This is a genomic window from Deferrisoma camini S3R1 (genome assembly GCF_000526155.1).
GTDB lineage: Bacteria > Desulfobacterota > Deferrisomatia > Deferrisomatales > Deferrisomataceae > Deferrisoma > Deferrisoma camini.
Map to the genome: position 1 here is coordinate 1 of NZ_JAFN01000001.1, position 55,703 is coordinate 55,703.

Consider the following 55,703-nt stretch of genomic DNA (forward strand, 5'->3'; position numbering starts at 1 on the left):
GTGGACCCGGCCGTGTTCATCGAGCGGCTGAGCCTGGACCCGCCGGTCGACGACGAGGACGAGGCCGACGCGGTCACCCTGATGACCCTGCACGGCGCCAAGGGCCTGGAGTTCCCGGTGGTGTTCCTGGTGGGGATGGAGGAGGGGTTGCTGCCCCACCGACGGGATCCGGACGCGCCCCGGGCCGAGCTGGACGAGGAGCGCCGGCTGTGCTACGTGGGCATGACCCGGGCCCGGGAGGTGCTCCACCTGTGCCACGCCAAGGCCCGACGGCGGCAGGGGGTGCTGCGGCCGGCCGTGCCGAGCCGGTTCCTGGGAGAGATCCCGGCGAGCCTGACCGAGGGGCGCGAGCCCGAGCGGGACGAGGAGGAGGAGAAGGAGATGGCCAGGAGCTTCTTCTCCGGGATCCGGGGGATGCTGGGATGAGACGGTGGAAGGCCGCCCTGGTGCAGATGGCGTTGGAGGAGGGCGCGGTGGACCGCAATCTCGACCACGCCCTGGACCTGGCCGCCGGGGAGGGCGCCGACCTGGTGGTGTTCCCGGAGCTGTTCACCACGGGTTATGCCCTGGAGCGGGCGGTCGAGCTGGCCCGCCGGGGGCCGGGCACCCTGGAGCGGCTCGGCCGGTGGGCCCGCTCAAGCGGGGTCCGGGTGGCCGGAACCCTGCTCCACCCCTGGGCCGGCGGCGTGGCCAACGCCGCGTTCTTCGTGGAGGCCGACGGCCGGGTGCTCGACCTCTACCCCAAGGTCCACCGGTTCCGGCCCATGGACGAGCACCGATACCTGGAGGCGGGGACCTCGCCCCGGGTGTGGGACACCTCCCTGGGCAGGCTGGCCGTGGCGGTCTGTTACGACCTGAGGTTTCCGGTGTTCTGCCACCGGCTGGCGTTGTCGGGAGCCGTCGCCCTGGTGGTGCCGGCCGAGTGGCCCCGACCCCGCACCCGCCACTGGGAGGTTCTCCTGGAGGCCCGCGCGGTCGAGGGGGCCTGGTGGGTGCTGGGCGCGAACCGGGTGGGCCCGGGCCGGGACGCCCGGTTCGAGGGGGCGAGCCGGGTGCTGGACCCCTGGGGCCGGGTGGTGGCCTGCCTGGGAGACGAGGAGGGCACGGCCGCGGCCGAGGTGGATCCGGCCCTGTCGGCCGGGGCCCGCACCCGCATCCCGGTGTTCGAGGACCGGATCCCCGGCCTGGACGACCCCGCTCCCCTGCCTTGATCCCCCTTCCTGTCGGCGAGCCGCGCCGGCTTCCGCCCGGGTCCGGCTCCCTCCCCTCCACCGACCCACAGGTTCTTCTTGACACGCTGTTTGCGGTCCGTTAGCGTTCTGCCGAACGGCCGTTCGGTTGAGAAAGGGGTGAATATGGCGGAGAGAAGGCGGTTGCGGCCCGATCTTCGGCGGCAGCAGATCCTGGAGGCTGCCGTCCGGATCTTTTACGAACAGGGGTATGAAGCGGCGAGCCTGCGGGACCTGGCCGAGCGGGTGGGGATCAACAAGGCCACCGTGTACCACTATTTCGAGAGCAAGGAGGACATCCTCTACCACATCGTGGACCGGGTGGGGGGGGAGCTGCTTGAGGGCGTGCGCGAGGCGTTCGAGGCAGGAGGACCGCCCCTGGAGATGCTCGAGCGGATGATCCGGTTCCAGATCGGGTACATGGAGCACCACGTCGAGGAGATCAAGGTGCTGGTCGAGGAGAAGAAGAGCCTCCGGCCCGACCTCTACAAACACGTCCGCCGGACCGAGGCCGAGATCCTGCGGCTGTACAAGGAGGTGCTGGAACGGTGCGTGCGGGCCGGCCGGGTGAGGCCCGTGCACATCACCACGGCGGCCTTCGGCATCCTGGGGCAGATCAACTGGTTCTATCACTGGTACCGGCCCGACGGGCCCCTCACCATCGGTCAGCTGGCCGACGAGGTGGTGGGGCAGCTGTTCCACGGGCTGCTGCCCCGGCAGACGGGGTGAGCCCGGGCCGCAAGACGCTGTCGTGCTTGAGGGAGGAGATCGTCCATGAGAGTCGGGATCGTGGGAGCCGGCGTGCTCGGCTCCATCTTCGGAAGCCTGCTGAGCCAGAAGGGGTTCGACGTCACCCTGGTGGAGGTGCTTGAGGAGCGGGTGCGGCTGATCGAGCGGGAGGGGCTGTGGCTCCAGATGCCGGACGGGAGCCGCGTGCACACCCGGGTGGCGATCACCTCGGACCCGGCACGGGTGGGGGTGCAGGACGTGGTCATGGTGTGCGTGAAGGGGTACCACACCGCGTCGGCGATCCGGGGCGCCCTGCCCATGGTCGGGCCTGACACGGTGGTGCTGTCGGTGCAGAACGGCCTGGGCAACCTGGAGACCATCGCCGGGGTGGTGGGGCCCGATCGGGTCGTGGGAGGGATCACCGCCCACTCGGGCATGCCCGTGGGCATGAACGAGGTGCGCTACGTGGGCGGGCTGGGCCCGCTGCTGGTGATCGGACCCTACGACGGCGTGCGCAGGCCCGGGTTCGAGCGGCTCGTCGAGGCCCTGCGGAAGGCCGGGCTCGACGTGCACGACGTGGACGACATCAACCCGGTCATCTGGAAGAAGCTGATCGCCAACGTGGCCACCAACTGCGTGGCCGCCCTGACCGGGCTGCGGGGCGGCGAGGCCGTCAAGCACGAGCCCACGGTGAACCTGATCCGCGCCCTGGCCGGGGAGCTGGCCCAGGTGGCCCGGGCCAAGGGGATCGACTTCCCCGAGCTGGAGAACCCTGGGGAGTTCGCCCTGAAGGCCTTCGCGGGCACCAAGGACAACAAGGTGTCCATGCTCCAGGACGTGGAGGCCGGCCGGCCCACCGAGATCGGTAACCTGAACGAGGTGATCGTGCGGGAGGGGCAGCGGCTCGGGATCCCCACTCCGTACAACCAGGCCGTGACCTGGCTGGTGCGGGGCGTGGAGGAGCGCAACCGCCTGCGGATGGAGCGCATGGAGACCGAGGGGGCGGCCCGGAAGGCGTGAGGTCGTGGAGATCCAGGTCGAGTGTTACGCGGGGTACCGCGGAGAGGAGCGGCCGGTCCGGTTTCGGATCGGCCGCCGTCGCGTGGAGGTCCGGCAGATCCTGGACCGGTGGTGGGGCCCGGACCACCGGTACTTCAAGGTTCGGGGAGAGGACGGGGCGGTGTACATCCTGCGCCTGGACCTGGAGACCGGCGGCTGGGAGCTGACGCTGTACGACCGCCGCGTTGACGGACCCGGAGGCCGGCGGTAGGGTGCCGGCGATGCCGAGTCGCGTTCCAACCGAGAGCCGTCCAGCCGCCCAGCCGGCCGAAGGCCCCAGGCCGACGACCAACGACCAACGACTGACGACCAACGACCGAAGTTACTGGGAAGGGGGTGCCATGGACCCGTGCGCTGAGGCCCGGATTCTCGACAGCCTGGGTTGGGGGGTGCTGGTGGTGGGGCGCTGGAGCCGGGTGATCCTGGCGTTCAACCGGCGCATGGAGGAGATCTCGGGCATCCCCAGGGCCGAGGCGGTGGGCCGGCCCGTGGCCGAGGTGTTCGGCCACCTGCGGGGGCTGGACCTGGAGTCCCTGGATGCCGAGATCCAGGCCACCGGCGGGTTCGAGGCCCGGTCGGTGCGCCTGGAGCGGCCCGGGGGCGAGGTGGTGTACCGGCACCTGCGGGGCGACGTGCTCGACGGGGGGCAGGCCGGGGAGCCCGCCGTGGTCGTGAGCGTGCAGGACGTGACCGAGCGGGAGTTCCTGCGGTGGTCCCTCACCCGGTACCTGTCCCGGGAGGTGGTGGACCTGGTCCTGGGCCGGGGGCGGGAGGGGCCGATCGAGGGCCGGGAGCTGGATGCGGCCGTGCTGGTGGCCGACATGAGGGGGTTCACGGGCACGGCCGAGGGGCTCACCCCGGGGGAGCTGTTCGAGACCCTGAACGCCTACCTGGGCCCCATGGTGGAGGCCGTGACCCGGAACCGCGGCATGATCGACAAGTTCGTGGGCGACGGGTTCATGGCGGTGTTCGGGCTGGGCGCGGCCGTCGAGGGAGACGAGGCCACCCAGGCCCTTCGCGCCGCCCTGGAGCTGCGGAGCCGGGTGGACGAGGTGAGCCGTCGCCGGGGGGAGCAGGGGCTGCCCACGCTGGGGCTCGGGTTCGGGGTCCACTGGGGGCCGGCCCTGGCCGGAACGGTGGGCAGCGACCTGCGGATGGAGTACACCCTGGTCGGCGACACGGTGAACGTGGCCCACCGTATCCAGGCCCTGGCCGAGCCCGGCGAGATCCTGGTGACCCGGGCCGCCGCCCGGGCCGCGGCCTCGGGGTTCCGGTGGGGCGAGACCCGGTGGGTGCGGGTACGGGGGCGCAAGGCCCCCGTGAAGGTCGCCGCCCTCCTCGGGGAGGAGGGCGGCGGGGCGGGAGGCCAATGTGGCGTTCCGTAAGGCCGGATATCGCGTCAGGGGGTGAATCCGGGGCCTCCCCCTCCGCTGAACGCCCTCGCGGGGGCCGCCACGGTTCGGTCCGCTGCACCGGGCGGCCCCGGCTGCTCGGGCGTCGCGCTCCGGCGAAGGCCCCAGATTCACCCGAGATGGGCGCTAAACCTTGTTGCGGAACACGGGGCCTAGATCTGGAACAGCGGGGTAGAGAGGTAGCGCTCGCCGCTGTCGGGCAGCACCACCACGACCAGCTTGCCCTCGTTCTCCGGCCGGCCGGCGACCTTCAGGGCCGCGGCCACGGCCGCCCCGCTGGAGATCCCGGAGATGATCCCCTCCTCCCGGGCCAGGCGCCGCGCGGTCTCGAACGCCTCGTCGTCCGTGACCTGGACCACCTCGTCCACCACCGACATATCGAGCACGTCCGGCTTGAACCCGGCCCCGATGCCCTGGATCTTGTGCGGCCCCGGCACCCCGCCCGAGAGCACGGGGGAGGCCGCCGGCTCCACGGCCACCGAATGGATGGCCTTGCCCTTCTCCTGCTTGATGTACCGGCTCACCCCGGTGATGGTGCCCCCGGTGCCCACCCCCGACACCAGGATGTCGATCTTGCCCTCGGTGTCGTTCCAGATCTCCGGGCCGGTGGTCTTGAAGTGGATCTCCGGGTTGGCCGGGTTCTTGAACTGGTTGGGCATGAAGTAGCGGTTCGGGTCCGAGTCCACGATCTCCTGGGCCTTTCGGATCGCCCCTCCCATGCCCTCGCTGCCGGGGGTCAGCACGAGCTCGGCGCCGAACGCGGCGAGCATCTTGCGTCGCTCCATGCTCATGGTCTCGGGCATGGTCAGGATCAGCCGGTACCCCCGGGCGGCGCACACGTAGGAGAGGGCGATGCCGGTGTTCCCGCTGGTGGGCTCCACCACGGTCACGCCGGGTTTCACGAGCCCCTTCTGCTCGGCGTCCCAGATCATCGAGGCCCCGATCCGGCACTTGACCGAGTAGGCGGGGTTCCTTCCCTCCACCTTGGCCGCCACCGTGGCCTTCAGGCCCTGGGTCAGACGGTTCAACCGGATGAGGGGGGTGTTTCCGATGCTCAGGCTGTTGTCCTCGAAGATGCGGGCCATGGGACTCCTCCGGGTAGAAGTTGGGTCGGCGTTGCGCCCGCGAGGGTAGCACCCCCCGGGCGCGATGCAAGGGCAGCTTACACCAACCCACTCAATCGATCAAGAATATGGACATTGGCTAGAAGAAAGTTTCGAAAGAAAGAGGGTTTTCCCGGGTCACCCGGATTGCGGCGCGTCCGGGCAGGGGGCATTTGGTCTCGCAGATCCCGCACCCCACGCACCGTTTCTCCTCCACCCGGGGCAGCTTGAGCCCCGGTCGGGCCGGATCCGGGTCGAACACGATCGCCTTGGGCTGGGTGGGGCAGTGCTCCTCGCACACGAGGCAGTTGCGGCCGGACCGCCACGGCAGGCACCGGTTGCGGTCGAACACGGCCAGGCCGATGACCCACCGCTCCTTCTCCCCCTCGGCCAGGTACCCGATCGCGCCGGTGGGGCAGACCTGGCCGCACAGCCGGCAGTGGTACTCGCAGTACCCCAGACGGGGAACGAGCCGGGGGGTCCACATCCCCCCCAGGCCGGCCTCCAGCAGGGCCGGGTGCAGGGCGTTGCGGGGGCACACCCGCATGCAGGCCCCGCACCGGATGCATCGTTTCCGGAACTCGTCCTCGGCCTTGGCGCCGGGGGGCCGCAGGAAGTACGCCCCGGTCTCCGCCTCCGCGGCGCGGATCCGAGGGAAGAGCCCGGCTGCGAGCCCGAACCCGGCGGCCGCCACCACGGCCCGCCGGTGCCGGCGGGGCACCGGGGAGGAGGGCCGGACAGGCCCGGATCGGCGCGCGGCCCGGGGGCACACCGAGGCGCAGGAGCCGCACTGGATGCACACCCCAGGCTCCGCCGGATCGGCGGCCGAGGCCCCGGTGGGGCAGGCGGTCCCGCAGGCGGAGCACGGCCCGCAGTCGGGGGCCCGCGACCGGCCGAACGGGCCGATCCGGGCCAGGAGGCCGAGGAGGGCCCCCAGGGGGCACAGGTGGGCGCACCAGAATCGGGGGGCCAAGAGCTCCAGCGCGAGCACGGCCCCGAACCCGACCGCGGTGAGCCCGGCCATCAGGAACCGGGGGCGTCCGAAGGCGAGGACCGGGTCGAGCCACCGGTACAGGAGATCGGCCGCGTCCGGAGAGGCCCGATCCGCGACCGCGACGAGCCCCTTCAGACCCGCGTCGAGCCAGGGGTGGAACGCGAGGGTCAGGGAACGGAGCAGGAGGCTCAGGGGATCGAACAGGCCCAGCAGCGGCAGGCCCGCCGCGGCCGCGGCGACGAGCCCCACCAGCACGGCCGGGGCCAGGGCCGCAGGCGCCCGCCGGAGGCGCCGCCCAGGCCCGACGACCCGCCGCAGGCCGGCTCCGGCCCCGTCCAGCACCGTGCCCATGGGGCACATCCAGCCGCAGAAGAACCGGCCCAGGAACACCGTGGCCGCGGCCAGCACCAGCGCCCCCAGCCACCGGGGATCGAGCGCCTCTCGACCCACGGCCAGAGCCTCGGCCACGAAGGCCAGGGGATCGAGCCGGAACACCAGATGCACCGGCCAATCCAGCAGATCTTGCCCCCGGTAGGCGGTCCGGGCGAACAGGGCCAGGAACCCCAGGAACAGCAGCAGCTGAACCGTGCGGCGCGGTCGAACCCTCACCGGACCGGAACCCTCCCCAGGTCGGCCACGCCCAGGCCCCGCTCGTGGGCCCGCCGGATGTAGCCCACCTCCATGGGGTCCACCCCGAACACCCGGGCGCCCCAGGCGTCGGCGGCCACCACGTCGGTCGTGGCGGCCAGCCGGTTCGCCACCCGCACCCCCTCGGTGCCCCCGCCCTGGGGTCCGTTGCGGGTGAGGATCCGGGTCGCGTCCACCACCACCAGGTGGGAGCGCACCGCAAGGTTCAGATCCACCAGGCTCTCGGCGATGTCCCAGTGGATCCGGCCCCGGTTGCCCCCCATGACGCCCATGAGGTTCTTCATGGCCAGGGTGACCCCGGTCAGGCCGTGGTGCTTCACCACCGGGCAGTTGATCAAGACGTCCGCCGTGAGGGCCGGCCGGTACAGGGGCCACCGGGTCAGTTTGCGCGCGCCGGCGATGGCCACCACCACGAACCGGTCGTCGCGCACGTACTCCAACCGGACCCGGTCGTCGCCCAGCGCCTCCACCGCCGCCCGGATGCCGCTGCGCTCGTAGGAGCGTCGGGCGTCGTTGCAGGTGCGGTCGAAAACCCGGACCGACCGGGCGCCGGCCCGGCGGGCCAGTCGGGCCAGCTCCGCCACCACGGCCGGGTGGGTGTTGGCCGCCTCCTCGGGGGTGCGGTCCCATCCGATGTTGGGCTTGACCACCACCCGGTCGCCGGGCCGCACGAACGCGGCCATGCCCCCCAGTTTCCCCACCGCCGTGCGCACCAGGGCCGCCGGGTCTTCGCCCCGGACCTCGGCCAGGGGCCGGGGCACGGGCGCGGCCCGGGCCGGGCGGGTCAGGGGCAGGGGGAGCCAGGGAGCCAGGGCTGCCGCCCGCAGCCCGAGCCCGAGGAACCGGCGGCGCGAGAGCGGGATCATGGCGGTCAGATCAGCTTCCTGCGCCGCAGGAAGTCCCGGGCGGCCTTGCGGGGATCGCCCCGGTCCGTCAGCGTGGCCAGGACGTCGTCGGTCACCAGCCCGCGGGTCTTGGCGATCAGCCGCGGCAGGGCCGGGAACTTGCGCAGGATATCCTTGCGGGCCACCGGAGCGGCCGGCCCCTCGCCGGCTTCCCCATAACCCAGGGGCGGCAGCCACACCAGGTTGAACCGTTCCAGGTAGGCCTCCTTGACCAGATCGTACCGGGCCTTGGGGTCGCCCGGGTCGGCGAGGTCCAGCCGCTCCAGGGCCCGGCCGGCCGCCTCCACCACGATGTCCACCTCGTGGCGCACCATGGCGTCGTGGGCCGCGTCCGGCCCGTCGAACTCCTGGATCTTCACGGTGGTGCCGGTGCGTTCGTTGATCAGCACGGCCAGGATCTGGGCCACCACCCGCCCTTCGGGCCGGGCCACCGCCCCCAGGATCAGGGTCTTGCCCACGCAGGCCAAGCCCGGCGTGGCGAACAGCACAAGCCCCACCACGGCGCACACGAATCTCTTAAGGGTCAACGCGGTACCTCCAAGTGATTTCGGTCGTTGGTCGTCGGTCGAAAGCTCGCCCCGACATCGGAGTCGATGGGCCCCGGACCAACGAACGTTACCCTTCCCGTTGTGCGGCCCCGAAGGGGCCTAAGGGGGCTTCTCAGTAGCTTCGGTCGTTAGGGCGCCCGTACCTCCAGGCACAAGAGCCCCTGCTCCCTCGTCCCGACGAACACCGTGCTCCCCAGGGCGGCCGGGTCGGCCTGGGCCCCCTCGCCCACGAGCCAGGCGTCCCACTCCATACCGGTGGCCGGGTCGAGCAGGTACGCCCACCCCCCCAGGGTGGTCACGACCAGGGCCCGGTCGTCGAGAACGAGGGGGGCCGAGCGCACTCCCCCCTCGAGGGGCACCTGCCACAGCTGCCGGCCCGAGCCGGGATCCACGGCATGGAGCCGACCCCGGTCGTCGCCCAGGTAGAGGGCGTCCCGGTCCAGGCTGGGCCCGCCGTACCATATGGGGGCCCCCAGGTCACGGGTCCATCGCTCTCGGCCGGTAACCGGATCCAGGGCGTGGAGGACCCCGGACCGGTCTGCCACGAACACCCCCGGCCGCCCCGCGGCAGCCCTGGACAGGAGGGGGGCCCCGGCCCGATGGGACCAGCGAAGCGCTCCGGTGGCCGGGTCGAGGGCGTAGAGGGTACCGTCCTGGCAGGGAGCGAGCACCAGGCCCGGGGCCACGGTCAGCGGCGCCCGGAACGGACCCTTCCCCTCGAAGGTCCACAGGGGGGCCAGCCGGCCTTCTCGCGTTTCAAACGCCCGCACCCGGCCGTCCCACCCGGCCGCGAACAGGGTGGAGCCCGCGAAGGCGGGGGCCGACTGGCGATGGTCGTCGGCCGGCGAAGGGGTGCTCTCCGCCCGGTCCAGCACCGTCAGGTCGGGACGGGAGAGGAGGTACAGGCCTCGATCCCACGACCAAACGGCCAGGGTCCCCGGGCCCAGGGCCGGGCCGGCGTCCACCACGTCGGGCAGGAGAGCCTCGGCCCGCACCCGGCCGTCCAGACCGCCCAGCCGGACCACCCGGCCGGCCCAGGAGGCGGCGTACACCCCCCCGTCCGCAGGCCGGGCCGGGGCGTCCACGAACCCTCCCAGATCGGCCGACCACCGGCCGTCCCACCCGGGCCAGCCCTCCGGGCCGGCCCAGGCGACCTCCCCGGGCTTCGCGTCGATCCGTACCCCGGGATTCCCCTCGGGGGGGCGGGGCGGGGGGGCTCCCCAGTCGTTCCCCCGGGTTATCACGGTGCCGGTGAAAAAGTCCCCCGGCCGCAGGGGCACGTCGTTTTCCCGGAACCGGTTCCCCACGAACTCCGACCCGGCGTCCTCCTCGAACAGGAAGAGGGCGGTTCGGTTGTGGTGGAACCGGTTGGCCTCCACCCGGTTCCGGGACCGGTGGGCGTTGTAGGCCTTGCCCGGGTGGCCGTAGAACAGGTTCCGGGCGACCACCAGCTCGGAGTTGCCCAGGCGGGTTCCGTCCACGTTGCGCCGGAACACGCTGTCGGTGATCCGGCCCCGGGCGAAGTGGGCATGGATGCCCCGGGTGCTCCCCTCCAGCACGCACCGGCTCATCTCGATCCGGCCGAAGTCCACCCGCACCTCCCCCCACCGGCCGGGCCGGGCCGGGCCGTCGGCCGGCGCGAACACGATGGGCCGCTCCCGGGTCCCCCGGGCGGTCAGGTCCCCCTCGATCCGGATCGAGGCGTCGCCCCAGCCGTCGCCGTCGTCGTCGCGGAACGCGAACAGCACCCGGGTGCCGGGCTCGATCACCAGCCGGGTGCCCCGGGGCAGGACCACGTCCCGGGTGATCCGGACCTCTCCGGACCACCGGATCACCCGGTCCGGGGCCGGGCGCCCTGTCAGGGCGCACCCGGCCAGCGATACGGCGCCCAGTAGCAGAGCGGCGAGGCCGCGCCTCATCGGGTCACCACCACCGTGAGACCGGTCAGGCGGGCCCCGGGCGCCAGATCGATCCGGGAGCCCCGGGGGCCCCGGTAGAAGCCCACCCGCTCATCGAGCCCCGGCGGGCCGCCCAGCCGCTCCCGGGCCCCCAGGTACACCACCCCCGCCAGGGGGGTCTCGATCCGAAACCGGCCGTCCTCGGCCGTGGGCTCGGAGAACGCGTCGGGTCGGTCGAGCATGTCGGGGTTGCGGTACAGGCACGCCCGCAGGCCCGGCAGGGGGTTGCCCCGGCCGTCCACGATCCGTCCCTCCACCACGGCGAAGGCGCCGCGGAACCGGGCCATCCGCTCGGCCGAGGGCAGCTGGACGGTCTCGATCGTGACCCGGACCCTCTCGCCCCGGGAGAGGCGCAGGGGCAGGTGGGGCAGCAGTCCGAACCGGTCCCCCGGGTGCAACCGGCCCCGCGACCCGGGCAGCCGGGCCCGGGCGGCCAGGTAGTAGGTGCCGGGCGGCAGGGGCAGGACGAACCGGCCCCGGCCGTCCGTGGGGTCGGACACCGCGTAGCCGGGGCCCCGCAGCCCCTTGCCGATCTGCAGGTAGGCGAACACCCGGGCCCCGGCCACCGGTTCGCCGTCGGCCACCACGGTTCCCTCCACCGCCTCCTTGCCCGGTTCGGTCCGCAGCCGCTCGGCGGGGTGGATCGGGACCAGCGGCAGGTTGAGGCCGGTGAGGCGGGTCAGCACGAGCACGGGGTTGCGGCCAAAAAATGCGTACAGCCCGGGTGCCCGGGCCTCCACCAGGTACCTGCCGGGGGGGACCACGGCACGGAAGACGCCTTTGGATCCGGACGTCACCCGGGTCACGGGCTCGGGAAGATCCATGGGCTCGGTGGGGAGGGGCAGAAACCGGACCTCGGCCCCTTCGAACCCCTTCCCTTGGACCGACACCCGTCCCTCCACCGGAGCGCCGGCCGGCCGGGGGGGAGGCGCTCCCGCGCACGAGGCCAACAGGGCCGCCACGAGCGCCGCAGCGACCCGGTAGAGCCGCCCGCTCACGGTGTTGCCAGGGCCCATCGAGCCAGCCCCAGGGCGGCCGACCCGAGGAGGCCCAGCCCCAGGTACACCCCCAGCACCCGGGGCCGGAACATGGCCGCGAGGGTGGCCGAGGCGGGGATGCTCGTGACCGGCCCGGCCATGAGGAACGCCAAGTCCGGGCCGGCCCCCAGCCCCTTGGCCTGGAGCCCTGCCAGCACCGGCACCACCGGCACCTGGTGCAGGGGCAGGGGCAGGGCCACGGCCGTGGCCACGAGCACCCCCAGGGGCCCCCCCTGGCCACCGAGCCACACCAGCCAGCGGGTGGGAACCAGCACCTGGATCACCGCCTCCAACAGGATGGCCACCCCCACCCACAGGAACACGAACGAGCCCACGTCCCAGAACCGGTCGAGGAAGAATCGCAGCCGGCTGTCCCGGGGCATCACGGTCATGGTTCGCACCCGGAACCCGTTGGCGCAGGCGATCTCGTACGCCGGGGCCAGCTCCCCCTCGGGGGTGTACACGGGCCTGAGCCGCAGCAGGTCGGGGCCCAGCACCCCGGCCCGCTCCAGGGCCAGGGTTCCGAACCCCGCCAGGAGCCCGAGGAACACGGCCCCCCCCAGCTTCCACCAAGCAAGGGCCGGACCCACCCCGCCCCAGGTCAGCGCGAACGAGGCCGGGTCCATCACCGGGCTCGTAACCAGCAACGCCATGAGGGGGGGCAGCGGAACCCCCGACAGGGCCATGGGGATCACCACGGGAAGGATGCCGCACGAGCACAAGGGGCTCAGGGTACCCACGGCCGTGGCGATCAGGATCCCCCACGGTCCGGCCCGGCCCACGTACACCCGCACCTTGCGGTCCCACTGGTAGGTCTTGATCAGGGCCGCCACCCCCACCCCCAGCAGGGTGAACCATCCCATGCGCCAGGCCTCGCCCAGGGCGACCCGTCCGATCTCCCGCAACGCCTCCCACCCGGTCACGGCAATCCCTCCACCCGCAAGAGCCGGGCGGCCTCGGCAGTGGCCAGCTCGGCCAGGATCTCTTCGGCCAGGGCCTCCCTCCGGGCCCGTTCCTCCGACCCCTCGGGAAGCTCGAGGGCGGCACGGCGGTGCTCGCTCCACCTGCGGCCCCGATCCAGGGCCCCGGGCAGCAGCTCGGAAGCCACCCGAAACGGCCCCTCCTCGACCCCCAGCTCGAGCCGATGGCGTCCGCCGGGCACCACCTCGAGGTTGCGGTTGCCCGGGGTGCAGCCGGTGGCCACCTGGACGCCGTCCAGGGCGCAGGTGTGGTGGTGGTACCGGGCCCGGAGCTTCACGCCGGGCTCCGGTGCCAGGGCCCGGCGGGCCGCGAGCCCGAGCCGCGCGCCCAGGATCGACATGGGGCACCGGTGGCCATGGAGCCGGGCCAGAAACCGCAACAGGTCTTCGGTGGCGGCGTCAGAAGGCATAGTGGTGCGGGCAGTCCTTGCGGAACAGGTCCCAGTAGGTCTCGACCATGTCGGGGGTGAGCCAGGGCGTGATCCTCTCGAGCGCCCGCTCGAAGTCCTCGGGGACCACCTCGTCCCGGCCCGCCTTGGCGGCCTCAAGGGCGGCGCGCTTGCACAGGCTCTCGATGTCCCAGCCCACGTACCCCTCGGTGCGGCGGGCCAGGTCGTCCGCATCCACCTCGGGGGACAGCCGGGGAATCCGGGCCAGGTAGATGTCCAGCATGGCCCGCCGGTCCGCCTGCCGGGGGGGCGGCACGAACACCTTGCGGTTGAACCGGCGCTTCTCCTTGATCAGGGCCTGGTCCACCGTGTCGATCCGGTAGCACGAGCCCACCAAGGCCACGCCCGGCACCCCCTGGATCCGGTCCACCTCCTCGATGAACCGCCGGGTGAGGTCCGGGTCGGCGAACGTGGGGGGGATGCCCCGGAGGTTCCCCGGCCCCCACTCGTAGGAACATCCGGCCCGGGGGGCGAGCCACTCGCAGTCGCTCACGAACAGCACGCAGGGAGCCTCGTGGGCGGCGTCGTCGAAGGCCCGGTGGATCTCGTCGGGCTTGCCGAGCATCTCCTGGCCCGACACGTACACGAACCCCGCCCCGGCGGCCCGGGCCGCGGCCTCGGCCAGCATGGTGATCCCCACCCCCAGCGGCCCCCACAGCATCACCCCCGCCGGGGGGGTGAGGCCGAGCCGTTCCAGACGGTCGGGGTGGCGCAGGGGCAGGCAGATCATCTCGTCCAGGGTCTGCTTTACCTCGGGAAACCCGCCGATGTCGTCCCAGGTGAGGCGGGGTTCCCGCACTTCGTAGAACACGCGCTCGAGTTTTCGGTGCATCAGCGTTCGCCTTGACAGGGGTGGGGGTGTGCCGTAGGGTTCCGGGGCGGTTTCCACCGGCCGGAGGCGTTGCCCATGGGTAGTGGTTCGGACGATGTCTTCACGCGGTTGGTCGGCCTGGCCGACGGGCTGCTCCGCCTGTTCGAAGACGGGCCGGCCCGGTCGTGTGCGCAGGCTGGGGCGACCCATTGGTCCCCACCCGTGGACGTGTACGACACGGGCGAGGCGTTCGTCATGGTGGCCGAGGTGCCGGGGCTGGATCAAGAGGCCATCCGGGCCGAGATCCAGGGAGACACCCTGGTCCTCCAGGGCGAGCGGCCCCTGGTACGGCCGACGGAGGGGCGAAGTTACCACCGCATCGAGCGGCCGGGGGGAACGTTCCGCCGGGTGTTTCGGCTGCCCGAGGACGTGGACCCCGACGCCGTGAGGGCCGTGTACCGCAACGGGGTGCTCGAAGTCACGATTCCCCGGAAGCGTCGAGGGACGCCGGTTCGGGTGTCGGTGGAGGGGTGAGGGACCGGCCGGGGACGAACCGCTGCAGGAACTGGGTTCGGTTGGCCACGCCCAGCTTCCGGAACGCCGAGCGCAGGTGCGACTTGATCGTGTGGGGGCTCACACACAGATACTCGGCCAGGGCGCGGTTGCCCAGGCCGGTACGGTAGAGGGCCTCGAGCACCTCCCGCTCCCGGTCGGTCAGCCCGTGGCGCCGGGCCAGCTCGTCCCACGGCGGGGGGGCCGAGGGCAGCGGCTTGGCCAGGGCCTCCTCCAGCCGCTCCAGGAACGTCTCCACCTCGAAGGGTTTCGGCAGAAAGTCCACCGCCCCCTTGCGTAGGCAGTCGATGGCCGCCTGCAGGGTGGCGTACCCCGTGATCACCACCACCCGGGTCCGCACCCCCCGCCGCGTGATCCGGTCCATGAGATCCCTGCCCCCCATCCCCGGCATGCGCAGGTCGGTCACCACAACGTCGTAGGCGTTCGTGTCCAACCGCTGCCAGGCCTCCGCTCCGGAGGACGCCGTGTCGACCCGGTATCCCATGAGGCGCGAGGCACGGGCCAGCGTGTCCAGCAGGCTCTCCTCGTCGTCCACGATCAGGATGCGGGGCGGGTGTCGCGGCACGTCGTTTCCTCGTCTGGATCGCCCGGCCCGGAGGTCATGCCGCGGGGGTCACTCCCCGGGCGACACCCACGGGTGGCGGAAGCGGGCCCGCACCTTCTCGTGGGGAGGGCCGGGGGATTTGTGGCACACGAAGCACTGGATCCCGGTCTCCGCATCTCCCACCTTCTCGGGGGGGGCCTGGGCCGCGAACACGGCCAGCCGTTTGGCCGGCACCTTGGCGTGGTAGGGGAGCTGCCGAACCTCTCGGAACACCACGTCACGGTCCTCGGGGATCCCCCCCTCCTCGCCCAGCTGGACGGGGGCCAGGGCCAGCTCCCAGTCGCTGGAGATCCGGGCGCGGTGGCACTGGTCGCAGCCCCCGGGCGGGGGGATGTCCTTCCTCAGATGGCCGATCACGCACCCGGCCAGCAGCACGGCGGTCCACACCACCCAGCGTGTTCCCATGCGGTCGATCTCCTCTACTGGTCCGGCCAGAAAATGGACGCTCTCACGCCCCTGATCGGGGGGCAAGGGACCTGCCGCAGTGCCGGGCGCCGTCCCTTCCCCTTGGGGAGTGCGGGGGGGATGGTGGCGCGCCGCGCCCGGCGATCCCCGTCCGCGAGCCGAAACCGGTCCGTCCGATTTTCCCCGGTGCCCAGGGTACTTCGGGGAGCCTCGGGTGTCAAAACGGCGGTGGGTTAAAGGCCCCCCCGTGCCGGGCCGATCAAGGGAAGGACCGGCCGCCTGCGGTGGGGCCGGTCCTTCCCCGATCCGTTTCCACCGGGCGGCGGCGGAACCCCCGCGGCAGCCCGGTCGAAGGAGGTGCCCATGGGCGAGACCCCAGCGTCGGCAGCCAGGCCCCGCCGCCGCATCCTTCTGATCGAGCGGGCGTTCCAGGTGCGGTTCATCGCCAAGATGACCGCGGTGGTCGTTCTCGGAACGGTGCTGACCGGCGGCATCCTGTACGTGCTGGCCAACCAGGAGTTCGGCCGGGCGTTCTACAGCGCCCACTACCAGGCCCGGTCGAGCTGGGAGCTCCTGCTCCCGGCCGTGCTGGTGTCGTCGTTCGTGTCCATGACCCTCGTGGCGGCCGCGGCCACGGTGCTCACCCTGTATTCGAGCCACAAGATCGGAGGGCCGCTGTACCGGTTTCGGGCCAACCTGCGGGCGATCGGCGACGGGGACCTGACCCTGGTCACCCGCCTGCGGGAGGGGGACGAACTGCAGGGGTTCACCGAGGCCATGAACGACATGACCCGCCGACTGCGCGAGAGGGTGCGGGAGGCCCGGGACGCGGCCGAGGATCTGCGGGTCGCCCTGGCCGAGGCCAAAGGGGTGGTCGAGGCCGGGGGGCGTTTGACCGCGGAAGGGCTGCAGGGCGTGGAGGAGGCCTCCGAACGCCTGCGCCGGGCGCTGGGGGGGTTCCGGGTGTGAGGCCGGCTCGATCGCCCTGGGTGCGGGTGGGGGCGCTGGCGGTCGTCCTGGGCTGGGCCGGAACGGCCGCGGCCGCGGGGCCCCACGCGGCCCTGGCCGACCCGGAGAGGTGCGGCCGGTGCCACGTGGAGGTGCCCGGACCCGACACCCCCCGGCCGTACCGGTTTCGGCGGGACATCGTGAGCCTGTGCCTGGAGTGCCACCGGGACAAGGACCTGTCGTCCCTCCATCCGGTGGACATCCGGCCGGGCACGAGGATTCCCCCGGACCTGCCCCTGGACGAACAGGGCACCATGACCTGCGCCACCTGCCACGACCCCCACTCCCCGGCCGAGGCGGACGAGCCCTACGTGGCCGAGCCGATCGCCCGGCGTCTCCTGTCGATGCTGGGAAGAGGCCGACGGCACCGGACCTATTTCCTCCGCCGCCGCAACGACCAGGGGCAGCTGTGCCTCGGATGCCACGACCGGTCCCGCCTGGCGACCCAGGCCTTCCACGTCCGGGAGGGGGGCGGTGCGGCCGCGTACGCCGGGTCGGGGGCGTGCAAGGAATGTCATCCGAGGATCTACGCGGCGTGGAGGCTCACCCCCCACGCCCGCATGACCCGAGACGCCCGCAAGGATCCCGGAGCGGTCCTGGGGGACTTCGATGCGGATCCGCCGTTCCTCCGGCAAGAGGTCCTCTACACCCTGGGGTCCCACTGGACCCAGCGGTACGTGGTGGAGAAGAAGGGAAGGCTCTACGTGAAGGCGGCCATCTGGTCGATCACCCAGAAGGCCTGGGACCGGTCCTACTGGATCGACAAGCCATGGATCCCGTACTGCGCGGGCTGCCACACCACCGGGTTCGAGCCGGGGGAGCCGCCGCGGTGGGCCGAGTTGGGCATCGGGTGCGAGGCATGCCACGGTCCGGGCCGGGCCCACGTCGAGTCCGGGGGGGAGGGGCCCGTGGTGAATCCGGCGAAGCTGGCCCCCGTGCGGCGGCAGATGATCTGTGAGTCGTGCCACACCACCGGCCACGACCGCACGGGGCAGTTCCGGTTTCCCGTGGGGTATCTGCCGGGGCGGGATCTGACGCGCTATTTCAAGGGGCTCTTGCCCAAGCCGGGGCAGGACAACACCACCTTCGCCGGGGACGAGTCCTACGAGGACCGGCACCGCCAGTGGCTGTTTTGGGTGGACCATTTCATGGACGCCCGGGGCCTCACCTGCGACATCTGCAAGAACTTCCGGAGCCAGCTGCAGGAGACCGACAAACCCCGTCTGACCCCGACGGAGTTCTGCCTCACCTGCCACCGGGACACGCTGCCCGCCACCCCGGTTCACGAGCGCCACATGGCGGGGGGGGTGGACTGCCGCCGGTGCCATGACCCCCTGCGCACGGCCGACGGCACCGGATACAGCATCCACGACCACAAGTTCCTGTTCCAGGCCCCCCCGGGGCCCCCGGTGGGGCCGCCGGACCGGGCGTGCCGCACCTGCCACGCCGGAGGGGCCGAGGCCAAGAGACGCGGCGGACCGTGAGGGCCCTTGCACGCCGGTCCGGCCCGCCGTAGAGTCGCCGACCGAGATCGTTTCCACTGCTGCCGGGAGGAACCGACATGAAGAGACTGGTTGCCGCGCTTTGTCTGGGATTCCTGCTGGTCGCCGGGGTGCCGGCGGCGTGGTCCTTGTGCCTCGAAAAGGGCCAGATCGCGCCCGACTTCACCATCGAGGACATCAACGGCAACCCCGTGAGCCTGTCGTCGTTTCGGGGCAAGGTGGTGATGCTGGCGTTCTGGGCCTCGTGGTGCCCTCGCTGCATGGAGGAGCTGGCGTTCCTCCAGGGCCTGTACACCGGCCACGAGGACGAGATCGTAGTGCTGGCGGTGAACCAGGAGACCCAGAACCTCTCCGCCAAGCACGTGGCCAAGCTCAAGGAGGAGATCGACACCCTGGGCATCTCGTTCCCGATCCTGCTCGACAAGGACCTGGACGTGTGGAAGAGCTACTGCATCAACGCCCTGCCCACGAGCGTGATCCTGGACCGGGAGGGCAAGGTACGGTTCGCCGAGCCCAACTACTACTGGGCCAGCCAGAAGAAGATCCGCAAGGTGCTCGGGGAACTGGGGGTCGGCAAGTGAGGCCCGTGCTGACGGCTGTGCTGGCGGCCGTCGCCCTGGTGGGCACGGCGGCCGCCGAGCCCCTGTTCCGGCTGCTCGATCCCGGGGAGCAGGTGGCCCCGTTCGAGCTGCGGGACCCGCAAGGGGCGTCCCACCGGTTGGCCCGGGCCGAGGGCACCCCGGAGTTGCTGTTCTTCTGGAGCGTGTACTGCCCCAACTGCAAGGAGGCCATGCCCGGGCTGGTGGAGCTGTCCCGGCGGTGGCAGGGCCGCGGGGTTCGGGTCTGGGCCGTCAACGTGGACGGCGAGCGGTTCTCCAACGCCGTGCGGTCCTACGTGAGGGCCATGGAACTTCCGTTCCCGGTGGTGTACGATCGCCTCGAAGGCGAGACCCTGGTGGCCGCCGACCCCCTGGGGGTGACGAAGACCCCCACCCTGTACCTGCTGGACGGCAAGGGGAGGGTGGTGACCCGCCAGGTCGTCGAGGTGGACTACGCCCAACTGGAACGGGATCTTGAACGACTCCTCTCTCCCTGAGCCCCTCCACCGGACCCGGTTCTGGATGGCCCCCATGGCGGGGGTCACCGACCCCGCGTTTCGCGAGCGGCTGCGCCGGAACGGTTGCCGTTACCTATTCACCGAGATGGTGTCCGCCGCGGCCGTGGCCCGGGGGAACCGCCGGACCGTGGCGTACCTCGAGGCCCCGGACCGCGGCCCAGACCTGGCCCTGCAGGTGTTCGGCAGCCGGCCGGACGAGCTGGCCGCGGCCGCCGACAAGGCCGCCGAGGCCGGGTTCGTCCACCTGGACCTCAACATGGGGTGCCCGGTGCGTAAGGTGGTTCGGTCCGGGGCGGGGGCGGCCCTGATGAACGACCCCGCCCTTGCCCGGGCGTGCGTGGCAGCCCTGCGCCGGGGGTTCTCCGGGGTGCTCTCGGTGAAGATCCGGGCCGGGTGGGACGCCACGAGCCGGAACGCCCCGGAGATCGCGGCCCTGGCCGAAGGCGAGGGGGCCGACCTGATCGTGGTGCACCCCCGCACCCGCTCCCAGGGGTATGCGGGCCGGGCCGACTGGTCGGTGGTGGCCGCGGTGGCGGAGCGGGTGTCGGTGCCGGTGGTCGGCAACGGGGACATCGCCGACGCCCGCTCGGCCGTGGACCGGCTGCGGGAGAGCGGTTGCGCCGCGGTGATGATCGGGCGGGGGGCCCTGGGAGCGCCGTGGGTGTTCGGCCAGGCCGAGGCCCTGCTGCGGGGAGACGAGATGCCCCCGGCGCCCGCGCCCGCCCGGATCGGTCGGGATCTGCTCGAGCAGTTCCGCGACCTGGTCCGGTGGAAGGGGGAGCGGGTGGCCGTGGCGGAGATGCGCAAGTTTGCGGCCTGGGCCGCCCGGGGCATGCCCGGGGCCACGGCGTTCCGGCGGCGGATTCAGAGCCTGCCGACCCGGGCCGAGGCCGAGGAAGAGATCCGGAGGTTCTTCCAAGTGGAGACTGCGGGGGAGAGGGAGGCGGCATGATGGCGGAACCGGGTGCGGTTTTGGTGGTGAGCCCGTCGGACTGGCTGGCGCTGAGGGTGGGGCGGTCCCTCGGCTCGCCGGAGGCCGTGGTCCGGGTTCCCGACCCCCAGGCCTTGGCCCGGTACCGCCGCCAGCGGCCGTTCACGATCTGCTTCGTCGACGCCCGGCACACGGCGGGGTGTGAGGAGTGGCCGGCCCGGTGCCGGAAGGCGCGCCCCCTGGAACGGTTCGTGTGGGTGGTGGATCCCTGGCAGCCGGCCAACGGGGGCGGGGAGGCGTACGGCTACCTGAGGGAGCCCTTCGGCCCGGCCGAGGTCCGGGCGTGGCTCACCCGGGCGCGGGAGGAGGAGAGGCTGGCCAAGGGAGACCGGTCCCTGGAGGATCACCTCTACGACCGGTTCCAGGAGTTCCTGAGAGACCTGGGGGCGAGCCCCGGGGTGCGGCTCCACGACCTAGTGTGGGAGCAACTGGAGCGGCCGCTGATCGCCTCGGTCCTGGAGTGGACCGGCGGCAACCAGACCCGGGCCGCCCGGATCCTGGGCATCCACCGCAACACCCTGCGCAACAAGATCCGGAAGTTCGGGATCGCCCCACCCCCCGGCCGGGGCCGGGCCTGAGAGTTCGGGCCTTCAGCCCGCTAGAAGGCTGGAAACCCTCCCGGGTTCCCGCACGTTCTAGGAACCTTCATGTCTTTTCGCCTTCACATCACGGTCCGAGGGGCAAGGGGCCTGGTGGAGAGCCGGGCGCGGCCGTATCAGGGGCGAGAGTTCAGAAGGCAGTAAACAGGAGAACTGCAGGAGCGGTTCCCCCTGTCTTCTGTCCACCGACTCCTGATTCCTGAAATGCAGGCCCCTTGCCCCCCGGCGGCAACGTCCCGGACCAGGGAGAAGTTACCCTTCCCCGTTGTAGGACCCCGCAGGGGGCTTCCTTGCCTTCCGGTATCCTACCTGCGCTTCGCCGTGATCCCCTTGCGCAGGAAGTGGGGCTCGTCCGAGGCGTGGGGGTCGTGGCACGAGGAGCAGGGCTTTGCCTCGGGCGCGTGGGGCTCGATCTCGTGGCACTCGGTGCACAGCTCGGACTGGGGGGCGGCCAGCACCCCCGGGAAGAACCCCACGTGGGGATCGTGGCAGGCAAAGCAGCCCTCCTCCAGGGCCGGATGGATCTCCTTGCCGTTCTCCCGGGGGTCGTCGTGGCAGTCCAGGCAGAGGTCGGGCGGCCCCTGGGCCAGCAGCTTCTCCTGGGCCCCGCCGTGGGGACCGTGGCAACCGGTGCAGCCGTCTTCCAGGGCCGGGTGCAGGGCCCGGTCCCCGGAGGCCTCGGGCACCTCGTGGCAGTCGGCGCACAGCTCGGGCTGATCGGCCTTGAGGCGTTTGTCCCGGGGGGTGTGGGGGTCGTGGCAGGTGGGACACCCCTCGTCCAGGGCGTCGTGGCGCACGGGTTCCGTGCCCACGTCGTCGTGGCACTCCGCGCACTGTTGCGAGAAGTCGCCCCGGGCCAGGGTCTGCTCCACGTCGCCGTGGGGATCGTGGCACTGGGTGCACTCGGCCAGATCCTCCCCGTGCCCCTTGGCCACCTGGTCCGCGTGGCACTTGGCGCACAGCTTCGGAAGGGGGGCCCGCAGCAGCGAGTTGCCTCCGGCGTGGGGATCGTGGCAGGTGGCGCAGGCGCGGCCCTCGGCCACCGGCGGGTGCACCTGGTCGGCGGGGACGTCGGTCCCCTCGTCGTGGCACTCGGCGCAGACCTGGGGCACGGTGCCCTTCAGCTGGTTCGGATACCCGGAGAAGTGGGGGTCGTGGCAGGCGGCGCAGCTGCCCTCCTCGAAGGCCGGGTGGATGCCCTCCATCGTGCCCCGGTCTCCGTGGCAGCGGGCACACAGTTTCTGGGTGTCGGCCAGGAGCAGGTTGGGGTTGCCGGAGGCGTGGGGGTCGTGGCACTTGCCGCAGCGAACCCCGGCCGAGCGGAAGTGGCGGTCGGCCAGGGGGTCGTCCCGGAACGCGGGGTTCTGGCTCTCGATGGTGTGGCACGTCAGGCACACGTCGGGGTAGCCGCCGCCCTTGATGGCGAAGTCCGACAGGTGGCAGTTGGAGCACCGGAGCAGGGAGCCCGCGTGGACCTCCAGGGGGCGGAAGCCCTCCGGGGGGCTCTCACCCTCGGCGAGGCGGTAGACCTCGCGGGTCTTGCCGGCCACGGTGATCCGGTTGCGGCCCGGCGCCAGGGCGATGGCCGCGAAGAAGCGGCCCCCGGGGAGCTTGTCGGCCTCGGCGGCCCGGGTCTTGCCCCCGGCCTCCACCTGGATCATGACCTTGGACCCCGGCCGGTCGCTCCCGAACACCAGGACGTGATTGTCGCGCACCGCCACCCGGTTCGGGGGCTGGATCAGCTCCGTGGCCCCGGCGGCCGACGCCGACACCAGGGCCGCGGCCAACACCACACGCAAGAGCCTTTTCGCCATTTCCGTTCACCGTCCTAGTCTAGAGTGGTCTCGCCCGTCGCGGCGGGGTCTCCCATCGGCCCGGCGCCCGGGGGGCTTGAGGCCCGGCGGGGGGGCAAGGGCTCTGCGGCCGCACCGGGCTCTTCGGCAGGTTCTTTCCCCCTGGGCTCAGGGGGCCAATGGCTTTGCATGCAACTCGGTATCAGTGGGCCGGGGGCTTGCGGCGGGAGTCGCGGATGCCCAGGTCGCGCATCCGGCGCCACAGGGTGGTGCGGCTCCAGCCCAGGCGCTTCGCGGCCTCGCCCTTGTTCCAGCCGGTGGCCTCCAGGGCGGCGTAGATCTGGTCTCGCTCCTCGGCGTAGGGGTCGGGCTCGCCGAACGGGTCCTCCCCCCGCAAGATGTGGTCGGGCAGCGCCTGGGGCTGGATCACGTCGCCGGCCGAGCACACGTAGGCGTGGGCCAGGGCGTTCTCCAGCTCCCGCACGTTGCCGGGCCAGGAGTAGCGCTGCAGGATCGGGTAGGCCGCGGCCGCGAGCACCTTGCGCCGCCCCTCCCGCAGGGCGAGGCGCTTCAGGAAGTGGTCCACCAGCAGGGGGATGTCCTCCCTGCGGTCGCGCAGGGGCGGAAGCTCGATCGGCACCACGCACAGGCGGAAGAACAGGTCCTCCCGGAACCGGCCCTCGGCCACCTCCCGGCGCAGGTCCTTGTTCGTGGCGGCCACGATCCGCACGTCCGAGCGGCGCGGCACCGACTCGCCCACCCGCTCGTACTCCCCCTCCTGGAGCACCCGCAGCAGCTTGACCTGCAGGGAAGGGGAGGTCTCTCCGATCTCGTCCAGGAACAGGGTGCCCCCGTGGGCCGCCTCGAACCGGCCGGGCCGGTCCTTCACGGCCCCTGTGAACGCCCCCCGGACGTGGCCGAACAGCTCGCTTTCCAGCAGCCCCTCGGCCAGGGCCGCGCAGTTGACCTTCACGAACGGCTTGCCGCTGCGGAGGCTCAGGTCGTGGATGGCCCGGGCCACCAGCTCCTTGCCCGTGCCCGACTCGCCGCTGACCAGCACGGACACCTCGCTGGGCGCCACGGCCTCGATCTTCTCGATCACCCGCAGGATGGAGGGGTGGCTGCCCACGATGCCGATGCGGCCGCCTTCGCCCGCCAGCTCCGACCGGAGCCGGTCGATCTCGGAGAGGTCCCGCAGCACCACCACCGCGCCCTCGAGCTTGCCGTCGGGGGCCCGCAGGGGCGTGGCGTTCACCGAGACGTGGAGCGGCCGGCCTCCCTTGCCCCGGAGCACCATCTCCCGGTGATGGAAGCCCTGGCCGGAGCGGATCATGGCCTGGAACGGGCACTCGGACCCGGGGGGGGTCTGGAACACGTCCCGGCAGACCTGGCCCAGGACCTCGGCCTCGGCAAAGCCGGTCAGCCGCTCGGCCGAGCGGCTCAGGGCGATGATCCGCTCCTGGGAGTCGATGGCGAGCACGCCCTCGTTCAGGCTGTCGAACACGGCCTCGAGGATGGCCGTCCGCTCCTGCAGGGCCTCGATCCCCTCGGCCGACGCCGCGGTGGCGAGCACCACCACGGCGTCCCCGTCCGGCCGGGCCGCCAGCCGGAGCCGCAGGGGCTGGATCCCCCGGGCCGTGTGGAGCCGGCGCACCAGGGAGCGGGAGCGGCGCAGGGCCTCCCACAGGGGATCCCCGTCCCGGGGGGATCGGGCCTCCCACTCCTCCATGCTCTGGGGGGCGGGCTGGTCCCCGAACAGCGAGCGGAACGCCGGGTTCCCCCAGAGGATCCGGCCCGACCGGTCCACCAGGGCCGCCGGCTGGGTGAACGCGCTCAGCACGTCCGTGAGGGCGGGGGGGGCCGACACGCTCACGGCGTCCTCCGGCTGCGGCTCTCCCGGGGGCGCAGGTCCCGGGCGATCCGGTCCAGAAGGCCGTTCACGAACCGCGGGGAGTCCTCGGAGCCGAACTCCCGGGCCAGCTCCACGGCCTCGTCCAGGACCACCGGCACCGGCACGTCGTCGGAAACCGACAGCTCGTAGGTGGCCAGGCGCAGGAGGCTCCGGTCCACCCGGTCCATGCGCTCGATCTTCCACCGGCGGCTGGCGGACCGGATGCGGGCGTCCAGGTCGTCGCGCTCGGCCCAGGCGCCCAGGGCCAGCGTGCGGGCATACTCCGGGTCGGCCGGGCCGTCGTGCTCGGCCAGGACCGCCTGGAGCGCGGCGGCCGGGGGTTGATCCGGGTTCAGGTCGAGGGCGTAGAGGACCTGCAGGGCCACCCGGCGGGCTCCCCTTCGGGCTCCCATGGTGGGCTCAGCCCTCCGCCCGGAGGAGGTTGACGGTCTCGATGGCGGCCATGGCCGCCTCGAACCCCTTGTTGCCCGCCTTGGAGCCGGCCCGCTCGATGGCCTGCTCCAGGGTGTCGGTGGTGAGCACGCCGAAGGTCACCGGGATGCCGGCCTCCAGCGCCACCTGGGCGACCCCCTTGGCCACCTCGGAGGCCACGTAGTCGAAATGGGGGGTGGAACCCCGGATCACCGCGCCCAGGCACACCACGGCGTCGAACCGGCCGGAGGTGGCGAGCCTCTTGGCGACCAGGGGGATCTCGAAGGCGCCGGGCACCTTGTACACCCGGATCTCGTCCGGGTCTCCGCCGGTGCGGGCCACCGCGTCCACGGCCCCCTCCACCAGGCGGTCGGTCACGAAGCTGTTGAACCGGCTGGTCACCAGGGCGATCCGCAGCCCCTGGCTCGAGAGCTTTCCTTCCACAAAGGTGGGCATGTCGTCTCCTCACGCGTCCTGGGGCTCGGCGCCGGAGCCTTCCGCAGCCTTCCCCGGGTTGATCCAGTGGCCCAGCTTGTCCCGTTTGGCCCGGAGATACCGTTCGTTCTCCGGATGGGGGGGGATCTCGATCGGGACCCGCTCCACCACCTCCAGCCCATACCCCTCGATCCCCACGATCTTCTTGGGGTTGTTGGTCATGAGGCGGATGTTGCGGACCCCCAGGTCCACCAGGATCTGGGCGCCGATCCCGTACTCCCGCAGGTCCGCCTGGAACCCCAGCTCCTCATTGGCCTCCACGGTGTCCCGGCCCTGGTCTTGGAGGGCGTAGGCCCGCAGCTTGTTCACCAGGCCGATGCCCCGCCCCTCCTGGCGCAGGTAGAGGATCACCCCCCGGCCCTCCTCGGCGATCATGCGCATGGCCTGGTGGAGCTGGGCCCCGCAGTCGCACCGGAGGCTGCCGAACACGTCCCCGGTCAGGCACTCGGAGTGCACCCGCACCAGCACCGGATCGTCGCCCGCCACCTCTCCCTTGACCAGGGCCACGTGCAGGTAGTCGTCCACGTCGTTCTCGTACACGATGGCCCGAAACTCGCCGCCGAACTCCGTGGGCAGGCGGGTCTCGGCCGACCGGCGCACCAGCCGTTCGGTGCGCAGGCGGTACTCGATGAGGTCGGCGATGGTCACGATGGGAAGCCCGTGGGCCTGGGAGAACCGCTCCAGCTCCGGCCGGCGGGCCATGGTGCCGTCGTCGTTCATGATCTCGCAGATGACGGCGGCGGGCTTGAGCCCGGCCAGGCGGGCCAGGTCCACCGACCCCTCGGTCTGGCCCGTGCGCACCAGCACCCCGCCCCGGCGGGCCCGCAGCGGAAACACGTGGCCAGGTCGGACCAGGTCCTCGGGCTTGGTGTCGTCGGCGATGGCCGTGAGCACGGTGGTGGCCCGGTCGTGGGCCGAGATGCCGGTGCTCACCCCCCGTCGGGCCTCGATGGACACCGTGAACGCGGTCTGGAACGGGCTGGTGTTGTCCGGGACCATGGGTGGGAGCTTCAGGTAGTCGCACCGCTCCTCGGTCATGGCCAGGCAGATCAGCCCGCGGCCGTGCTTGGCCATGAAGTTGATCGCCTCGGGGGTGACCTTCTCGGCCGCGATGGCCAGGTCGCCCTCGTTCTCCCGGTCCTCGTCGTCCACCAGGATGACCATCCCGCCGTCCCGGAACGCCTGGATGGCCCTCTTCACTCTCTCGATCGGCATGAGCGCTCCTCGCAGCTGCGCCGTTCCCCCGAACCGAACCCATCGGCCCGCCCGAACCCGGGGGGCATCCTCAAACGAGCTATGTTACTTCAAGAACCCTGCCTGAGCCAAAAGGTCCCAGGTCACCCCGTCCCCTTGGGGGCGGCCCTCCAGGAGCCGTTCCACGTACTTGGCGAGCACGTCCGCCTCCAGGTTCACCCGGTCGCCCGGCCGCCGGTCTGCCAGGGCCGTGGCCTCCCAGGTGTGGGGGATGACCGCCACGGAAAAGGCCGAGGCGGCGCACTCGTACACCGTGAGGCTGACCCCGTCCACCGCCACGGAGCCCTTCTCCACCAGGTAGCGGGCCACCTCGGGCGGGGCCTCGAACCGGACCGTGCGGAACGCCCCCTCGGACCGGACCTCCAGCAGCCGGCCGGTGGCGTCCACGTGGCCGAGAACGATGTGCCCCCCCAGCCGATCCACCGGCCGCAGGGCGCGCTCCAGGTTGACCCGGTGCCCCGGCCGCAGCCCCCCCAGGTTCGACCGCTCCAGGGTCTCGGGCGAGGCGTCGGCCGAGAACCACGACGGGCCGATCCCGGTCACGGTCAGGCACACGCCGTTGACCGCCACGGACTCCCCCATCTGAAACCCGGAGGTGTCCAGGCGGGTGGCGATGCGCAGCCGTTTCCCCCCCGGCATGGGGGCCACCGCCTCGATCTCGCCCACGTCCTGCACGATACCGGTGAACATGGCTTCTTCTTTGGGCCCTCGGCCCGCTGGGAGGCTGGAAAGCAGGGAGGCTTCCAAGTAACTTCGGTCGTCGGTCGTCGGCCCGCTAGGCAGCTAGGCGGCCGGGCGGCTCTTGAACTGCGCCAAAGCTAGGGGGCATGGGGTCTGCTGGAGAGCCGCGCGCGGCGCCTTGGCTCGCCGCGCAGCGCCTCCAACGTTCGCACCGTGAATTCGTTCGTGCCCCGCCGAACGGTCATGAAGCCACCGCCGGTGCCCCGTGCCTGCGCGGCGAATCTCAATGCCCGGCTTCGCGCGCGGCCGGAGGCAGGCCCCATGCCCCTCCCTCCGAGGTGACGCGCCTATTTTGTCGCCGGGTGAATAGCCTCTAGTTTCCGGCCCGCCGGTTCCCGACTCCGTTCGCAAGACTTGCCGTCTTCCGGGCGGATCCTGCCCGTCACGTAAAGGTCCGGGCCGACCCGTTCAAGCTCGAGTTCCGTGACCTGCCTGGCCTGGGCGATGCGGTCGGGGCTCGGGCCGCCCACCATGGGCACCGCGTCCCGGCCGCCCAGGAGCTTGGGGGCGTAGAACAGGTGGAGCCGGTCCACGAGCCCCGCGTCCAGGAACCTCCGGGCGGTCTCGGCCCCCCCCTCCACCAGCACCTCCATGTGGCCCATGTCGTAGAGGCGGGTCAGGAGGCCTCCCAGGTCCAGGCCGCCGGCTTCCTCCCGGACCTCCAGGACCCGGGCCCCCCGCGCCTCCAGGGCCCGCCGGCGGGAAGGCTCGGCCCGGGGGCCGCACACCACCAGGGTGGACGGGGCCTCGGCCGGCTCGAGCATGGACAGGCCCATGGGAATGCGGGCCCGTGGATCCAGCACCACGCGCAGGCACCGACGCTCCGGTCGGCCCGGCAGGCGAACGCTGAGCCGAGGGTTGTCGGCCTCGGCCGTGCCCACCCCCACCAGCACCACCCCGCACCGGTCCCGCAGCCGGTGGACCCTCTCGCGGCTTTGGGCGGAGGTGATCCAACGGCTGTCCCCCGAGGCGGTGGCGGTCTTGCCGTCCAGGGTGGCGGCCAGCTTCAGGTGCACGAAGGCCCGGCGCCGAACCACCGAGAGGCAGAACGCCTCGTTCAAACGCCGGGCCTCGGTCTCGGCCACCCCCACCCGGACCTCCACCCCGGCCCGGCGCAGCCGCGCCAGGCCCCGGCCGGCCACGGCCGGGTTGGGATCCGCCATGGCCGCCACCACGCGGCGCACGCCGGCCTCGATGATCCGGTCGGCGCAGGGGGGAGTGCGACCGTGGTGGGAGCACGGCTCCAGGGTCACGTACAGATGGGCGCCCCGGGCCGCCGGGCCGGCCTGCTCCAAGGCGAACACCTCCGCGTGGGGCTCGCCGGCCCGGGGGTGGAACCCCCGGCCCACGATCCGGCCGTCCCGCACCACCACGCAGCCCACGGCCGGGTTGGGGCTGGTCCGGCCCAACCCCTCCCGGGCGAGGGCCAGGGCCACCTCCATGTAGAACCGGTCGGCCGCTTCCGTCACCCTTCCTTCTGCCCCTCCAGGAACTCCCGGAGCGCGTCCACGAACTCGTCCACGCCCCGGAACTCCCGGTACACCGAGGCGAACCGCACGTAGGCCACCGCGTCCAGGGCCTGGAGCTCCGCCATCACGGCCTCGCCGATCTCCCGGCTGGGAACCTCCTTGGGGCCCTCCTCCTGGAACCGGGCCTCGATGCGGTCCACGATCCGTTCCAGGGTGTCGGCCGACACCGGCCGTTTCTCGCAGGCCTTCTTGAGCCCGGCCAGGATCTTGAGGCGGTCGAACGACTCCCTCCGGCCGTCCTTCTTCACCACGAGGGGCAGCATGTCCTCCACCCGCTCGTAGGTGGTGAACCGGCGGCCGCAGGCCACGCACTCGCGCCGGCGGCGGATCACCTCGCCCTCCCGGCTGACCCGGGAGTCGATCACCCGGTCCTCCTGTTCCCCGCAGAACGGACAGCGCACGCCTCACGCCTCCTCGTCGTCGCCCAGGGGCACGAGGTCGATGGCCGCGCTTCTGAGCAGGTCGCGGCTCAGGGGGTCGGCGTAGCCCTCCAGGTAGTACACCCGCCGGATCCCGGCGTTGATGATCATTTTGGTGCAGATCACGCAGGGCAGGTTCGTGCAGTAGATGTCCGACCCCTCGATGCGCACCCCGTGCTGGGCGGCCTGGAGGATCGCGTTCTGCTCCGCGTGCAGGCCCCGGCACAGCTCGTGCCGCTCCCCCGAGGGGATGCCCATCTCCTCGCGCAAGCAGCCCACGTCGAGGCAGTGGGCCACGCCCGAGGGGGCGCCGTTGTAGCCGGTGGCCAGGATGCGCTTGTTCTTGACCAGGATCGCTCCCACCTTCCGGCGGGTGCACGTGGACCGGGTGGCCACCAGACGGGTGATCTCGGTGAAGTACTCCTGCCAGGAAGGACGCATGGGACCCCCTTCGGGCCGCGAGCCTCGGGCGGGGCGGTTCGGGTCAGCCGGCCGCCTCCCGCAGGTGTTGGTAGAACGGGAACCGGGCGCACAGCTCCCGGATCTGGTCCCGGATCTGGGTCTCGACGGCCGGGTCGCCGCACCGTTCCAGGACCCGGGCGATGGCCTCCGCGATGACCTTCATCTCGGCCGCCCCCATGCCCCGGGTCGTGACGATGGGGGTGCCGATCCGGATGCCGCTCGTGACGAACGGGCTGCGGGTCTCGTAGGGAATCGCGTTCTTGTTCAGGGTGATGCCGGCCCGGTCGAGGCTCTGCTCGGCGTCCAGGCCGGTGAGGTCCTGGGGCGTCAGGTCCACGAGGAACAGGTGGTTGTCGGTGCCGCCCGACACGATGCGGTAGCCCCGGCGGGCCAGGGCCTCGGCCATGGCCCGGGCGTTCGCCACCACCTGGTGGGCGTAGTCCCGAAACGCCGCGGTTGCGGCCTCCCGGAACGCCACCGCCTTGGCCGCCACCTGGTGCATCAGGGGGCCGCCCTGGAGGCCCGGGAACACGGCCTTGTCCACGGCCTCGGCGTGCTCGGCCCGGCATAGCACCAGCCCCCCCCGGGGGCCCCGAAGGGTCTTGTGGGTGGTGCTGGTCACGATGTCGGCGTAGGGCACGGGGTTGGGGTGGGCGCCGCCGGCCACCAGGCCGGCGATGTGGGCCATGTCCACCACCAGGTAGGCGCCCACCTCGTCCGCGATCTCCCGAAAGGCCGCAAAGTCCAGCACCCGGGAGTAGGAGCTGGCGCCGGCAACGATCACGGCCGGCCGCTCCCGGCGGGCGACGTCGCGGACCTGGTCGTAGTCGATGGTGCCGGTGTCCCGGCGCACCCCGTAGGTCACGGCCCGGTACTGGCGGCCCGAGAAGCTCACGGACGCCCCGTGGGTCAGGTGCCCCCCGTGGGCCAGGGCCATGCCCAGGATCGTGTCGCCGGGCTGGCACAGGGCGTAGTACGCGGCCATGTTGGCGGACGACCCCGACAGGGGCTGGACGTTGGCGTGGTCCGCGCCGAACAAGGCCTTGGCCCGCTCGATGGCCAGCTCCTCCACCTCGTCCACGAACCGACACCCGCCGTAGTACCGCCGGCCCGGGTAGCCCTCGGCGTACTTGTTGGTGAGCACCGACCCCTGGGCCTCGAGCACGGCCTCGGAGGCGTAGTTCTCCGAGGCGATGAGGACCACCCCGTCCTCCTCGCGCCGGATCTCGCCCTGCACGGCCCTCCACACGTCCGGGTCCGCCTCGGCAAGCGCCGAGGGGCGCTGGCGCTCCACCTCCCGGATCTTGGCGATCCGGCGGGCGTGGCGGCCTCCCTCGAACCGGGCCTCGAGCCAGGCCCGGACCATCTCCCGGGCCCGTGCCGGGTCGGTCGTGCGGCCCCCGATCACCAGCACGTTCGCATCGTTGTGCTCCCGGGCCATCCGCGCGGTGTAGGGGTCGTGGACCAGGGCCGCCCGCACCCCCGGCACCTTGTTGGCCACGATGCTCATGCCGATCCCGGTGCCGCAAAGCAACACGCCCCTCTCGGCCTCGCCCCGGGCGATCCGTCGGGCCACCTCGACCCCGAACTCGGGGTAGTCCACGGGGTCGCCGTTGTCCGGCCCCAGGTCGCGGACCTCGTGGCCCAGTTCCCGCAGGTAGGCCTTGAGGTCCTCCTTGAGAGCGTAGCCCCCGTGGTCGCTCGAGATCAGGATCATGTTGCGGTCATCCTTCGAAACGGCGGAACAGGAGGGAGGCGTTCGTGCCCCCGAACCCGAACGAGTTGGACAGGGCGGTGCGGATCCGGCCCTGCCGGGCCTCGTTGGGCACGTAGTCCAGGTCGCAGTCGGGGTCGGGGGTGTCGTAGTTGATGGTGGGCGGCGCCACCTGGTCCCGCAGGGCCAGCACCGAGAACGCCGCCTCCACGCTCCCGGCCGCGCCCAGGAGGTGGCCGGTCATGCTCTTGGTGGACGACACCCACAGCCGTTTGGCGTGGTCGCCGAACACCCGCTTGATGGCCAGGGTCTCGTAGTAGTCGTTGAAGGGGGTGCTGGTGCCGTGGGCGTTGATGTAGTCGAGCTCGTCCGGGGCCAGGGACGCGGAGCGCAGGGCCGCCTCCATGCACCGGGCCGCCCCGTCGCCCTGGGGATCGGGGGCCGTGATGTGGTAGGCGTCGCAGGTGGCTCCGTAGCCCACCAGCTCGGCGTAGATCTCGGCCCCCCGGGCCCGGGCCCGCTCCAGCTCCTCGAGGATCAGCACGGCGCCCCCCTCGCCCATGACGAACCCGTCCCGGTCCTTGTCGAAGGGCCGGCTCGCCCTCTCGGGCTCGTCGTTGCGGGTGGACAGGGCCCGCATGGCGTTGAAGCCCGCCACCGCCAGGGGGGTGATGGTGGACTCGACCCCTCCCGCCAGCATGACGTCGGCATCGCCCCGCCGGATGGCGTGCCAGGCCTCGCCGATGGAGTGGGACCCGGTGGCGCAGGCGGTCACGATGGAGAGGTTGGGGCCCTTGGCCCCGGTCTGGATGGCCACGTACCCGGGCGCCAGGTTGGCGATCACCATGGGGATGAAGAACGGGCTGACCCGGCGCGGCCCGGACTCCAGGAGCACCTTGTGCTGGGCCTCGATCCCGGGCAGGCCGCCCAGCCCGGCCCCGATCGACACTCCCACCCGCTCGGCCTCGGCCTCGCCGATCTCCAGGCCCGCGTCGGCCACGGCCATGCGGGCCGCCGCCACCGCGTACTGGATGAAGGTGTCCATCTTCTTGACCTCGCGGCGGTCCATGTACTCGGACGGGTCGAACCCCTTCACCTCGGCCGCGATCTGGGTCTTCAGCCCTGCGGCGTCGAACTTGGTGATGGGGCCCACCCCGGACCGGCCGGCGAGGCAGTTCTTCCACGACGCTTCCACACCGATGCCCAGGGGGGTGACGCACCCCAGGCCGGTGACCACGACTCTTCGTGCCGCCACGTTGCTCCTCCTGAACCCGCCTGGGCGGGTTCATTAGGGAAGGGAGCCAGGCCCGACGGCCTGGCTCCCTTCCCTAACCGCCGAACGCTCTGCTAGGCCGGATCCCTCCATGGGGGTTCGCTGCGACGCCGTCGGCGGTCCGCCGGGCCCCGAGGCGCGGCGCAGGCGAGGGCATTCGCAGAGAGGTCCCATGGTCCCTCCGGGCTAGGCCGCGAGCTTCTCCTTGATGTAGTCGATGGCGTCCTGGACCGTGCGGATCTTCTCCGCGTCCTCATCCGGAATCTCCTGGTCGAACTCCTCCTCCAGGGCCATCACCAGCTCCACCGTGTCGAGGCTGTCGGCGCCCAGGTCCTCGATGAACCGGGCCTCGGGCACGATCTTGTCCTCGTCCACCCCCAACTGCTCGGCGATGATCTTCTTGACGGTCTCTTCGATGTTCGCGCTCATGCTTCCCTCTCTTGGTTGCGGGTTGTGGGTTACCCCATGTACATGCCCCCGTTGACGTGGAGCACCTGGCCGGTGATGTACGCCGCCCGGTCCGAGGCGAGGAACGCCACCGCCTCGGCCACATCCTCGGGACGCCCCAGCCGCGCCAGGGGGACCTGCGCCAGCAGGTTCTCCCGCACGTTCTCGGGCAGCTCGGCGGTCATGTCCGTGGCGATGTAGCCGGGGGCCACGGCGTTGACGCGGACCCCCCGGTTGGCGTACTCCCGGGCCAGGCTCCGGGTGAGCCCCTCGAGCCCTGCCTTGGCCGCGCAGTAGTTGGCCTGGCCGGCGTTGCCCAGGGCCCCCACCACGCTGGAGATGTTGATGATGGCCCCCGTGCGGGCCCGGATCATGGGCCGCAGGCAGGCCTTGGCGCACAGGAAGGCACCGGTCAGGTTCGTGTCGAGCACCGCCTGCCAGTCCGCCGGCTTGAGCCGAAGGGTCAGGTTGTCCCGGGTAATGCCGGCGTTGTTGACCAGGATGTCGATCCGGCCCCAGGCGTCCAGGGTCTGGGCCACCGTCGCCGCCACGCTGTCGGGGTCGGCCACGTCCAGGCCCAGGCCCAGGGCCTCGCCCGGCAGGGCCTCGGCCACCCGGGCCGCGGCCTCGGCGCTGCGGCCGGTCACCACCACCCGGGCGCCGTCCCGGCCCAGGCGCTCTGCCACGGCCCTGCCGATACCCCGGGTCGAGCCGGTTACCAGGGCCACCTTGCCTTCGAACTCTGCCATGTCCGCTCCTCGGGTCTCTTGGCCTACGCGAGGAACGCGGCCAGGGTGTCCGGGTCCTCCACCCGGGCCACCTGGGCCTTGCGGTCGATCCGGCGCATCAGGCCCGAAAGGACCTTGCCCGGCCCCACCTCCACGAACCGCTCCACCCCCATGGCCCGAAGGGCCCGGACGCACTCCTGCCAGCGCACCCGCTGGCTCACCTGGGCAACGAGCCGGGGCGCCACCTCTTCGGGCGAGCGGTACGGCTCGGCATCCACGTTGGCCACCACGGGAAGCCGGGGGGCCGCGAACCGCAGGCGGCCCAGCTCCTCGGCCAGGCGCCGGCCGGCCGGCTCCATGAGGGAGCAGTGGAACGGCGCGCTCACCGCCAGGCCCACGGCCCGCTTGGCCCCGGCCTGGCGGGCCGCGGCGCAGGCCTCCTCCACGGCGGCGGTGTGGCCCGAGATCACGGCCTGTCCGGGGCAGTTGTCGTTGGCCACCTCCACCACGTGGTCCGGCCGGTGGATGGCCGCGCAGATCTCCTCGACCCGCGGCAGGTCGAGGCCCAGCACGGCGGCCATGGTCCCCTGACCCACGGGCACGGCCTCCTGCATGAACCGGCCGCGTTTCTCGACCACCCTCACGGCCTCGGCGAACCCGATCACGCCGGCGGCCACCAGGGCCGCGTACTCGCCCAGGCTGTGGCCGGCCGCGGCCCGAGGGGGAGGCGCCCCGGCCTCCTCCAAAGCCCTGAGGCATGCCACGCTCACCGTGAGGATGGCCGGCTGGGTGTTCTCGGTGAGCCGGAGCTCGTCCTCCGGCCCCTCGAAGATCAATCGGGACAGGGGCCTTCCCAGGGCCTGGTCGGCCTCCTCGAACGCCGTGCGGGCCGCGGCCGAGGCCTCGGCCAGTGCCCGGCCCATGCCCACGTACTGGGACCCTTGCCCCGGAAACAGGTACGCCGTCGTCATCGCGGGAGTCTCCCGGTGGCGGGAACCGTGTCGGTTTCGGAGAGAAGGTTCGCGAGACTATACGTAAGGAAAGCGGGGCGGTGCAACCCCCGGTCTACCAACGGATCAGGGCGGCGCCGAAGGTGAACCCGGCGCCGAACGCATCGAGCAGGACCCGGTGGCCCGGCCGGATCTTTCCGCCCCGCACCATCTCGTCGAGGGCGATCGGCACCGAGGCGGCCGAGGTGTTGCCGTACCGGTGCACGTTCACGTACACCCGCTCCGCGGGGACCTTGAGGCGCAGTCGCACGGCGTCGATGATCCGGCGGTTGGCCTGGTGGGGGACGAACCAGTCCACCTGGTCCCCGCTCACTCCGGCGGCCTCGAGGACCTCCTCGGCCACCTGGTGGAGGGTGCGCACCGCCACCTTGAATACCTCGTTGCCCTGCATCTTCACGTAGTGGAGACCCTGGGCCAGGCTCTCGGCGCTGGCCGGGTGCCGGGAGCCGCCCCCGGGCATGTGGAGCAGGGGCCAGTAGGATCCGTCTGCGGCCATGCGCGTGGCCAGCACGCCCCGCTCGGGGTCCTGGGTGGGGCCGAACACCGCCGCGCCGGCCCCGTCCCCGAACAGCACGCACGTGGAGCGGTCGTCCCAGTCCACGATGCGGCTCAGGGTCTCGGCCCCCACGGCCAGCACGTACCGGGCGTTGCCGGAACGGATGAAGCTGTCGGCCACCGAAAGGGCGTAGAGGAACCCGGTGCAGCCGGCGCTCAGGTCGAAGGCCATCTGACCCCGGGTTCCTAGCCGCTCCTGCAGCAGGCACGCGGTGGCCGGGAACCCGAGGGCCGGGGTGACCGTGCCCACCAGGATGAGATCGAGGTCGTCGGGGCGGAGGTCCGCGGCCTCCAGGGCCTGACGGGCCGCTTCCTCGCACAGGTCGCAGGTGTCGATGGAGGGGGGGGCGATCCGGCGCTCCCGGATGCCGGTCCGGGTGCGGATCCACTCGTCGCTGGTGTCGACCCGGGCCTCGAGATCCGCATTGGTCACCACCGTGTCCGGAAGACAGCGGCCGGTGCCCAGGATCCGGGCCCGCGGCGGATGCCTGCGTTCCGTCACTTCGTCGGTTCCTCGCTCTCGTCGGGCTCCCGGGCCTCACGCCGCGGGTGCACGAGCTTGTCCTTCAGGCTGGCCCAGAACCGTCCCTTGGCCCCGGCCCCCAGGTCGTGGCTGCGTTCGAGCATCTGCATCAGATGGCGGTTGACCCGCCGCTCGGCAAAGTCCCGGGCCACCCGGATGGCGTTGCGGATGGCACGGGCGTCCGAGGATCCGTGGGCCACGATGCCCACGCCGTTGACGCCCAGCAGCGGGGCCCCGCCCACCTCGGCGTAGTCCATGCGCTCCCGAAGCCTCTGGAACGCCCGGCGGGCGAGCACGTACCCAAGCCGGGAACCCAGGCCCCGGCCGAGCTCCTCCCGGAGCATCTGGCCCACGGCCTTGGCGAGCCCCTCCGAGCTCTTGAGCACGGCGTTGCCGGTGAACCCGTCGCACACCACCACGTCGGCCCCGCCGTTGAACACCTCGCGGCCCTCCACGTACCCCAGGTAGTTGAACTTGGCGTGCTTGAGGGCCTGGTGGGCCGCGCGGGTGGCGTCGGTGCCCTTGGTCTCCTCCTCCCCGTTGGACAGCAGCCCCACCCGGGGCTGCTCGATCCCGAGCACCAGGCGCGCAAACACCTCCCCCATGAGGGCGAACTGGACCAGGTGGACCGGCTTGCAGGCCACGTTGGCCCCCACGTCCAGGAGCACGGTGGCCCCGGCCAGGGAGGGCAGCACGGCGGCGATGGCCGGCCGGTCCACGCCGGGAAGGCGGCGCAGCACCAGCATGGCCAGGGCCATGGCCGCCCCGGAGTTACCGGCACTCACCACCGCACGGGCCTCGCCCGCCTTCACGAGCTCGAACGCAACCCGCAGCGACGAGTCCTTCTTGCGGCGCACGGCCACCGACGGGCTCTCGTGCATGCCCACGGCCTCGGAGGCGTGCTTGATGGACAGGGGGAGGCCCTCGGTCTTGTGGCGCTCCAGGTGCTGGAGAACGATCTCCCGGTCGCCGACCAGGATCACGTGGATGCCCAGATCCCGGGCGGCCCACACGGCCCCTTCGATCACCGCCTCGGGGGCGTGGTCGCCCCCCATGGCGTCAACGGCGATGCGCATGGGGCGCCGTCAGTTCGGAGGATTCATGCGCGTTTGCCGGTGCGGCAAAGGGCATCATGAACCATCCGGCTAGAACTCCTCTTCTTCCTGGGGCAGGACCTCTCGGCCCTTGTAGGTGCCGCAGGCCAGGCACGCCCGGTGGGGGGGCTTGGGCTCGAGGCACCGGGGGCAGGTGTCCAGGTTGGGGGCGCCCAGCGCCAGGTGGGACCGGCGCTTGCGCTTCCGGGCCAGGGAGTGACGTTTCCGAGGTACGGCCATGGCTGGATTCTCCTGTGTCGGTACGGCGGATCGTCTTGACGGATCGGAAATCAGCTGGCCCGGGAGGACTTCCACCGGGCCAGCGCCGCGAATCGGGGGTCGGGGGCCTGGGCGCGGCAGTCGCACGGGGTGCGGTTGCGGTCGGTGCCGCACACCGGACACAGCCCCCGGCAGTCGGGGTGGCAGACCGGGTGGTCCGGCAGGGCCAGGAGCACCTGCTCCACGGCGATGTCGGCCACGTCCACGGTGTCGCCGGGCAACGCCTCGACCTCCATGTCCTCGGGACGGAGCTCATGTTCCCCGGGCTCGGCGTCGATATCCGTGACGTAGGTGAGGTGGAACGCCTCGGTCACGGCGCGATCGTGCCGCTCCAGACACCGCACGCAGGTGCACCGCACCACGGCCCGCACCTCGCCGGTGACAAAGACGTCCCGCCCCGACCGCAGCACGCGGGCGCTTCCCTCCGGCCCGGAGACCCACTCGACCCGGGTCCACCCGCGCTCTCGGGCGATGGCGCCGGCCTGCTCCGAGCGCAGGTCGATGTGGACCGACCACCCCTCGGATGGGATCCGGTCGACGGCGATGACGAACTTGGGGACCACTCGCAACCTCCTGGGCACAATAAGCGGCCCATTATAGCGGCGAAGGGGCTCGGGTCAAGGTTCTTTTGGTGGCGGCGAGACCCCTGGCCGGGGGGAGCCGCTTGTCCGCGGCAGGGCGAGCCCCTATACTTCGCCGGGTGTCTGCGGGGGCGGCGGCTCGTTTCGCGGGATATTCGGACGATCGCCGCGTTATTGAGCCGGCGACAAGACGGACGCGCCACCACGGAGGGCGGGGCAAGCGACCTGCCTCCGGCCGGGCGCGAAGCCGGGTATTGAGATCCGCCGCGCAGGCACAGGACCGAAGAGCTGATTTCATGACAACTCGGTGGAATCCAAACCGTTTCGCGGTCCGAGCGTCAGAGGCGCTGCGCGGCGAGCAAAGGGGCCGCGCCCGGCTCTCCGAGAGGTCCCTTGCCCTTCCGAGCAGGGAGCGATAGCGTCTGTTTATCCGCCGGGTTAATGCCGTTCGGGTTCCCGGGCCATGTGGAGAGGGTTGCCATGCGGTGGTGGGTTGCGGTTGCGTTCGCGTGTGTGCTCAGCGGGGGGGTCGGGGCGGCCCAGCCCCCCCCGGATGCGGTGCTCCGCAAGGAGGCCGGCAACTACTACCTGAAACAGCGCGCCTACGAGAAGGCCCGGGACGAGTACCTGGCGTCGTTGAAGGTGGCCCCGGACTACGCCGACGCCCACTACAACCTGGGGGTGGTGTACTTTTTCCGGCTCCGTGACTATCCCAGGGCGTTGTACCACTTCGTGCGCTACGCCCAGTTGCGACCCGACGCCTCGGACCTGGATCAGGTGAGGGAGCTGGTGCTCCAGGCGCTCGAGCGCATCGAGGAGGCGGAGCGCCAGGCGTACCTTCGGGCGTTGGACAAGGGCACGGCCGAGGCGATCGAGACCTTCCTCGAGGACCACCCGGACACCGTCTACCGGGCCGACGCGGAGCGCAAGCTGGAGATCCTGCGCCGGTACGAGGAGGAGCGTGATCGGTGGCAGGGGGAGGTGGGTGCCGCGTACCAACAGGCCCTGGCCCGGGGAACGCCCGAGGCCATGGACGCGTTCCTGAGCCGGTACCCCGACGCCCCCCAGGCGCGGGAGGCGCGGCGGCTCCGGAACCTGTGGGCGAAGGAGCAGGCGGCCGAGTCCGAGGCCTTCGAGAGGGCCGTGGCCGAGGGGACCCCGGCCGCCCTGGAGCGGTTTCTGAAGGCCCACCCCCAGGGTCGATACGCCCTGCAGGCCCAGCGCCGTCTCGACCACCTGGCGGCCGCCGAAAAGGCGTTCCGGATCGCCAAACAGTCGCGGTCGATCCCGGGGCTGGAGGCGTTCCTGGAGACCTACGGCGACACGCCCCACCAAGCCGAGGCCCGGCAGCTGTTGGAGGAGCTCCGGGCCGAGGAGAAACGGGCCCAGGAAGCCGCGGCCGCGCCCGCCCCGGCGGCCGAGGAGCCCGCGGCCGACGCCGAGGAGGCGGCCCGCCGGGCCCGGGAGGAGGTGCTCCGGGCCCAGGCCGACCAGGCGTGGGCCGAGGCCGCGGCCGCGGACACGGCCGAGGCCTACGAGGCGTTCCGGGCCGCCTACCCGGACCACCCCATGGCCGAGGAGGCCCGCCGCCGCGCGGCGGTGCTTCGGGAGAACGCCGGAGCGGAGGCAGGGACGGCCCAGGAACCCCCTCGAGCGTCGGTGGAGGAGGACTGGAGCAGGACCCAGCAGGAGGACACGGTCGAGGCCTACCGGGCGTTCCTCAAGGCCCACCCCGAGGGCGAAGAGGCCGAGGCGGCCCGCAAACGGCTCGAGGAACTGGAGACCCGCATCCAGGAGGCCGAGAAGAGTTTGCCCCGCGAGAAGCGCGAGGCCCTGGAGCGGTACCGGAAGATGCTCCAGGGGCAGTGAGGAGGGGCTCCGGCACTTCTGGCAGGCTCCCTTGCCCACCGGGGCGTTGGCGGCTGCTCTGGAGCTGCCCCGCGGGCCGAAGGCCCGAAGTTCTACGGGGAGGCGGCCCCGTTCGCCGCCGGTTCGGCCGCCCCCGCGGCTCGAAGCAGGTAGGCCTCCATGAACGGGTCCAGGTCACCGTCCAGCACCCGGTCCACGTCCCCCTCCTCCAGGCCGGTGCGGTGGTCCTTGATCTTGCGGTAGGGCTGGAGGATGTACGAGCGGATCTGGCTGCCCCAGGCGATCTCGCGCTTCTCGCTCATCTGGGCCTCCAGCTCCTCCTCGCGCTTGCGGCGCTCCAGGTCGAGCAGGCGGGCCTTCAGGACGCGCATCGCGTTGGACCGGTTCTTGTGCTGGCTGCGTTCGCTCTGGCAGGTGACCACGATGCCGGTGGGCAGGTGGGTGATCCGAACGGCCGACTCGGTCCGGTTCACGTGCTGGCCGCCGGCCCCGCTCGCCCGGAACACGTCCACCCGTAGGTCCTTCTCGTCGATCTCCACCGCCACGTCCTCCTCGGCCTCGGGGTAGACGCTCACCGAGGCGAACGAGGTGTGACGGCGGGCCTGGGCGTCGAAGGGGCTGATCCGGACGAGGCGGTGCACCCCCTCCTCGGCCTTGAGGTACCCGTAGGCGTACGGGCCCGACACCGTGAACGTGACGTTCTTGACGCCGGCCTCCTCCCCGGGCAGCTCGTCCACGATCTCCACCTCGAACCCGTGCTTCTCCGCCCACCGCAGGTACATGCGCAGGAGCATCTGGGCCCAGTCCTGGGCCTCGGTGCCGCCGGCTCCGGCGTTGATGGCCACGATGGCGTCGCCGGGGTCGTGGGGGCCGCCGAGCATGGTGCGCAGCTCCATCTCGCGCACCCCCCGGGCCACGGCCTCGAGCTGCTCCTGGGCCTCCCGAACGAGCTCCTCGTCGCCTTCCTCCTCCCCCAGCTCCCAGGCGACCCGGCAGTCCTCCAGCTGGGCCTCGAGGCGCTTCCAGGCCTCCACCTCCGCGGTCAGTCGCTCGCGTTCCTTGCCCAGCCGGGCGGCCGCTTCCGGGTCGTCCCAGAAGTCGGGCCGGGCCATCAGGGCATCGAGCTCGGCGATGCGTTTCTCCTTGGCCGCGAGGTCAAAGATGCCTCCATAGTTCGGTGAGGCGGCGGTGCAGCTCGTCGAGGCGTTCCGAATCGGCCATCGAACAGTTCCTCCGTCGGGAAGAGGCGCGTGGACGCGGCGGGCCCTCAGGTCCGGGGGTGCCGCCGGGGGCCGCGAAGGATAGCAAAAACGGTCAGACCGGCCAAGGCGAGGCTGGTCGGCGAGATCCAGGGCCGCACGGCGGCCTGGGGCGTGGGGCCGGGCGGCGGCAGCTCCACCTCGGCCACGAACGCGTCCCGGGCGCCCAGAACCGTGGTCGTCAGGGGCCGCCCCCGCCGATCGAACACCGCGCTCACCCCCGTGTTGGCGGCCCGCACGAGGGGCAGCCCGGTCTCGGCGGCCCGGAGGGCCGCAAAGGCCAGGTGCTGGTAGGGCGCGGGGGTTCGCCCGAACCAGGCGTCGTTGGTGACCACCACGAGCAGGCGGGCTCCCTGCTCGGCGTGCCGGGCAGCGAGCCCCGGGAAGATGCCCTCGAAGCAGATCAGGGGGCCCAGCGTGGGAAGGCCCGGACCCGACAGGGGCCTCACCCCCGGGCCGGGGGAGAAGTCGCCCGCGCCCTCCACCATCTTCTTCAGGAAGGGGAGGTAACGCCCGAAGGGCACGTACTCGCCGAAGGGCACCAGATGGACCTTGTCGTAGCGGCCGGCCCAGGTGCCCTCGGGGGTGACGAGGAACACGCTGTTGCGGTACTCCACGCGGCCGTCCACCCGTTCATACCCGGGGGCCCCGAACAGGAGCCAGACGCCCGCCCTCCGGGCCAGGGCCAGGAGCCGGGAGGTCTCGGGGCCGCCGTCCTGCACGCTCAGGGGCACGGCGGTCTCGGGCCACACCACCAGCTGCGGCCGCCGGGGCACCAGGTCCAGGGTGAGGCGCTCGTAGATGTCGAGGGTGACCCGGCGGTAGGCCCGATCCCACTTCTGGGCCTGGTCGATGTTCCCCTGGACCACCCCCACCCGCAGGGTGGCGTCGGCCGGCGGCAGGGGGGAGGGGGCCAGGGCGAGTCCGGCCCAGGTCAGCGCAGCCACCGTCGGCACCGCGAGCGCCCGGGTGGACACGGCCCCCCGGGCCAGGAGCCAGGCGGGCGCCACGGCCAGGCCCACCCCGACCAGCCGGATCCCGTCGGCCCCCACCCACGGCGCCAGGCGCAGGGCCAGGGGTTGGTTCCACAGGGCCTGGGCCACGTCCCCCCACGGGAAGCCGGTCAGGGCCCACCCTCGAACGCCTTCGAGCCCGGTCCACACGAAGGGGGCCAGGGCCAAGGCCAGGCCGGGACGCCTCCGCCCCACGGCCGCGCAGGCCCATCCGCACGCCCCGGGGTACAGGGCCAGGTAGGCGGCCAGGAGGGCCACGCATCCCACGGCGGCCGGCCACGGCAGGCCGCCGTACCGGGCCACCGTGGGGGCGATCCACCACAGGAGAGCCCCGAAGAACCCGAGCCCCTGGATCCACCCCAGCAGGAACCCCCGGCGCGGCTCGCACCGGACGGCCAGGGCCCACAAGGGGGCCGGCAAGGCCAGGGCCAGGGGCCCGAGGGACGCGGGGGGGAACGCGGTCACCGCCACCAGGGCGCCCCAGGCCGCCAGGGCCCAGGGGCCGGGATCAAGCCACCTCGACCCGGTTGCGGCCATTGGCCTTGGCGCGGTAGAGGGCCTCGTCCGCGGCCCGCAGCAGTTCGTCCGGGGAGCGCTCCTGCTCGCCGGGGAGGTAGTCGGCCACCCCCATGCTCACGGTGACGTGGATCCGGCGGTCCCGCCCGATGGGCACGGGCTCGCCGGCGATCCGGTTGCGCAGCCGTTCGGCGATGGTGCGGGCGAGGCCTGCGTCGGTCTTGGGGAGGAGGAGCACGAACTCCTCCCCTCCGTACCGGGCCACCAGGTCTTCGCTGCGCACGGCGTCCTTGAGGATCTCCACGAGCCGCACCAGCACCCGGTCCCCGGCGGGATGGCCGTAGGTGTCGTTGATCCGCTTGAACCGGTCCAGGTCGATCATGACGCAGGCCAGGGGCTCTCCGTGACGCGCCGCCCGGGCGTACTCGGCCTTGAGGCGCTCTTGGAAATGCCGGTGGTTGTACGCCTTGGTCAGGCCGTCGGTCACCGACAGGAGCTTCAGCTCCTGGTTGGCCGCATCCAGCTGCCGGGTGAGGGCCTGGAGTTGCTGGTTCTTGGCCTCGAGCTCCAGGTTCTGCTGGGACAGCCGTTTCTGCAGGGCCCGGATCCGAAGCAGGCTCCGAACCCGCGCCACCAGCTCCACGTTGTCGAAGGGCTTGGAGATGTAGTCGTCGGCCCCCGCGTCCAGGCCCCGGGCCAGATCCTCCACGTCGCCCTTGGCCGTGAGCATGAGGATCGGAATGTAGTCGTCGGCCTCCTCCCGCCGCCGCAGCTCCCGGCACACCTCGTACCCGTCCATCTCGGGCATCATCACGTCGAGCAGAACCAGGTCCGGGGGGGACTCCTGGACCCGTTCCAGGGCCTCCCTTCCGTTCTGGGCCTCCCGGATGCGGTACCCCTGGGCCCGGAGCACGTCCGACACCATGGCCCGGACGATCCGGCTGTCGTCCACCACGAGGAGCTCAGGCGCTTCCATCGGTCACCCCCGGGGGCTTGGGGTCGCGGTCCAGGGCCTCCAGGATCTCCCGGGCCATGTCGCCCAGGCCCACCACGCGGGTGGCCGCCCCAGCGTCGATGGCCGCCTTGGGCATGCCGTAGATCACCGACGACTCCTCGTCCTGCACCAGCACCTTGGCCCCGGCCCGGCGCAGGGCCAGGGCTCCCCGGGCGCCGTCCCGGCCCATTCCGGTGAGCACCACCCCCACGGCCCGGGGCCCGTACTCCCGGGCCACCGACTCGAACAGGACGTCGGCCGACGGCCGGCACGCGTTCACCGGTGGGCCCTCCCGGGGCACGGCCCGGCCGGCCCGCACCCCCAGGTGGGTTCCGTCGTCGGCCAGGTACACCGTGCCCGGCTCCATGTGGACCGGCCCCTCCACCACCCGGATGGGGTGGCCGGTCTCACGCTCGAGCCACCCCGCAAACCCCCGGGTGAACCCAAGGCTGATATGCTGCACCAAAACCACCGGGCAGGGAAAGGGGCGGGGCAGGTCGTGGAACAGCCGTTGGATCGTGCGGGGCCCCCCCGTGCTGGCGGCCAGGGCCAGCAGCCGGTCCGGCCGGGCCGAGATCCGGGCCCTGGCGACCGGTCGGCGCTCGGCGGGGATGCCGCTGGCCCAGCCCCGCCGTCGGGCCACCCGGGCGTAGAGCTTGATCCGGGAGCGCAGGTCCTCGGCCACCGAGGCGTACGTGTCGGGGCCTGCCGAGGCGTCGGGCTTGGGCAGGGCCTCGAACGCGCCGGCCCGCACCGCCCGGAACGCGCTCTGGACCTCGCCGGGGTTCACGGTGGCGCTCAGGATGATCACGGGCGTGGGGCACCGCGCCATGATCCGCTCCACCGCTTCCAGCCCGCCCATGACCGGCATCTGCACGTCCATGATCACCACGTCGGGCCGCAGGGCCTCGCACCGCTCCACGGCCTCGAGGCCGTTCTCCGCCTCGGCCACCACCTCGAGCTCCGGGTCGGCCTCCAGCAGGTCCCGGAGCACCGTGCGCACCAGGCGGGAGTCGTCCACCAGTAACAGCCGGATCAACGTTCCACCCCTTTCCGTCGTTTGCGGACCAGGTCCTCCAACAGCGTCGTGAACTCCTTTTGGCGGAATTGATCCTTGGAGACGAACGCATCCGCCCCGGCCTCGGCCACCCGGTCGGCCTCCCCGGACCGGTTCGACACCACGACCACCGGCAGTCCCGCCAGAGCGGGGGTGTTCCGCACCCGTTGGAGAAGGCCGTAACCGTCCATCTCGGGCATGTCCAGGTCGGTGACCACCACGGCCACGGGCTCGCGCTGGAGCAGCCGCCACGCCTCGGCTCCGGAGGCCGCGGGCAGAACCTCGTACCCCTGGGTGCGCAGCAGGTGCTCGATCAGATGCCGGCTCGTCACGGAGTCGTCGGCCACCAGGATCCGGGGCGGCTGCTCGGGCGCGCGGGCGGGCCGCCGGTGGGCCGCCTCCAGCTCGTGCCATCGGGCGTACAGGTCGATCACGTTGAGCACCGGCAGGGCCTCGCCCGTGGGCAGGAACGACACCCCCACGACCAGGGGGGCCCCGGCCAGGTGGGGGCCCAGGGGCTTGATCACCAGTTCCCGCTCGCCCTCCACCGCGTCCACCTCCACCAACATGACCCGGTTGCGAAACCGCAGGCGCACCACCCCCACCCGGGAGGCAGGTTGGGGCCGTTCGATCCCCAGCACCCCGGCCAGATCCACCACCGGCGCCAACCGGCCGCCGGCGTCCCAAAGCCCCTCCCGGGCCTGGAGCGAGGCCACCGGAACCGAGTCGCACCGGTCCACGAACAGCGAGGGCAGGGCGTAGGGCTCCCCCCCCACCCGCACCACCAACCCCGGCAGGGTGGTCAGGGACAGGGGCAGCAGCAGCCGAAACCGGGACCAGCGGCCGGGCTCGGTCTGGATCACCAGGGATCCGTTGAGCTTCTCGACCCGCAGCTTCACCACGTCGAGCCCCACCCCCCGGCCGGACACCTCGCTGACCCGCTCCCGGGTGGAGAAGCCGGGCCGGCATAGGAGGTAGAGGGCCTCCTCGTCCGACAGCGCGCGGGCGGCCGCGTCGTCGAGGAGGCCCCGCTCCACGGCCTTGCGCCGGACGTGGGCTGGATCGAGGCCCCGGCCGTCGTCCTCCACCTCGATGGCCACCGCATTGGACCGGTGGTACGCCCGGAGGATCAGTCGGCCGCGGCGGGACTTTCCGGCCCGCTCCCTCTCGTCGGGCGGCTCGATCCCGTGGTCCACGGCGTTGCGCACCAGATGGGCCAGGGGAGCCTGGATCGCCCCGAGCAGCGAGCGATCCACCTCGGTGAGCCGGCCCTCCACCACCACCTCGACCTCTTTGCCGAGCTCCCGGGCCAGGTCCCGGGCGGTGCGCCGGAATCCCTCGAGCAGGTCGCCCAGGGGCACCATCCGCAGGGTCAACACCCGGTCCTGGAGCTCGGAGACCAGGTGGTCGAGCTGCCCGAGCTCGTCCAGGAACTGGCTGAAGCCCCGGCCCGCGATCATCCGGGCCATGGCCCGCAGGGCGTCGATCTCGGCCGGCTCCAGAGGGCGGTCCGGGTCCTGCCATCGCAGCAGCCCCAGGCGGCGGAATCCCCGGCGGAACCGCTCCATCCGGGCCAGGATCGCCGCCCGATGGGTGGCCAGGTCGTCCACCAGGTTCTGGAGGCCCTCCAGCCGCTCGGTGGGCACCCGCAGCCGCAGGGGTTCGGGCTCGACCGGCGAGCACGGCCGGCAAGGGGCGCCCGGGCCGGGGGGCGGGGGGGGCGCCGGCGGGGCGGGTGCCCCGGTCTGGCCCAGCTCTCCTCGGAGGCGGTCCACGCCCTGGAGCAGCCGGCTCACCGTGTCGGGGCCGAACCCCCCGGCCTCCGCCTCCCGGAGCTGGTTTTCGAGCTCGTGGGCCTGGCGGCTGACCTCTGCCAGGCCCACCATGCGGGCGCTCCCCTTCACGGTGTGGGCCAGGCGCATGGCGCTTCGGTGGGCCTCCCGGTCGGAGGGGTCCTGCTCCAGCTGCAGGAGCCTCTGCCCCAGCCGCTCCAGGAGCTCCTCGGCTTCCTCGAGAAAGATCTTGACGTACTTCTCGTCCACCGGCATGGGGGATCAGACCGTGAACCCCTGCGCCCCCAGGTTCTCCTGGGCCAGGTGCTTCAGCCGGCGGGCCAGCTCCTTGAGGCTGATCACCGCCTTCTCCACCTGCTCGGCCGACCGGTTCACCTGCACGGCCACGTCGTTGATGTCGGTGATGGTCAGGACCAGCTGCTCCCCCGCGGTCGCCTGCTGCTGGGTGGCCACGGTGATCTCCTTGGCCGACTCCTTGGTCTGGCGCACCAGCTCCAGGATCGTCTCCAGGCTCTCGCCGATCTGGTCCACCCGCTCGGCCCCCGCTCGGACGGTGGTCGTGCCCTTCTCGGTGGTGAGCAGGGTGGTGTTCACCGAGTTCTGGATCTCCTCGACCAGGGCCTTGATCTGGCCGGTGGCCTCCACCGTGCGTTGGGCCAGGCGACGGACCTCGCCGGCCACCACCCCGAACCGCTTGCCGTGTTCCCCCGCGCCGGCCGCCTCGATGGCGGCGTTGACCGCCAGCAGGTGGGTCTGCTCGCTGATCTCGTCGATGATGTCCACGATGCCGCCGATCTTCTGGGACTTCTTCCCCAGGTCCATCATGGAGGCCGCGATCGCGCCCACCTGTCCCTTGACCTCCTTCATGCCGGCCACGGCCTCCCGCACCGCGTCTCGACCCCGCACGCAGGCGTTGAACGTCTCCTCCGCCACCTGCTCCACACTCTCCACGTTGGCCGAGATCTCGTTGGAGGTGGCCGCGATCTCCTCGGCCGTGGTGGTGGCCTCCTGCACGGCCGAGGCCTGCTCGGCCGCCCCGCTCGACTGCTCCATGGCGATGGTCACGAGGTTCTCGCTGGACCGGTGCAGGTCCTCCACCGCCTCGGCCAGGGCCGCGGCCACCGAGGACGACCGTTGGAGGCTCTCCCTCAGGTGGGATCGCAGGGTGTTGAGGTGTCCCCCCAGCCGGGCCATCTCGTCCTCGCCCCGGATCGTCAGCTCGCGGGTGAGGTCGCCGTCGGCCATGCGCCGGGCCGCCTCCTCCAGGCGGTACACCGGCCTGAGCACCAGGAGCCGCAGGCTCCCCACCACCACGGCCACCACCACCACCAGGGTCAGGGAGAACAGCACGAGCAGGCGGTTGCGGATACCGACGAGCTGCTCGTCGAAGTCGGAGAAGTCGAATCCGATCAGGATCGCCCCCAGGTAGGGGCCGTCGGAGGTGTGGCAAGTGCTGCAGACGCCCTGGTTGTGCAGGGGCACGGCGTTCGTCACGTGGCCGGAGCGCCGGATCTCCAGCAGCCCCGTGGCGCTTGCCCCGGCCTGGACGAGCCGGGCCATCTCGGGGTCTTCGAGCTTCTTGCCGATCTCGCCCGGCCTGCCGCTGTAGCGCACCGTTCCGTCGGGCTGCACCACCCGCAGGGCCTCGATGCCCGCCGTGGACACCGCGTTCTCGAGAATCTTCTGGAGCTCCTCCATCTTGCCCTCCACCATCGAGAACAACAGCGTGTTGTACACGAAGGTGGCGAACCCCTGGTTGGTGCGTTCCTGAAGCCCGATCACGGTCCGTCGCTGCACCCAGGCGGTGTAGGTGCTGGCCAGCCCGAGCAGGATCGCCATGACCACGGCCGTGGAGACCGCGATCTTCGTGGACAAGCTCTTACGGAACGAGCCGATCATGGATCTCTCCTTCGCCAATCGTCAGGGTTCCGAAGACAGCCCTGGTAGGTCACGAGCGCAGCTACACCGGGGGCCGATGACCGTCGACCGGAGACCGAGGTGATTTGGGAGCGAGCAGGATACCCGAGGGTGCGGTTTGTCCCTGTTTTCTTTCCGCTGATTACCGACCCCTGAACCGCAGGTCCCCCCTCCGGATGCGTATCCGAGGGATGGCGACTTGGTATCAGGAGCCGCCCGGTTGCCGCCGGTCATCGGGCACGGCCGAGCCTCGCACGAGCCCATCGGGGTCGAGCACGGTCACCGGTTCCTCTTCCTCCGCCTTCCACTGGCCCTTCACGGTGTTCTCGGGCGCACCGGCCCAGGGCGCCTCGATCGGCTGGACCTCCTCGGGGGGCACCGGCACCACGTCCACGATCCGGTCCACGGTGAACGCGGCCCGCAGGTCCCCGCTCGCCACCAGGACCAGGTAGCCCCCCGGGCCGCCGGGGGCTTCGGGGATGGCGAGAAACCGGTTCGTGTCCACCACCGACACCACTTCGCCCCGCACCCCGGCCACCCCCAGGATGTACTCCGGCAGGCCGGGCAGGCGGGTGATCCGGGGCCGCCGCACCACGCCGCGGCCCGCTTCGGCAGGCAGCGCGAACCGGCGGCCGCCGGCCTCGAACACCAGGTGGGGCCGACCCCCCGTCGGGTCCTGGGCCTGGTGCTGATGGTCCCAGTACTCGGCCCGCAGGGCCTCGAGCCAGGCGGTCAGATCCGCGTGCGCAGACCTCACGGCTCATCCCTCCTTTCCGGGAGTTGCAGACTGGACTCGAGGATCTCGGCCACGGCCCGTGCCTCCATGCCGCCGGTCATCCACCGGGGCACCCGCAGGCCCGACCGCAGGGCCTGCAGGGCTCGGCCCGCCTCGGCGGCCGCGGCGGCCCGATCCCCCCGCCGCAGCAGGATCCACGCCCGGTTCACCCGGGCCATGACGAGGCCCGGGTCCCTGAGGAGGGCCTCGTCGTAGCGCACGAGGGCCCCGGCGTCGTCGCCGGAGCGTTCTTGCAGAAGCCCGCACAGGTAGCACGCCTCGGCCGGAGCCGACGGCGATGCCGCGGCCTGGCGAGCCGCCACGAGGGCCTCCTGCTCCCGCCCCTCGTTGGCGAGGAGCAGGGCCTGGCCCACCATGCCCCGGGGATCGGTGGGGTCGGCTTCCAGCAGGCTCTGGAACCGTTGCTGGGCCCTCTCGAACTCCTCGACGTCCAGCAGGGCCAGGCCGGCCCGGTAGACGGCCTCCGCATCGTCCGCCGGGCCCGCCCGCACCCGGCCGGCCGCGGCAGGGGTGGGGCGGGGCCGCGGGGTGGCGGCCACGCGGCGGTAATAGAAGCATCCGGCGCTTCGGACCGGCTCCAGTTCGGGTCTGCGGGGCCAGATCGTCTCGGAGGGGCCCAGGAAGAGGGCCCCGTCGGAGTCCAGGGAGGTCGAGAGCAGGTCCACGGTCTCGGCCACGGCCTCGGGGCGGAAATAGATGAGGGTGTTGCGGCAGAACACGGCGGCGAACGGGCCGCTGCGCCGCACCCACTCCCGGGTGTCGGGGGCGAGCAGGTCCCGGCGCTCGAACCGGACCATCCGCCGGAGGTGAGGCGGCACCTCCCAACCGTCCCCCCGGGGGCGGAGGTGGCGGCGCAGCATCTCGGGGGGGATGTTGCGCACGGCCCGCTGCCCGTAGCGCCCCCGGCGTGCCCGGGCGAGGCTCGGCGCGTGGTTGTCGGTGGCCACGATCTCCACCGGAGCTTCGGGCCCGAGCACCTCGACGCAGGCGATGGCCAGGGAGTAGGGCTCCTCTCCCGAGGCGCAGCCGGCCGACCAGATTTTCGCGGGCCGGCCCCGCAGCCGGGGGAGCACCTCGGTCATCAGGGCTGTGAACTGGCCGGCGTGTCGCCAGAAGTGGGTCTCGTTCACGGCCAGCAGCAGGGTCAGGGCGTCGAGCTCCTGGGCACGGAACCGGGCCGAGGCAAGGCGGCGCAGGTAGGCCTGGGCCGTGGGCACCAGCCGGGCCACCAACCGGACCCCCACGGCCTCCGCCAGGGCCCGGCGCCGGTCGGCCCGGATGGCGAGGCCCCGGTGCTGCTCCACCAACGCGGCCACCTGCGCCAGTTCCCGCTGGCCGGGGCCGGCCGCCGCCAACGGCCAGGCCCGCGCGAAGGCCGGCCACTCCCGGCCGGCCGCCAGCACGGCCGAGGCTAGGGCGCGAGGGGGCGCGTCTTCCGGGAAGGCCTGGTAGACCCGGGGCTCCAGGTCCGAGGCGGAAGGGGTGGGGCACACCAGGATCACGGCCGGCGGGGCAGCGGCCCGGCTCCGGGCCCATTCCAGGGCCCCCCGCAGCCGAGGGGGGGCTGCCGTGCACACCACGGCCACGGGCAGGTCCCCGGCCAGGGCCTGATCCAGGGCGTCGGCGGCCGTGGCCCGCACCCCGATCCGGCTCAGGGCCTCGGCCGTGGCCCGGGCCTCGGCCGGCCGGTCGGCGGCCACCCACGCCAACGGGGTGGGGGGGGGGTCAGGGAGAGTCGGTGCGGCCAGGTTCACCTGCGGACGCTTCCTCGCTGGGGGGGCGACGGATCAGGACCTCTTTGACCCGCCTCTTATCGGCGTCGCGCACGGTGAACTCAAGTCCGCGGTACTGGAAGGTCTCTCCGGGGCGGGGAATCCTGCCCAACACGTGGAACACCAGGCCACCGACCGTCTCGAACTCCTGGGTGTCCAGCTCCAGGCCCAGGAGGTCCTCGAGCTTCTCCATGTCGACCCGGCCCGAGACCCGAAGGCCCTCCCGGGTCTCCCGGACTTCGCCATCCAGGTCGGGTTCGTCCTCGATCTCTCCCACGATCTCCTCGACCACGTCCGAGGGGGTCACCAGGCCGGAGACCCCCCCATACTCGTCCACGGCCAGGATCAGGGGGACCCGGTTGCGTTTGAACTCCTCGAGCAGGGCCTCCAGGGTCAGGGTCTCGGGCACGAACACGGCGGGCCGGCACAGGGGCTCCAGAGGGGGGGACGGGGGGGGCGCGCCCCAGTACCGGAGCACGTCCCGGGCCGTCACGAAACCGATCACCTGGTCCAGGGTGTCCCGGTACACCGGGATCCGGGAGTGCCCCTCCTCCACCATCCGCCGGACCAGCTCCGGGAGCGGCTCGTCCCGGTCCACGGCCACGATCTCGGTGCGGGGCACCATGATCTCGCGGACCCGGGTGCGGCGCAGGGCAAGGACCGAGAGGAGCATCTCCTCCTCCTCGGGCTGGAGCACGCCCTCGGCCGTGCCCTCCTCGATCAGGTCCTCCATCTGCCGCACCAGGTCCCGGCGGGGCCGAAGCCGGCGCCGGATCCACTCGACGAGGATTCCCAAGGCGGTGGGCCGGGACTCGGCCTTCACGGCATTCCCCCGGGCAGCACCAGGTAGTGGAGCGCCAGGGCCAGCCCGGCACCCAGGGCCCCCCCGGCCAAGACCTCGCCGCGGGAGTGGATCCGCAGCAGGAGCCGGCTGTGGCTCACCATGAGGGCCAGCAGCCCCGCCAGGGCGGCCACCAGCCAGTCCCGGGTGTGCAGGGCGAGAAGGGTGGCCACGGCGAACGAGACCGCGGCGTGGCCCGAGGGAAAGCCGCCGTGGAGCGGCGCGCCCCGGCCCAGGAGGGCCTTCAGCAGCACCACGGTCACGATCACGGTCAGGAGGATCGCGGCCGTGGCCATGGGGCCGGCCGGCCCGGTGGGAAGGGCCGCACCGAACCGCGACAGGCGCGGCCCGAGCACCACCCACCCGACGGCGGCCGCGCCGAACGAGGCCACGAGCACGGCTCCGGCGGCCACGTCCTTGGCCGACCGGGCCAGGGGGTCGTATCGGGGGCAGGCCAGATCCACCAGGGACTCGAAGGCGGTGTTGATGAGCTCGGCCACGAGCACCAGTCCGGCCGCCAGGCACAGCAGCGCGAACTCCCCCGGCGTGACCCCCAGCCGGGGGGCGAGCACCAGAACGGCCAGGGCGGCCAGGGAGTGCCACCGCATGTGCCGCTGGGTGCGCACCGCCTCGAGCACCCCCTCCACGGCGCAGTTGAGGGTTTCCAGCCAGGTCTCAGGTTTCACGGCGGATCCGTTGGAACAGCTCCTCCTGCCGGGCCTCCATCTCGGCCGCCCGGTGGGCCTGGGCCCCCTCGTGGTCGTACCCCAACAGATGCAGGAGGCCGTGCAGGCACAGGTAGAACACCATGTCCTCCAGGGGCCAGCCGGCCTCCTCGGCCTCGCGGGCCGCGGTGTCCAGGCTGACCACCACGTCCCCCAGCACGGCCGGGTCCATCGCCCCGGCCTCGCCCTCGCGCTGGGAGAAACTGATCACGTTCGTGGGCGAGTCAAGGCCGAAGTAGGTGCGGTGCAGCTCCTGGATGTCCGCGTCGGAGCACAGCCACACCGAGAGCTCGGTGGACGGCTCACAGCCCGAGGCGCTTAAGGCGCTCCCCAGACGCCTGCGGAGCCGCTCCTCGTCGATCCGTTCCGGCCGGTCGTTTCGGATCCAGATTTCCATCGCTGCGGCGTTCCTTGTGGGCCAGGAGCGGATAGTCGATCCGCTGGTGATGGATGCCGGTGAGGATGCGGGCGAACGCGCCCGCGATCCGGTGCAGGTCCCTCAGGGTGAGGTCACACTCGTCGAGCTGGCCGTCGGCAAAGGTGCGGTTGACGATGTTCTGAACCATGCCCTGGATCCGGGCCGGCCGCAGATCGGGCAGGGTGCGCGACGCCGCCTCCACCGCGTCGGCCAGCAGCACCAGGCCGGCCTCCCGGGTCTGGGGCTTGGGGCCGGGGTATCGGTAGTCGGTCTCGTGAACCTGGTCGTCCCTCTGGCGGGCGGCCTTGTCGTGGAAGTAACGGATCAGCCCCGTGCCGTGGTGCTGCTGGAGGATCGCCTCGATCTCCCGGCCCAGGCGGTGGCGGCGGGCCAGCTCGACCCCCTCCTTCACGTGGGAGGTTAGGATCAGGCTCGAAAGCCTCGGGGCCAGACGGTCGTGGGGGTTTCGGCCGTGGGGCTGGTTCTCGATGAAGTAGGCCGGTTTGGAGAGCTTGCCCACGTCGTGGTAGTACGAGGCCACCGTGGCCAACAGGGCCCGGGCCCCGATGGCCTCGGCCCCGGCCTTGGCCAGGGTGCCGGTGACCAGGGAGTGGTGGTAGGTGCCCGGCGCCCGAAGCATCAGGTCCCGGAGCAGCGGGTGGTCGAGGCTGGCCAGCTCCGTGAGGCGCAGATCCGTGGTGTAGCCCAGGACCAGCTCGGCCAGGAACACCAGCAGCAGGGAGAGCGCGCCCGCGGCCAGCCCCCCGCCCAGGGCCCACAGGGCGTCCCACCCGATCTGGCCCGGCAGCGCGTCGGCCGCGAGGCCGAATCCGGCCGCCACGGCCGCCTGGGCCACCCCGGCCCACAGCCCGGCCCGCAGGTAGGCGGCCCGCCGGGCCGCCCTGCCCACGCCGTGGGCGCCCACGAGCCCCCCGGCCAGGAACACGCCCGCGGCCTCCAGCGGCACGGGGGTGCCCAGGCCGCCCAGCACCGACAGGGGAACGGCCAGCAGCAACGCGGTCTCGGAGTTCAGGACCGCCCGCACGGTCAGCACGCCCGCGGCCATCGGCACCCCCAGGACCGCGGCCCCCAGGCCACCGGGCACCGAGGCCGCCGTTGCCAGGGCGAGCCAGGCCCGTTCCAACGCCGCCAGCACGAGGAGGGTCGCGCCCAGCAGGATCCGGTCGCGGGGAGCGCTCCGAAACTTCTTGACGTTGCGGCGGCCGAACTCGAAGGGGATCCAGATTCCCAGGCACCACAGGGCCACGAGACCGATCCCCCGGCGCCAGGCGTTTCCGGTGTCGGCCAGGCGGGCGTGGGCACGCAGGCGCCGGGCCTGTTCCGGGCTGACCCGGTCCCCCTCCCGAACGATCATTTCGCCTTGCCGGATCAGGTACCGGACCGGGGCCACCCGGTCCCGGGCCTCCCTGCGGCGGCGGGCGGTCTCCTCCCCGTTGCGGGCCACGTTGGGCCGTAGCACCTTCCGGGCCAGGGCCCGTGCCAGGCGCTCGGGTCCGGCGGCCCCCTCCGGGGCGAGCCCGTCGCGGGCCTCGTCCAGCCCGAGCGGCATCGAAGCCGGTGTGAGGGGGGTCTCGGCGCGGGTGCGCAGGTCCCGGAGGACCCTCGGCCGGTCCCGGAGGAAGGGGGTGGGGTCGGCCACGACGCCCCGGTCGAACAGGGGCTCCAGCAGACGCCGAACCCGGCCCAGGAGGCCGGCGCGCGCGGCCGGGTCCGTGAGGCCGCGGACCTGCTCGGCCGAGACCGGAACCCCCAGGCGGGCCGCCGCCTCGGCTGCCAAGGCCTCCCAGTCCGGAGGCTTCGGCCCGTCCGGACTCACGGCCGAGGGCAGGGGAATCCGGTCCACCAGGGCCGCCGCCTCGTCCAGGGCCTCGGCCAGCAGGTCGGGGTCCCGATCGAACACCTCGGGCGCCCGCTCGGCGGCCTGGGCCCTGCGGGCCTCGGTGGCGGCCTCGTCCGGCAGGGCGAAGTCCCGCTGCGCCTTGACGTTCTCCCGGGCGACCTCGCCGGGCGCGTACAGGGGGACCCGCTTGGCGAAGGGAAGACCGGTCACCACCGCGGCCAGGGACGCCAGCCCCAGGAGCAGCAGCGTCGACACGGCGCGTCGCCGGGCGGGAGAACCGGTTGGGACGCCGGACCGGCGGGTGGGTCGGGATGGGAACATGAAGCCTCCGAGTCAGGGCATGCTAAGGCACGGTCGGGGGGGAGTCAAGATCCGCGGAATCCATCGGAAACAGCGGTTGTTTCGGTCGGATCCCTGTGGTACGGTTCGGCAAACTCTCTAAATGAGAAGTCCCTTTAGGCTCCCTGCGGAGCCGGACAACAGGCAATGCCGTGACGGGTGACGAGTGACGGCGGCGGGCATGGGTTTCAGGGGCCAGAATTCAGAAGTCGGTGGACAGGGAGAAGGCTCTTCGGTCCCCCGAGAGGATCCCCCCGGGAACCCGAGCTGCTTTTCGGGATTTCCTGTCTCCTGTCCGCTGAATTCTGGTTCCTGAAACCCATGCCCCCGGACCATGAGGTGCAGGCGAAGAGGCATGGTAATGCTTAGAGCGTGTGGGAATCGGGGAGGTTTTCAAGCCTCCCAGCGTCCCAGCCTCCTAGCGTCCTAGCGGAAGTCACTTGGAAGGAGGTTGTCCGTGGCACCGGGTTCCGGGCTTCGAGAGGAACTGGAAGAGATCAACCGGGAACTGCGCAAGACGTTCCTGAAGCTCCAGTCGCTTCTGGAAAAGAAGCAGCGGGCGCTCCGAGAGGCCGAGATCCTGGAGGACGAGCAGGAACAGGAGCGGTTGTCCGAGGTTGTCCTCCAGATCGAGAAGAAGCTCCGCGAGATC

56 protein-coding genes (1 of these 56 running past the window's edge) are annotated in these 55,703 nt (G+C 72.2%); 15 read left to right on the forward strand and 41 right to left on the reverse strand.

Annotated features, from left to right (window positions below; all coding sequences use genetic code 11):
* From DEFCA_RS0100005 to DEFCA_RS19960, 6 genes are all read left to right on the forward strand, one after another.
* A partial coding sequence (locus DEFCA_RS0100005) for a 3'-5' exonuclease (protein ID WP_029733277.1) occupies positions 1-426 on the forward strand: 426 nt, incomplete at its 5' end.
* Positions 423-1,211 (forward strand): nitrilase-related carbon-nitrogen hydrolase, encoded by a 789-nt coding sequence (locus tag DEFCA_RS0100010; RefSeq protein WP_025320994.1) that lies wholly within the window; start codon positions 423-425, stop codon positions 1,209-1,211. The genes DEFCA_RS0100005 and DEFCA_RS0100010, both read left to right, overlap by 4 nt.
* Positions 1,212-1,355: 144 nt before the next feature.
* Positions 1,356-1,958, forward strand: coding sequence for a TetR/AcrR family transcriptional regulator (locus DEFCA_RS19955; RefSeq protein WP_025320995.1), 603 nt, complete (start codon positions 1,356-1,358; stop codon positions 1,956-1,958).
* Between the two features lie 45 nt (positions 1,959-2,003).
* Positions 2,004-2,978, forward strand: coding sequence for a ketopantoate reductase family protein (locus DEFCA_RS0100020; RefSeq protein WP_025320996.1), 975 nt, complete (start codon positions 2,004-2,006; stop codon positions 2,976-2,978).
* Between the two features lie 4 nt (positions 2,979-2,982).
* On the forward strand, positions 2,983-3,228 hold the full coding sequence (locus DEFCA_RS0100025; protein ID WP_025320997.1) for a hypothetical protein: 246 nt from the start codon (positions 2,983-2,985) through the stop codon (positions 3,226-3,228).
* A 130-nt stretch (positions 3,229-3,358) separates the two neighbouring features.
* On the forward strand, positions 3,359-4,402 hold the full coding sequence (locus DEFCA_RS19960) for an adenylate/guanylate cyclase domain-containing protein (protein ID WP_025320998.1): 1,044 nt from the start codon (positions 3,359-3,361) through the stop codon (positions 4,400-4,402).
* 179 nt (positions 4,403-4,581) lie between these two features.
* On the opposite strand, the gene cysK is transcribed toward DEFCA_RS19960, so the two are convergent.
* From cysK to DEFCA_RS0100075, 9 genes are all read right to left on the reverse strand, one after another.
* A complete protein-coding gene (cysK, locus tag DEFCA_RS0100035; RefSeq protein ID WP_025320999.1) occupies positions 4,582-5,514 on the reverse strand; it encodes a cysteine synthase A in 933 nt (310 codons plus the stop codon).
* 118 nt (positions 5,515-5,632) lie between these two features.
* On the reverse strand, positions 5,633-7,135 hold the full coding sequence (locus tag DEFCA_RS0100040) for a 4Fe-4S binding protein (protein ID WP_025321000.1): 1,503 nt from the start codon (positions 7,133-7,135) through the stop codon (positions 5,633-5,635).
* Entirely contained in the window at positions 7,132-8,040 is a 909-nt protein-coding gene (locus DEFCA_RS0100045) for a DUF362 domain-containing protein (protein ID WP_025321001.1), read from the reverse strand. The genes DEFCA_RS0100040 and DEFCA_RS0100045 overlap by 4 nt, the downstream gene beginning before the upstream one ends.
* A gap of 5 nt (positions 8,041-8,045) precedes the next feature.
* On the reverse strand, positions 8,046-8,606 hold the full coding sequence (locus DEFCA_RS19965; protein ID WP_051463157.1) for a glycine betaine ABC transporter substrate-binding protein: 561 nt from the start codon (positions 8,604-8,606) through the stop codon (positions 8,046-8,048).
* 149 nt (positions 8,607-8,755) lie between these two features.
* The gene (locus tag DEFCA_RS0100055; protein ID WP_169709380.1) at positions 8,756-10,546 is read right to left on the reverse strand and encodes an outer membrane protein assembly factor BamB family protein; all 1,791 of its coding nucleotides are present in this window, start codon (positions 10,544-10,546) and stop codon (positions 8,756-8,758) included.
* Positions 10,543-11,601, reverse strand: a complete 1,059-nt coding sequence (locus DEFCA_RS0100060; protein WP_025321004.1) for a carboxypeptidase regulatory-like domain-containing protein — start codon at positions 11,599-11,601, stop codon at positions 10,543-10,545. The genes DEFCA_RS0100055 and DEFCA_RS0100060 overlap by 4 nt, the downstream gene beginning before the upstream one ends.
* Complete coding sequence (locus DEFCA_RS0100065) at positions 11,580-12,545, reverse strand: permease (protein ID WP_025321005.1); 966 nt, start codon at positions 12,543-12,545, stop codon at positions 11,580-11,582. Before DEFCA_RS0100065 ends, DEFCA_RS0100060 begins: the two co-directional genes overlap by 22 nt.
* Positions 12,542-13,012 (reverse strand): formylmethanofuran dehydrogenase subunit E family protein, encoded by a 471-nt coding sequence (locus DEFCA_RS19970; protein WP_025321006.1) that lies wholly within the window; start codon positions 13,010-13,012, stop codon positions 12,542-12,544. The genes DEFCA_RS0100065 and DEFCA_RS19970 overlap by 4 nt, the downstream gene beginning before the upstream one ends.
* Positions 13,002-13,883, reverse strand: coding sequence for an AAA family ATPase (locus tag DEFCA_RS0100075; protein ID WP_025321007.1), 882 nt, complete (start codon positions 13,881-13,883; stop codon positions 13,002-13,004). The genes DEFCA_RS19970 and DEFCA_RS0100075 overlap by 11 nt, the downstream gene beginning before the upstream one ends.
* Positions 13,884-13,958: 75 nt before the next feature.
* Between DEFCA_RS0100075 and DEFCA_RS0100080 the strand changes: the two genes are divergently transcribed.
* Entirely contained in the window at positions 13,959-14,396 is a 438-nt protein-coding gene (locus DEFCA_RS0100080) for an Hsp20/alpha crystallin family protein (RefSeq protein WP_025321008.1), read from the forward strand.
* Here DEFCA_RS0100080 and DEFCA_RS0100085 read toward each other — a convergent pair.
* Both DEFCA_RS0100085 and DEFCA_RS19975 read right to left on the reverse strand, forming a co-directional pair.
* A complete protein-coding gene (locus tag DEFCA_RS0100085; protein ID WP_025321009.1) occupies positions 14,341-15,000 on the reverse strand; it encodes a response regulator transcription factor in 660 nt (219 codons plus the stop codon). The genes DEFCA_RS0100080 and DEFCA_RS0100085 overlap by 56 nt on opposite strands.
* A 48-nt stretch (positions 15,001-15,048) precedes the next feature.
* A complete protein-coding gene (locus DEFCA_RS19975; RefSeq protein WP_025321010.1) occupies positions 15,049-15,444 on the reverse strand; it encodes a hypothetical protein in 396 nt (131 codons plus the stop codon).
* 363 nt (positions 15,445-15,807) lie between these two features.
* Here DEFCA_RS19975 and DEFCA_RS19980 point away from each other — a divergent pair, with 363 nt between their 5' ends.
* The 6 genes from DEFCA_RS19980 (at position 15,808) to DEFCA_RS23880 (ending at position 20,640) form a co-directional block, all read left to right on the forward strand.
* A complete protein-coding gene (locus DEFCA_RS19980) occupies positions 15,808-16,413 on the forward strand; it encodes a methyl-accepting chemotaxis protein (RefSeq protein WP_025321011.1) in 606 nt (201 codons plus the stop codon).
* Positions 16,410-17,936: a multiheme c-type cytochrome gene (locus DEFCA_RS23875; protein ID WP_169709381.1), complete on the forward strand. Its 1,527-nt coding sequence runs from the start codon at positions 16,410-16,412 to the stop codon at positions 17,934-17,936. The genes DEFCA_RS19980 and DEFCA_RS23875 overlap by 4 nt, the downstream gene beginning before the upstream one ends.
* Before the next feature lie 77 nt (positions 17,937-18,013).
* Positions 18,014-18,535: a peroxiredoxin family protein gene (locus DEFCA_RS18855; RefSeq protein WP_025321013.1), complete on the forward strand. Its 522-nt coding sequence runs from the start codon at positions 18,014-18,016 to the stop codon at positions 18,533-18,535.
* Positions 18,532-19,050: a TlpA family protein disulfide reductase gene (locus DEFCA_RS0100110; RefSeq protein WP_169709382.1), complete on the forward strand. Its 519-nt coding sequence runs from the start codon at positions 18,532-18,534 to the stop codon at positions 19,048-19,050. Before DEFCA_RS18855 ends, DEFCA_RS0100110 begins: the two co-directional genes overlap by 4 nt.
* 34 nt (positions 19,051-19,084) lie before the next feature.
* Positions 19,085-20,023 carry a tRNA dihydrouridine synthase gene (locus DEFCA_RS0100115; protein WP_051463158.1) on the forward strand — a complete coding sequence of 313 codons (939 nt, stop codon included), beginning with the start codon at positions 19,085-19,087 and terminating at the stop codon, positions 20,021-20,023.
* Entirely contained in the window at positions 20,020-20,640 is a 621-nt protein-coding gene (locus DEFCA_RS23880) for a helix-turn-helix domain-containing protein (RefSeq protein ID WP_211483263.1), read from the forward strand. Before DEFCA_RS0100115 ends, DEFCA_RS23880 begins: the two co-directional genes overlap by 4 nt.
* A gap of 326 nt (positions 20,641-20,966) precedes the next feature.
* Here the strand turns inward: DEFCA_RS23880 and DEFCA_RS18860 are convergent, their stop codons facing one another.
* The 18 genes from DEFCA_RS18860 to DEFCA_RS0100210 form a co-directional block, all read right to left on the reverse strand.
* Entirely contained in the window at positions 20,967-22,475 is a 1,509-nt protein-coding gene (locus DEFCA_RS18860; protein ID WP_084318528.1) for a cytochrome c3 family protein, read from the reverse strand.
* A 181-nt stretch (positions 22,476-22,656) separates the two neighbouring features.
* Complete coding sequence (locus tag DEFCA_RS0100130; RefSeq protein ID WP_025321018.1) at positions 22,657-24,327, reverse strand: sigma-54 interaction domain-containing protein; 1,671 nt, start codon at positions 24,325-24,327, stop codon at positions 22,657-22,659.
* Positions 24,324-24,758, reverse strand: coding sequence for a transcription antitermination factor NusB (gene nusB, locus DEFCA_RS0100135; protein ID WP_025321019.1), 435 nt, complete (start codon positions 24,756-24,758; stop codon positions 24,324-24,326). The genes DEFCA_RS0100130 and nusB overlap by 4 nt, the downstream gene beginning before the upstream one ends.
* A 7-nt stretch (positions 24,759-24,765) precedes the next feature.
* On the reverse strand, positions 24,766-25,233 hold the full coding sequence (ribH, locus tag DEFCA_RS0100140) for a 6,7-dimethyl-8-ribityllumazine synthase (protein WP_025321020.1): 468 nt from the start codon (positions 25,231-25,233) through the stop codon (positions 24,766-24,768).
* Positions 25,234-25,242: 9 nt separating this feature from the next.
* A complete protein-coding gene (locus tag DEFCA_RS0100145) occupies positions 25,243-26,487 on the reverse strand; it encodes a bifunctional 3,4-dihydroxy-2-butanone-4-phosphate synthase/GTP cyclohydrolase II (RefSeq protein WP_025321021.1) in 1,245 nt (414 codons plus the stop codon).
* Positions 26,488-26,571: 84 nt separating this feature from the next.
* On the reverse strand, positions 26,572-27,216 hold the full coding sequence (locus DEFCA_RS0100150) for a riboflavin synthase (protein WP_025321022.1): 645 nt from the start codon (positions 27,214-27,216) through the stop codon (positions 26,572-26,574).
* A 338-nt stretch (positions 27,217-27,554) separates the two neighbouring features.
* Positions 27,555-28,736 (reverse strand): bifunctional diaminohydroxyphosphoribosylaminopyrimidine deaminase/5-amino-6-(5-phosphoribosylamino)uracil reductase RibD, encoded by a 1,182-nt coding sequence (ribD, locus tag DEFCA_RS0100155; RefSeq protein ID WP_025321023.1) that lies wholly within the window; start codon positions 28,734-28,736, stop codon positions 27,555-27,557.
* Entirely contained in the window at positions 28,733-29,197 is a 465-nt protein-coding gene (nrdR, locus tag DEFCA_RS0100160; protein ID WP_025321024.1) for a transcriptional regulator NrdR, read from the reverse strand. Before nrdR ends, ribD begins: the two co-directional genes overlap by 4 nt.
* A 3-nt stretch (positions 29,198-29,200) precedes the next feature.
* A complete protein-coding gene (locus tag DEFCA_RS0100165; RefSeq protein WP_025321025.1) occupies positions 29,201-29,656 on the reverse strand; it encodes a deoxycytidylate deaminase in 456 nt (151 codons plus the stop codon).
* Between the two features lie 43 nt (positions 29,657-29,699).
* On the reverse strand, positions 29,700-31,394 hold the full coding sequence (gene rpiB, locus DEFCA_RS0100170) for a ribose 5-phosphate isomerase B (RefSeq protein ID WP_025321026.1): 1,695 nt from the start codon (positions 31,392-31,394) through the stop codon (positions 29,700-29,702).
* A gap of 7 nt (positions 31,395-31,401) precedes the next feature.
* Positions 31,402-32,646, reverse strand: a complete 1,245-nt coding sequence (gene fabF, locus DEFCA_RS0100175; RefSeq protein ID WP_025321027.1) for a beta-ketoacyl-ACP synthase II — start codon at positions 32,644-32,646, stop codon at positions 31,402-31,404.
* A gap of 204 nt (positions 32,647-32,850) precedes the next feature.
* Positions 32,851-33,093 carry an acyl carrier protein gene (gene acpP / locus DEFCA_RS0100180; protein ID WP_025321028.1) on the reverse strand — a complete coding sequence of 81 codons (243 nt, stop codon included), beginning with the start codon at positions 33,091-33,093 and terminating at the stop codon, positions 32,851-32,853.
* 29 nt (positions 33,094-33,122) lie between these two features.
* Positions 33,123-33,860: a 3-oxoacyl-ACP reductase FabG gene (fabG, locus tag DEFCA_RS0100185; RefSeq protein WP_025321029.1), complete on the reverse strand. Its 738-nt coding sequence runs from the start codon at positions 33,858-33,860 to the stop codon at positions 33,123-33,125.
* A gap of 23 nt (positions 33,861-33,883) precedes the next feature.
* Entirely contained in the window at positions 33,884-34,810 is a 927-nt protein-coding gene (gene fabD / locus DEFCA_RS0100190; protein WP_025321030.1) for an ACP S-malonyltransferase, read from the reverse strand.
* Positions 34,811-34,904: 94 nt separating this feature from the next.
* Positions 34,905-35,906: a beta-ketoacyl-ACP synthase III gene (locus DEFCA_RS0100195; RefSeq protein ID WP_025321031.1), complete on the reverse strand. Its 1,002-nt coding sequence runs from the start codon at positions 35,904-35,906 to the stop codon at positions 34,905-34,907.
* Positions 35,903-37,003: a phosphate acyltransferase PlsX gene (gene plsX / locus DEFCA_RS0100200; protein ID WP_025321032.1), complete on the reverse strand. Its 1,101-nt coding sequence runs from the start codon at positions 37,001-37,003 to the stop codon at positions 35,903-35,905. Before plsX ends, DEFCA_RS0100195 begins: the two co-directional genes overlap by 4 nt.
* A 69-nt stretch (positions 37,004-37,072) precedes the next feature.
* On the reverse strand, positions 37,073-37,261 hold the full coding sequence (rpmF, locus tag DEFCA_RS0100205) for a 50S ribosomal protein L32 (protein WP_025321033.1): 189 nt from the start codon (positions 37,259-37,261) through the stop codon (positions 37,073-37,075).
* 50 nt (positions 37,262-37,311) lie between these two features.
* Positions 37,312-37,863 (reverse strand): YceD family protein, encoded by a 552-nt coding sequence (locus DEFCA_RS0100210; protein ID WP_025321034.1) that lies wholly within the window; start codon positions 37,861-37,863, stop codon positions 37,312-37,314.
* Between the two features lie 498 nt (positions 37,864-38,361).
* Between DEFCA_RS0100210 and DEFCA_RS19990 the strand changes: the two genes are divergently transcribed.
* Positions 38,362-39,750, forward strand: coding sequence for a tetratricopeptide repeat protein (locus tag DEFCA_RS19990; RefSeq protein ID WP_169709383.1), 1,389 nt, complete (start codon positions 38,362-38,364; stop codon positions 39,748-39,750).
* 92 nt (positions 39,751-39,842) lie between these two features.
* On the opposite strand, the gene prfB is transcribed toward DEFCA_RS19990, so the two are convergent.
* From prfB to DEFCA_RS0100275, 12 genes are all read right to left on the reverse strand, one after another.
* Positions 39,843-40,971, reverse strand: a protein-coding gene (prfB, locus tag DEFCA_RS0100220) for a peptide chain release factor 2 (RefSeq protein ID WP_211483264.1) whose coding sequence is annotated in 2 segments (ribosomal slippage) — positions 39,843-40,907 and positions 40,909-40,971 — 1,128 coding nt in all. Because the reading frame shifts where the segments join, the coding sequence is not laid out codon by codon here.
* Between the two features lie 46 nt (positions 40,972-41,017).
* Positions 41,018-42,559: an apolipoprotein N-acyltransferase gene (gene lnt / locus DEFCA_RS0100225; protein WP_025321037.1), complete on the reverse strand. Its 1,542-nt coding sequence runs from the start codon at positions 42,557-42,559 to the stop codon at positions 41,018-41,020.
* Positions 42,531-43,514 carry a diguanylate cyclase gene (locus DEFCA_RS0100230; protein WP_025321038.1) on the reverse strand — a complete coding sequence of 328 codons (984 nt, stop codon included), beginning with the start codon at positions 43,512-43,514 and terminating at the stop codon, positions 42,531-42,533. Before DEFCA_RS0100230 ends, lnt begins: the two co-directional genes overlap by 29 nt.
* Complete coding sequence (cheB, locus tag DEFCA_RS0100235) at positions 43,501-44,571, reverse strand: chemotaxis-specific protein-glutamate methyltransferase CheB (protein WP_025321039.1); 1,071 nt, start codon at positions 44,569-44,571, stop codon at positions 43,501-43,503. Before cheB ends, DEFCA_RS0100230 begins: the two co-directional genes overlap by 14 nt.
* A complete protein-coding gene (locus DEFCA_RS19995; RefSeq protein ID WP_025321040.1) occupies positions 44,568-46,637 on the reverse strand; it encodes a hybrid sensor histidine kinase/response regulator in 2,070 nt (689 codons plus the stop codon). Before DEFCA_RS19995 ends, cheB begins: the two co-directional genes overlap by 4 nt.
* 6 nt (positions 46,638-46,643) lie before the next feature.
* Positions 46,644-48,281, reverse strand: a complete 1,638-nt coding sequence (locus DEFCA_RS0100245) for a methyl-accepting chemotaxis protein (RefSeq protein WP_025321041.1) — start codon at positions 48,279-48,281, stop codon at positions 46,644-46,646.
* 223 nt (positions 48,282-48,504) lie between these two features.
* Complete coding sequence (locus DEFCA_RS20000) at positions 48,505-49,056, reverse strand: chemotaxis protein CheW (RefSeq protein ID WP_025321042.1); 552 nt, start codon at positions 49,054-49,056, stop codon at positions 48,505-48,507.
* Positions 49,053-50,849, reverse strand: coding sequence for a CheR family methyltransferase (locus tag DEFCA_RS23885; RefSeq protein WP_025321043.1), 1,797 nt, complete (start codon positions 50,847-50,849; stop codon positions 49,053-49,055). Before DEFCA_RS23885 ends, DEFCA_RS20000 begins: the two co-directional genes overlap by 4 nt.
* On the reverse strand, positions 50,821-51,690 hold the full coding sequence (locus tag DEFCA_RS0100260; protein WP_025321044.1) for a hemolysin family protein: 870 nt from the start codon (positions 51,688-51,690) through the stop codon (positions 50,821-50,823). The genes DEFCA_RS23885 and DEFCA_RS0100260 overlap by 29 nt, the downstream gene beginning before the upstream one ends.
* Positions 51,687-52,394 carry a diacylglycerol kinase gene (locus DEFCA_RS0100265; RefSeq protein WP_025321045.1) on the reverse strand — a complete coding sequence of 236 codons (708 nt, stop codon included), beginning with the start codon at positions 52,392-52,394 and terminating at the stop codon, positions 51,687-51,689. The genes DEFCA_RS0100260 and DEFCA_RS0100265 overlap by 4 nt, the downstream gene beginning before the upstream one ends.
* Complete coding sequence (gene ybeY / locus DEFCA_RS20010) at positions 52,384-52,830, reverse strand: rRNA maturation RNase YbeY (RefSeq protein WP_025321046.1); 447 nt, start codon at positions 52,828-52,830, stop codon at positions 52,384-52,386. Before ybeY ends, DEFCA_RS0100265 begins: the two co-directional genes overlap by 11 nt.
* The gene (locus tag DEFCA_RS0100275) at positions 52,736-54,967 is read right to left on the reverse strand and encodes an HD family phosphohydrolase (RefSeq protein ID WP_025321047.1); all 2,232 of its coding nucleotides are present in this window, start codon (positions 54,965-54,967) and stop codon (positions 52,736-52,738) included. The genes ybeY and DEFCA_RS0100275 overlap by 95 nt, the downstream gene beginning before the upstream one ends.
* Positions 54,968-55,508: 541 nt before the next feature.
* On the opposite strand from DEFCA_RS0100275, the gene DEFCA_RS0100280 reads away from it, so the two are divergent.
* Positions 55,509-55,703: the 5' portion of a hypothetical protein gene (locus tag DEFCA_RS0100280; protein ID WP_025321048.1), read on the forward strand. 39 nt of this gene lie beyond the right edge of the window; the window shows 195 of its 234 coding nt (coding positions 1-195); its start codon is at positions 55,509-55,511; its stop codon lies beyond the right edge, outside the window.

What these genes read in the sequence shown, in the direction of transcription:
- DEFCA_RS0100010 (WP_025320994.1), top strand. Translation starts at nt 423, where the DNA reads ATGAGACGGTGGAAGGCCGCCCTGGTGCAGATGGCGTTGGAGGAGGGC.
- DEFCA_RS19955 (WP_025320995.1), top strand. Translation starts at nt 1,356, where the DNA reads ATGGCGGAGAGAAGGCGGTTGCGGCCCGATCTTCGGCGGCAGCAGATC.
- DEFCA_RS0100020 (WP_025320996.1), top strand. Translation starts at nt 2,004, where the DNA reads ATGAGAGTCGGGATCGTGGGAGCCGGCGTGCTCGGCTCCATCTTCGGA.
- DEFCA_RS19960 (WP_025320998.1), top strand. Translation starts at nt 3,359, where the DNA reads ATGGACCCGTGCGCTGAGGCCCGGATTCTCGACAGCCTGGGTTGGGGG.
- cysK (WP_025320999.1), bottom strand. Translation starts at nt 5,514, where the DNA reads ATGGCCCGCATCTTCGAGGACAACAGCCTGAGCATCGGAAACACCCCC.
- DEFCA_RS0100045 (WP_025321001.1), bottom strand. Translation starts at nt 8,040, where the DNA reads ATGATCCCGCTCTCGCGCCGCCGGTTCCTCGGGCTCGGGCTGCGGGCG.
- DEFCA_RS0100055 (WP_169709380.1), bottom strand. Translation starts at nt 10,546, where the DNA reads ATGAGGCGCGGCCTCGCCGCTCTGCTACTGGGCGCCGTATCGCTGGCC.
- DEFCA_RS0100060 (WP_025321004.1), bottom strand. Translation starts at nt 11,601, where the DNA reads ATGGGCCCTGGCAACACCGTGAGCGGGCGGCTCTACCGGGTCGCTGCG.
- DEFCA_RS19970 (WP_025321006.1), bottom strand. Translation starts at nt 13,012, where the DNA reads ATGCCTTCTGACGCCGCCACCGAAGACCTGTTGCGGTTTCTGGCCCGG.
- DEFCA_RS0100075 (WP_025321007.1), bottom strand. Translation starts at nt 13,883, where the DNA reads ATGCACCGAAAACTCGAGCGCGTGTTCTACGAAGTGCGGGAACCCCGC.
- DEFCA_RS0100080 (WP_025321008.1), top strand. Translation starts at nt 13,959, where the DNA reads ATGGGTAGTGGTTCGGACGATGTCTTCACGCGGTTGGTCGGCCTGGCC.
- DEFCA_RS19975 (WP_025321010.1), bottom strand. Translation starts at nt 15,444, where the DNA reads ATGGGAACACGCTGGGTGGTGTGGACCGCCGTGCTGCTGGCCGGGTGC.
- DEFCA_RS19980 (WP_025321011.1), top strand. Translation starts at nt 15,808, where the DNA reads ATGGGCGAGACCCCAGCGTCGGCAGCCAGGCCCCGCCGCCGCATCCTT.
- DEFCA_RS18855 (WP_025321013.1), top strand. Translation starts at nt 18,014, where the DNA reads ATGAAGAGACTGGTTGCCGCGCTTTGTCTGGGATTCCTGCTGGTCGCC.
- DEFCA_RS0100115 (WP_051463158.1), top strand. Translation starts at nt 19,085, where the DNA reads ATGGCGGGGGTCACCGACCCCGCGTTTCGCGAGCGGCTGCGCCGGAAC.
- DEFCA_RS23880 (WP_211483263.1), top strand. Translation starts at nt 20,020, where the DNA reads ATGATGGCGGAACCGGGTGCGGTTTTGGTGGTGAGCCCGTCGGACTGG.
- DEFCA_RS18860 (WP_084318528.1), bottom strand. Translation starts at nt 22,475, where the DNA reads ATGGCGAAAAGGCTCTTGCGTGTGGTGTTGGCCGCGGCCCTGGTGTCG.
- nusB (WP_025321019.1), bottom strand. Translation starts at nt 24,758, where the DNA reads ATGGGAGCCCGAAGGGGAGCCCGCCGGGTGGCCCTGCAGGTCCTCTAC.
- ribH (WP_025321020.1), bottom strand. Translation starts at nt 25,233, where the DNA reads ATGCCCACCTTTGTGGAAGGAAAGCTCTCGAGCCAGGGGCTGCGGATC.
- DEFCA_RS0100145 (WP_025321021.1), bottom strand. Translation starts at nt 26,487, where the DNA reads ATGCCGATCGAGAGAGTGAAGAGGGCCATCCAGGCGTTCCGGGACGGC.
- DEFCA_RS0100150 (WP_025321022.1), bottom strand. Translation starts at nt 27,216, where the DNA reads ATGTTCACCGGTATCGTGCAGGACGTGGGCGAGATCGAGGCGGTGGCC.
- DEFCA_RS0100165 (WP_025321025.1), bottom strand. Translation starts at nt 29,656, where the DNA reads ATGCGTCCTTCCTGGCAGGAGTACTTCACCGAGATCACCCGTCTGGTG.
- rpiB (WP_025321026.1), bottom strand. Translation starts at nt 31,394, where the DNA reads ATGATCCTGATCTCGAGCGACCACGGGGGCTACGCTCTCAAGGAGGAC.
- acpP (WP_025321028.1), bottom strand. Translation starts at nt 33,093, where the DNA reads ATGAGCGCGAACATCGAAGAGACCGTCAAGAAGATCATCGCCGAGCAG.
- fabG (WP_025321029.1), bottom strand. Translation starts at nt 33,860, where the DNA reads ATGGCAGAGTTCGAAGGCAAGGTGGCCCTGGTAACCGGCTCGACCCGG.
- fabD (WP_025321030.1), bottom strand. Translation starts at nt 34,810, where the DNA reads ATGACGACGGCGTACCTGTTTCCGGGGCAAGGGTCCCAGTACGTGGGC.
- plsX (WP_025321032.1), bottom strand. Translation starts at nt 37,003, where the DNA reads ATGCGCATCGCCGTTGACGCCATGGGGGGCGACCACGCCCCCGAGGCG.
- rpmF (WP_025321033.1), bottom strand. Translation starts at nt 37,261, where the DNA reads ATGGCCGTACCTCGGAAACGTCACTCCCTGGCCCGGAAGCGCAAGCGC.
- DEFCA_RS19990 (WP_169709383.1), top strand. Translation starts at nt 38,362, where the DNA reads ATGCGGTGGTGGGTTGCGGTTGCGTTCGCGTGTGTGCTCAGCGGGGGG.
- lnt (WP_025321037.1), bottom strand. Translation starts at nt 42,559, where the DNA reads ATGGCCGCAACCGGGTCGAGGTGGCTTGATCCCGGCCCCTGGGCCCTG.
- DEFCA_RS0100230 (WP_025321038.1), bottom strand. Translation starts at nt 43,514, where the DNA reads ATGGAAGCGCCTGAGCTCCTCGTGGTGGACGACAGCCGGATCGTCCGG.
- DEFCA_RS19995 (WP_025321040.1), bottom strand. Translation starts at nt 46,637, where the DNA reads ATGCCGGTGGACGAGAAGTACGTCAAGATCTTTCTCGAGGAAGCCGAG.
- DEFCA_RS0100245 (WP_025321041.1), bottom strand. Translation starts at nt 48,281, where the DNA reads ATGATCGGCTCGTTCCGTAAGAGCTTGTCCACGAAGATCGCGGTCTCC.
- ybeY (WP_025321046.1), bottom strand. Translation starts at nt 52,830, where the DNA reads ATGGAAATCTGGATCCGAAACGACCGGCCGGAACGGATCGACGAGGAG.